Genomic DNA, 54,239 nt, shown 5'->3' on the forward strand with positions numbered 1-54,239 from the left:
GCAATTTTTAAGCGGGCGCTTAAAGGGAGCATTTGACCGCATGCGTGTAGAGTTATACGTATAATCTTCTTCTCCTCCTGTCTTTTCTAAAAAAACAAAACTGAAAGGGGAAATCAAAATGTTGATGTTTAAAGAAGAGTATGGAAGCAGAAGCGACGCGTTTAACGAAGCAATCGAGAAGGTATTTGAGATGGTTGAAGGAGCATACGAGTGGGATTTAGATGCAGCGGATAATATATATCCACTCGAACGCAGAGAGATAAGTTTAACTAATGAGAAAAGCGAGAATGTCGGTAGAGTGACGATCGACATATATCCATCCGAAGAAGACGGTTATTACATTGTTGAAGCGTATTTGATTAGCGGTAATATATCACCGATCACGGCTGTTTACACGGCTCGTGAAGCGGAAAAAATATGGGGATTAGGACAGAACACCGTCGTTAAATGGATTGAGCGAGGGAAGTTTAAATTAAGCGAAGCACGGAAAAGTGGTGGCACGTGGTTAGTCACTCATAAAGGAATGGAGCGTGTTGCTGGGCGTTTAGATGATTCTTGGATGAACGAGATTGTTGAAAATTACGTCGATGGATTGAAAACATTTATTGATGAAGCGGACATGTTCTACGCGTGCGATTATATTGATGAGATTGAAGACATACTCGACGAAAAAGAGATTGAGTACACGGACATGGAAAAAGAAAAAATAAAACGACTAATCATAAGAGAATTAGTTGAAGAATACGGAGAAGATAACGTGTTTTACGGTTCTTATGAACATAAAATTGTTGTCAATGATAAAGTCGAAACTATTTACGCTCAACTAGTAATTAGAAAATAGTGATGAAACGTTTTGTGATACAAAACTGATACAAAAATGATACAAAATTCCTTTCTGAGTCTGCTATGATTGTAGCATAGAGAAATATGACGTCACTCTCTCGCACGTTGTGTGCGACAGGGTGGCGTTTTTATTTTAAATTTGAAAGGACGAGAGTATAACGGAATAGAGATGATCGGATGAATTAGGAAAGCGAGGTGACAGGCATGGAACGATACGATGAGGAAGAAGAAAAAGCGAAAGAAGCATATGAGAAGCATAAGTGCAAAGGGTGCGTATGGGCAAAATGGCAAGCCCCTTATATTGTTTCGTGCCTGTTTCCTCGGTGCGTCATAGAAGTCGGGTGGTGCGCCGATGCCTAACAGACCACTAAAACCATGCAACAAGATCGGTTGCACTAACTTAACAAGGGATAGATATTGCGAACAACATAAACACCTAGCCGAGCAGAGACAACGGACAAGACGGAATGATAAGGAATACGACAAGCATAAACGGAACCAACAAGCAAGAGCCTTCTACCATAGCCGAGAGTGGGAACGGACAAGGCTGGCTGTCTTAGCAAGAGACAATTACTTATGCCAACATTGTTTGAAAGAGAAGAAGATTACAAGGGCAGTCATTGTTGACCACGTTGTTCCTTTGCTTGTGGATTGGAGCAAGCGATTGGATATGGATAACCTGCAATCGTTATGCCAGTCCTGCCACAACCGGAAAACGGCGGAAGACAAACGACGGTATGGGTAGGGGGTATGAAAAAAGTTTTGCGGTGCCCTATGGGACCGGCGGGGGCCAGGCAAACGCAAATTTTTTTCGCAAAATGAAACTTTTTCAAGAAGGGAGGGAAGAAAGATGCCAGGCAGACCAAGCAAACCTGTTCAACTTATTAAACTGGAAGGCAATAAAGACCGGAGAACGAAAGCGGAGCTCGAACACCGTGAGAAATTCGAGAAATCCCTTTACACCGGCACGAGTTTCAAAGAATCGCCAGAGGTGAAAGCTGACCCTGTCGCACATAAAGAGTTTTTGCGGCTCAAAAAGCTATACAAGCACATTCAATATGTGGACGGGCTCGATGAACAGATTATCAATCGTTACTGCATCATGATAAGCCAAGAGCGGAGCCTACAGAACACGATTAAAAAACTCAATGAAGACATCGAAAATGCAGATGGCTTTGAAACACGTTCGGAGCTTTACAAGTTGCTTGCCAGCTTAACGACTAAACTGAATCAGACGCGCGACATGATTTTGAAGCTGGAAGATCGCCTTTTCCTAAATCCAACGGCAAGGGTAAAAGCGATCCCGAAAAAACCGCCGGAGGATGATGCTAAGAAATCGCCAATGGCCGAGTTTTTAAAGCGGAGAGCGGGTGGCAACCATGCCACATGATAAGCAACGGGCATTGGAGCCCATCGAATTTATTCAGATGCTAAAGGCTGTTGATGACTTTTACGGACAGCCTTTTATGTTGCTTGACTGGCAGTATGAGGTTCTGTGGGACGTATACGGGACGGTAAATGAAAACCGATTAAGACAGTATCGGTATGCGTATCTTGAAATCCCGAAGAAGAACGGAAAAACATCTCTAATAGCTGGATTGGCACTGTATCATTTGACTTGTGATCCGCCTGGTGGCCAAATTTATTGTTGTGCTGCAGATCGAAGCCAAGCGGAATTGGTCTACAAAGCGGCTACCGGAATGATCGAACAAGATGAAGCCTTACAAAGCATTTTGATTGTCCGGGATAGCCGAAAAGAGATTCGGAATAAGGAAACGGGAACGATTTTAAAAGTCTTATCGGCCGAAGCATACACTAAACACGGAATCAACCCGACTGTTGTCATTTTTGACGAGCTTCACGCCCAGCCGAACCGTGATTTGTGGGATGTCATGACATTCGGTGCTGGCGCGGCACGTAAAGAACCTTTGTGGTGGGTAATCACTACCGCAGGAGATGATCCAGACCGCAAATCTATCGGTTGGGAAGTACACGAATATGCAAGAAAAGTCAGGGATGGAGAAATCCATGATCCTACTTGGTACGTGAAAATATATGCAGCTGATGAAGACGACGATATTTTTGATGAACGAACTTGGTACAAAGCTAATCCAAGTCTAGGTCATACCATTTCTATCGAAGCGGTTAGACAAGAGGCGTTAGCTGCTCGAAACAGTGAAGCGGCGGAACGCCTTTTTCGTTGGCTACGGTTAAATCAATGGGTTTCCTTAAAACGAACGGGATGGCTGCCACTTTCGTTATGGGATCGAACAGAAGGAGAATGGGACTTATCAGAGCTTGTAGGCAAACGATGTTATCCTGGACTTGATTTATCGAGCACGACCGACATTACAGCCGTCTGTTACTTGTTTCCGCCGCAAGAAGGTTTTTCGGATTGGCGCTGTATTTTTGAGGCGTGGATACCGGAAGATAACATGAAAGTACGTGTACAGCGGGATAAAGTGCCGTACGATCGTTGGGTGAATCAAAAGTACTTATACGCCACGCCGGGCGATGTCGTGGACTATGATTTTGTGGAAGCGAGACTAAAAGCCGCCAGCAAACAATATGATGTTCGGGCGCTGGGCACAGACCCTTGGAATAGCCGGATGCTGACGCAACGGCTGATGAAAGACGGGATTAATGTGATTGAAATTCAACAAAACATGAAAAATATGAGCCCGGCTATGAAGATGATCGAACAGCTGATGAAGCGCGGAATGATGACGCACGAAAAGAACCCGGTGGCGCGATGGTGCTGGGGAAACATGGTGATTGCTGTAGACGGGAACGAGAACATTAAACCGATGAAAAACAAGTCAAGAGATCGCATTGACCTCATCGTCGCGCTCATTAACGCGATGGCAACAGCAATGCTGTTTGAAGAAGTGAAATTCGATGTTAACGAGACTACTGAGCAATTTCTCAAAATGATGGGATGGTAAGGAGGTGAGGGCATGGGATGGTGGAACCGCCTGACAAGAATTTTCCGACCGCGAAATGAAACGGTAGACATAAACAACCCGTTACTTTTGCAGTGGTTAGGCATTGACCCCGATACCCCGAAAGATCAACTTTCAGAAGCAACTTATTTTGCTTGTTTAAAAATCCTATCGGAGAGCCTTGGCAAATTGCCATTAAAGATGTACCAGCGGACAGAATGCGGCATTGTAAAAAGCGACAGGGAAGAAATTTACAACCTGTTAAAACTACGCCCAAACCCGTATATGACAAGTAGCGTTTTTTGGTCAACGGTGGAAATGAACCGAAATCATTATGGTAATGCGTATGTATGGTGTCGATACAACGGACCACAGCTACAAGACATGTGGATACTCCCAAGCCAGTATGTCACTATCGTGGTGGACGACGGGGGTATTTTGGGCGAGAAAAATGCGATATGGTACCGATACAATGACCCGTATGATGGCAAGATGTATGTTTTTAGAAACGATGAAGTCTTGCACTTTAAAACATCGGCAACATTTGACGGCATTACCGGCATGTCGGTTCGGGACATCTTGAAAAACACAGTGAACGGTGCGCTTGAAAGTCAAAAATTCATGAACAACCTCTATAAAACGGGGCTAACAGGAAAGGCCGTCCTTGAATACACCGGCGACCTTAACCAAGAAGCGCGAGACCGCCTTGTGAAAGGCTTTGAGCAGTTTGCAAGCGGTTCTCAGAATGCAGGGAAGATTATCCCCGTACCATTGGGAATGAAGTTGGTTCCATTAGACATTAAGCTGACCGACAGCCAGTTTTTCGAACTGAAAAAATACACCGCCCTGCAAATCGCGGCGGCGTTTGGAATCAAACCGAATCAAATCAATGACTATGAGAAGTCAAGTTATGCGTCGGCTGAAGCGCAGAACTTGGCTTTTTATGTTGATACGTTACTTTACATTCTCAAGCAATACGAAGAAGAAATCACATACAAGATTTTGAGTAGCCAACTGATTAATCAAGGCTACTTTTTTAAGTTTAATGTCAACGTTATTCTGCGCGCCGACATTAAAACGCAGATGGATAGTTTATCGACGGCGGTTCAAAACGGAATCATGAAGCCGAATGAGGCGCGTGACTATCTCGATATGCCTGCTGATGATTATGGTGATGTGTTAATGGCCAATGGAAACTACATTCCGTTAAGTATGCTTGGTGCTAACTACGGGATGAAAGGAGGTGAGGGCTAATGCCATTTTGGAAGTTCATCGTCAACCAAGCGACAGAAACCGAGCCTGAGAGCGTGGAATTGCGTATTGAAGGAGATATTGTAGACGATGACGAGGTATGGATTTATGAATGGTTTGGTCAGCCAGCGACGGCACCTAATGCGTTTAAAGAGGAGTTAAGTCAGTTCAAAGGTAAGGACATCACCGTATGGATTGATAGCTACGGTGGCAGTGTATTCGCGGCGGCTGGTATTTACAACGCGCTGAAGGAGCATAATGGCAAGATCACTGTCAAGATTGACGGCAAGGCGATGAGCGCGGCGTCTGTCATTGCGATGGCTGGCGATGAAGTGTTAATGTCTCCAATGGCGGTGATGATGATTCATAATCCATTGACGGCCGCTTACGGCAACATGCACGATTTACGCAAGGTTGCGGACATTTTAGACACGATTAAGGAGTCGATCGTCAACGCGTACGCATTAAAAACAGGGCGTTCTCGCAGCAAAATCTCGCAGATGATGGACGATGAGACGTGGATGTCGGCAAACGTCGCGGTGAAAGAAGGATTCGCTGACGGCATCTTATATCAAGATCAGCCGTTAGACGTCGCTAACATGAGTCAGTTTGCGTTTAGCCGTTTAGCAGTGGTGAATAGCGCAAAAGAGTCTATCAAAAGTTTATTGCGATTCAACGGAATCAAAATGAGTAACAACAATCAATCACAGAACTATGCATCTTCTCCTCGTTTTATAGTAGGAGATAGAGTTGAAGTATTATCTCCGCATACGGAAGGTCACGCTACAGGTGAAGTCAGAGAGGCAGTTCTAACATGGACATATGGAATTGTTTTCGATGGGATGGAAGATATGGGAATCCATCATTGGTATGTTGAATCGGAGTTACAGCCTGTTGAACAAAGCGGAAATGATGGGAACAATGATATGAATGGAAACGACGGAATGACTGATAAAAAGAAGAAAAAGAAAAAGCAACATGACATGCCAGGCATGGAATCAGACAACAAAGTTGAAAAAGAAAAATTGCTGTTAGAACTAGATTTACTCTAGTTCTTTTTTTATTTCAAAAAAATAAAGGAGGAATATCATATGCCTAAAGAACTTCGCGAACTTTTGGAACAAATCAATAACAAGAAGGAAGAAGCTCGTAAACTTCTTGCGGAAAACAAAATCGAGGAAGCGAAAAAACTGAAAGAAGAAATCGTAGCGCTGCAAGAAAAGTTTGATATTGCAAAAGAGCTTTACGAGGAACAAAAACAAACTATTGAGGATAAAGAGCCGTTAAAACCGACTGTACAAGTGAAGGAAAATGAAGTCGAAGCATTTGTCAATCACATTCGCACCCGTTTTCGTAACGCAATGAGTGAAGGTAGCAATCAAGACGGCGGGTACACGGTACCGCAAGACATTCAAACACGCATTAACGAACTTCGCGAAAGCAAAGACGCTTTGCAAAACCTTATTACAGTTGAGCCTGTAACGACTTTGAGCGGTTCGCGTGTATTTAAGAAGCGCTCGCAACAAACCGGCTTTGTCGAAGTGGCAGAAGGTGCAGCGATCGGCGAAAAAGCAACGCCGCAATTCACGCTCTTGCAATACCAAGTGAAAAAATACGCTGGCTTCTTCCGCGTCACAAACGAACTGTTAAACGACAGCACGGAAGCGATCGTAAACACGTTGGTTCGCTGGATCGGCGACGAATCCCGTGTAACGCGCAATAATTTAATTGCTTCGCTATTAGGTACGAAAGCGAAAACAGCTATCGCTGACCTTGACGCATTGAAACAAGTCGTCAACGTTCAATTAGACCCTGTTTTCCGTTCGACTTCTAGCGTTATCGTCAACCAAGATGCCTATAACTGGCTCGATACGCTGAAAGACCAAAACGGCCAATACTTGTTACAACCGTCCATTTCTTCGCCGACTGGCCGCCAGCTTCTCGGTTTACCGGTTGTGATCGTGTCGAACAAAGTCTTAGCTAACCGGGTTGACGGCGGCACAGGTGCGCAATTTGCGCCAATCATTGTAGGTGACTTGAAAGAAGCGGTTGTCATGTTCGACCGTCAACGTACAGAAATCATGTCTTCTAACGTCGCTATGGATGCGTTCGAAACTGACGCTACGTTATGGCGTGCTATCGAGCGCATGGATGTTAAATTGCGCGACGATGAAGCGTTTGTATTCGGTGAAGTACAACTTGCTTAATGAGGGGAGCAATCCCCTCTTTTTCTTTGAAGGAGGGATAGCAGCATGAAAGTTCGCGCCCTAATGGATTGTGAGGGCGTCGGTTATCGTCTGAAAAAAGGCGAGGAAGCCGACTTGCCAGAGAAAACGGCGAAACTGTTAATCAAATTTGCATATGTCGAGGAAGTGAAGCGGAAGAAGGGTGATAAATGATGATCGTCACCTTTGAAGAAGCGAAAAACTGGTTGCGCGTTGATTTTAGCGATGATGATGCGTTGATTACTACACTCATTAATGCGGCGGAGGAATATCTCAAAAACGCAACAGGCACAACATTCGACGCTACAAACTACCTTGCCAAAATTTTTTGTATGACACTAATTGCCGACTGGTACGAAAACCGAGAAATGATTGGAAAGGCAACCGACCAAACAAGGCCGATCATCCAAAGCATCTTAACTCAACTCACATACAGTTACGGTGGTGACAGCGATGAATCCGGGACTGTTTAGACACCGCATTACGCTGTTGAAGATGGTTGTCACAGAGGATGAGATCGGCCAACAAATTGAGGATTGGCAGCCAGTACGGACATGTTGGGCGGCAATTAAGACGGTAAGTGGCAGGGAATACTTTGCCGCCGCATCCGTCCAAGCGGAGCGAACCTATCGTTTTATCATTCGGTACACTCCTGGAATCGATGAAACAATGAGGATCGACTATCAAGGACGGCAGTTTGATATACAGAGCGTTCTGAACGATGACGAACGAAAGAAAACGCTGACCATTATCGCGACGGAAAGGGTGGCGGCGGATGGCTAACATTCCGATTGATCGTCTAGCTGATGAATTAGTGCAGGCGATCAAAGAATATACGGAAGATGTTGAAAATGTTGTGCGCAAAAAAACAGATGAAGTGGCGCGGAAGGTATTGAAAGAGGCGCAGGTGCTCGCTCCGAAGCGGACGGGGGAATACGCCAAGACATTCACCATCACGAAGGAAGATGGGTATGGGATTGCTAGGCGCATCATTTGGAACAAGAAACATTATCGGCGGGTGCATCTTTTAGAATTCGGACACGCTAAAGCGAATGGTGAAGGCCGAGTCAAAGAATACCCGCATTTACGTCCGGCATATGACAAGCACGGGGCAAGATTGCCGGATGAACTAAAACGAGTGATTGAAAACGGTGGTTAAGATGACACAAGCGGAGTTATATCAAGCACTTAAAAGTATCGGCTACCCTGTCGCATACGGCTCGTTTTCCAGCTCGGTTACACCGCCATTCATCACGTATCAGTTTGCTTACTCGAACGACATGATGGCGGATAACGTCAACTATGTCGCGATTGAGGATTTTCAGATTGAGCTTTACACAGCGAAAAAAGACCTTGTAGCTGAGAAAAAAGTGCAGGACAAGCTCAAAGAGCTAGGCCTACCATATCGGAAATTTGAGACATATCTCGATGAAGAAAAAGTGTATCAAATACTCTATGAAGTTCAAATAATAGGAGGTTAGAAATCTATGAGTCGAAACAAAGTTACATTCGGTTTGGAGAAAGTTCATATTGCTTTTTTGGATGAAAATGCAGTAACACAACCAGCATGGGAAACCCCTATCGCGATTCCAGGCGCAGTACGATTCAGCCCTGAACCGCAAGGGGAGGAAAGCACATTTTATGCCGATAATGGTCCGTATTTCAGTTATACCTCTAACAACGGCTACACGGCTGAATTAGAAATGGCTAACTTGCCAGACGACATCTTGGCTGAAATGCTTGGATGGGAAATTGACGCGAATGGTATGTTGGTTGAAACGACGGATGGGACACCAAAGGAATTCGCACTCTTGGGCCAAATCCTCGGAGACAAGAAAAACCGTCGTTTTGTTTATTATCGCTGCAAAGCAAGCCGCCCATCAAAAGAGCACAGCACACGTGCGGAATCTGTTGAACCAGCGACAGAAACATTGAATATTCGTATCCTTCCAATCGAAGTCAATGGAAAAAACCTTGTTCGTGGCGTGATGGAGTTGAACGATACGAATGCGACAGCATATAACTCCTTCTTCACTTCTATTTATTTACCAACATTCGGAGGAGGCGCGTAATAAATGAGAACAATTCAAATTGGAGAAAAGCAAATCGGGCTAAAGGCTACGCCTTTGGCTCTTCTTTATTATAAGCAGGAATTCAAATCTGACTTGATTGGCGACTTGCTAAAAATGCAGGCGATTGCTGATGACCCATCGGCATTGGATTCGGTTGCTCTCTTGCAGATTGCGTGGGCAATGAACAAAGCGGCGGAAGGGAAAGGCAAAACATTCCCACATTTCGAATCATGGCTCGATCAATTTGAGTATGTGGATTTTTCAGATGCTGATACTTTGACTGCGATTATGAACGAAGCAGCGGACGGGTTTTTTCGTCGAGGAAACCGAACAGCAAAATGATGACGAGGTATACGAACCGCCGGAGCGTCATGATTTAGAGTTGCTTGTATTCGGAAAACGCGCCGGCCTTTCTTTTGATGAAATCAACGAGTTGACGGTCAATGACTTGCTGAAATACGTGAATATTTACGTGGACATGGAGACCGGAAAACGAAAACCAAGGCGTAGAATGGCGACACAGGCGGATATAGACGCCTTTTTTGCGTAAAGGTGGTGAGAATATGGCAGAGACAGTAAGGGGTATTTCAGTAGTTATATCAGGCGACACCACGAAACTGGGAAAGGCGCTTGAAGACGTCAATAAAAAGGGCAAAGAGATTCAAGGGGAGCTGCGTCAAATCGACCGTTTGCTCCGGTTCGACCCATCCAACACGACCCTTTTGGCTCAAAAGCAACAGCTCCTTGCTCAACAAATAGAGAACACAAGCGAGAAGCTGAACCGACTGAAAAGCGTTCAGCAGCAAGTCGCCGATCAATTCGCGCGCGGAGAAATCAGCGAGGGGCAGTATAGAGCGTTTCAACGCGAGATTGAGAAAACACAAGGACAATTGAACAACTTGCGAAGCAAGCTCGACGAAACAAATGCATCTATCAACAAGCACACGACTGCATGGGGGAAGATGCAAGAGCGTCTATCCTCCGTCGGAAATAACCTGCGCGATGTTGGTCAACGGATGCAGTCTGTCGGGCAATCCATGGCCACGTCAATGGGTGCGGCAGCAACGGCGATCGGCGGAGCGCTAGGATTTGCCGTCAAAAAATCAATGGATTTCGAGGCGCAGATCGACCGCGTTGGTGCAATTGCGGGTGCTACCCCAACGGAGATTAAGAAGCTGGAACAAGCCGCCCTTGACCTCGGTTCGTCAACTTCCAAATCAGCCACAGAGGTGGCACAAGGAATGGAGATCATGGGCGCGATGGGGTACAACACCAATAAAATCCTCGCGGCTATGCCGGGTATCATCGCGGCGGCAGAAGCATCCGGCGAAGACATGGCACTAGTGGCTGATACTGTATCAGCGGCATTGAACGCTTTCGGTCTCGAAGCGTCGGAAGCATCAAGGGTTGCTGACGTCCTTGCACAGGCGGCCAACGATTCGGCGGCTGGCATTCAGGATATGCAATACACGTTTAAATATGCGGCGCCGATTGCCCGAACGTTGGGCATCTCGTTAGAACAGCTGGGTGCGGCAACAGAAATCATGGCAAATGCAGGGATTCGCGGCGAGACGGCCGGCACTACCCTGCGTGCAGCTCTTATTCGTTTGTCCGACCCACCAAAAGAAGCAGCGGCTATGTTGCGAGAATTGGGCGTCCGTATTACGGATTCGAGCGGAAAGATGCTTCCGTTCAATCAGATCATTGCACAGTTATCGAAAAGCACCGAGAAAATGAGCAATGCTCAAAAGCTCGCTGCATTGTCTACCATCTTCGGCACGGAAGCCGCGAGCGGGATGCTGACGGTTATTGAAGCGGGACCGGAGAAATTCGATGAACTCACAAAATCGCTGCAAAATTCGGCCGGGGCGTCACAGGAAGCAGCGCAGAAAATGAAAGACAACCTCAAGGGTTCTCTCGAAGAATTGCAGGGAGCGTTTGAAACAGCGCAAATCACGATTGGAAATGCATTAGCTCCGGCGATTGAAAAGGTTGCTGGGTATATTCAAAAGCTGGTCGATTGGTTCAACAATCTTTCTCCATCTGCTCAAAAAACAATTGCGACTATCGCGGCAGTGGCAGCGGTACTCGCGGGTATAGGTACAGCAATTGGTGTGGTGCTTGCAATTGTCGGTGCGGCGGCAAGTGGAATCGGTGCTCTTACAGCTGCGTTCGGTGCTGTTAGTGGAGCTATCGCGGCGGCAGGTGGGGCTCTAGCTGTATTGACGGGGCCGATTGGTATTGCGGTTGCAGCGATCGCGGCACTCATCGCGATTGGTGTAGCGGTCTACAAGAATTGGGACACAATCAAGGCGAAAGCAATTGAAATATGGGGTAGTATCAGAGAGTGGTTCAGCTCAACGCTTGATGGTATTAAACAGTTTTTTGAAACGACATGGATACAAATAGGAGAGTTTATTATCTCTACGTGGGAAAGTATTAAACAAGTTACAACAACCGTATGGAACGCGATAAAGGATGCTGTGATTACTATTCTCAATCCTTTTATTACTGTTGTGACTAACCTGTTCAATGGCATGAAAAATGGTTTACAAATGATTTTTGAGGGGCTAAAGCAGTATTTCAGTGGCGTATGGGAGTTCATTAAAAACATCTTTCTCGGCGCCGTCCTTCTCATCGTTGACTTTGTGACAGGTGACTTCGAGGGGCTAAAAAATGATGCAAAAGCAATTTTCGAAAACTTGAAAAACGCACTTAATAGCATATGGGAAGGTATAAAATTGATATTCAACGGCGCGGTGTCAGCGATAAAGGGCTATGTCAGCGTGGCATGGGAAACAATCAAGTCGGTAACATCAACTGTGTTCACGTCTGTAAGTAACACGATAACTGCGATATGGAATGGTATCACATCGTTTTTTTCAACAGCTGTAGAGGTTGCTAAGACGACTGTGGTCGATGGATTCAAAAATATGTGGAATTCTGTATCCGAATGGATGAACTCAATAAAAAATACAATTGTTGAGCTGTGGAATGCGGCGCAACAATTTCTTGCTAACATCGATTTACGCGAAATAGGACGTAACATCATACAAGGACTTATAAACGGTATTTCATCAATGGCTAGCGCACTTTGGGAAAAGGTGAAGTCTATTGCTGATTCTGTGAAAAATGCGTTGCGTGATGCACTTGATATCAACTCTCCATCCCGCGTCATGCGTGACGAAATAGGGAAATGGATTCCACTAGGGCTTGCAGAAGGGATTGAACGAAATATCAGCGCTGTTATGTCTGCAACCAACCGAATGGCGCAGGCGACTGTTCCAAATATCACGGGGTATTCAGGCGTTGCCAGCCCTGCTACAGCAACAATCAACGTTCCAAAAATGTCTGGTGCAAAAATAGAACAACATTTCCATTTCCACTCAACAGCACCAACGCCGTCAGAAACTGCACGAAAACATCTACAAGTTTCACGCCAGCTCGCAATGGAATGGGGGCTATGATATGCAGCGAATTATCTTCACAAACGCAAGAGGTCAATCCGTGGAGCTGAAATCATCAGCTCCTTTTCTTTTACAAAGCGTCGATGGGCTCGGTGACGTAGATGCTGACACTCAAACACAGAAATCCCCATTTCAAGATGGCTCGACATACATTGATTCTGTTCTGCAAGAACGCGCTATCTCACTGGAAATTGTAATTATAGCATCGGACAAACCAACACTATTACAGCAACGTCAATATCTTGCTTCTGTTTTTAATCCGAAGTTAGGACAAGGGATACTTCGCTATGAAAACGGGGAAGTCGTTCGTGAAATCGAAGCTGTTCCGGATGGGGTTCCGGTTTTTCCAAGTGGAAGAGAAAATCGCGGACCATTCTTTCAAAAGGCGCTTGCGAACTTGCTCTGTCCAAATCCTTATTGGAAATCAACAGAGATAACAGAAGAGCCCACCTTTGAACCACTTTTCCAATTCCCGTTTGAGGGTGTGTTTGAAATCGGGGTGCAACGGGATAATCGAATTATCGTGAATGATGGGGATGCCCCAACTCCTGTATTTATTGAATTCTATGGTCCAGCGGTCAATCCGAAGATTACAAACAAAACAACCGGAGAATTTATTAAGGTAAATCAAACGTTACAAGAAGGCGAAGTGATGAAAATTGACACTACTCCGGGTAAAAAATCTGTTTATTTTGTTCAACCAGATGGAACTGAGCGCAACGTTTTTAACTGGATTGACTTAGAAAGTACTTTCTTCCAACTTGTCGTGGGAGAAAACGAAATTGAGTATTCTGCAGACAGCGATATTCAAGGTGCGATTGTGAACATTCGATATAACAAACTTTACAACGCAGTATAAGGAAGGTGAGATTATGGCAGAAATCAGTAAGTTTTTTAACTCTGCTCCAGGTGATCCACGAACCTATCAAGCGAGTGACTTTGCGGATTATTTCGGAAGTGTGCTAAGTACAGGATTGCTTCACACAGACAATATCCCCGCGCTAGAGGTAAAATGCGATGGTAACGACTTACGGACGTATGTAACACCGGGGAAAGCGATTATGCAGGGCTATCTCTATGAAAATACAAGCAATCTGTATCTGGAACATGCGCTGCCGGAGGCGACATATGACCGGATCGACCGGATCGTGCTCCGATTGGACAAACGAAATCAGTCTCGTTTTATTAGAGCGTTTGTTAAACAAGGCACTCCCTCAGAGAACCCGGTTCCTCCAGAACTGCAACGTGACGATTTTATTTATGAATTATCGCTTGCCCAGATTCGTGTAAGAGCGAACACGTCAACGTTAAATCCTGCTGATTTGATTGACGAACGTCTGGATGAAAATCTTTGTGGATTAGTCCATTCGCTCATTAGCATTCCAACGAGTCAATTTCAAGCAGAATGGGATGCTTTTATGGCAAGTGTGCAGGATGAAGGCTTTACACCAAGAACGGATTTTGATGCGCATTTGGCGGATACTACGAAACACATTACAGCAACAGAACGCACAGATTGGAACACAGCGAAATCAAAATCTGACGACCTTGAAATTCTCTATTGGATGGGGGCGATGTAATTGGCGGCGACTGCTAAACGTTTATATTTAGGAAATCCGTCTACTACTTTAACAACTGTTTACACTGTACCGGTGAATACAACGACAATTGTAAAAAGTATAGTTATTTGTAATACAAGTGCCACTGATACAACAGCGTCTATTGTTATTTCTACTGCTGGTATAGTTTATAACATGCCAATTAAAGGAAAAGATACGGTTATTATAGATATGAGTTTGGTTATGTATGCAAACGACACAATTCAAGTACAACAAGGAATTGCTAACAATTTAAACATAACTATTTCCGGTGTAGAGGTGGCTTAATCATGGGAATGTATCAATTATCAACTTTAAACCATTGGAATGTTTATGCGAAAAAACAACAAGAAGCATGGATTGCTCCTACGTTGTTGAATGGGTGGGTGAATTTCGCTAACGGGTATGAAACATCAGGATACTTTAAAGATGAATTAGGTATTGTCCATTTAAAAGGAACAGTTAAAGGTGGTACAAATAACATAATTTTCTATCTTCCTATTGGATATAGACCGTTGGCGAGATTATTTTTTCCTGTTCGATATTGGACAGGCACTCAAGAAAACATAGGAATTGTACAAATAAATCCAGACGGTGGTGTAGTTAGAACATTAGGAACTGACGAGGTTGCTTTTGATTCAATATCTTTCCGAGCCGGACAATAGGAGGTGTAAAAGATGAAAAAAGTTCTAATCTTTGATATAAACGGAAACTACGTTGAAGATAAGATTGTAGATGATGAGTACATTCCACAAAAAAATGAGTTTGCTTGTTCAATCAATACGGTGATTGCGTTTTATAAACCTAAATTAGTGAACGGTCAAGTGGTAGAAGGATTGACGCAAGCAGAGATTGATAAATTAAAAGGAAATACATTAGAGGATGCGAAAGCTCGAAAATTAAAGGAATTGAATGATGCTTGTAATAAAGCGATAATCGATGGATTCGATTATACCATTAACGGTGTATTGTATCGCTTCTCATGTAGTTTAGAAGCCCAAGCAAATTTTCAAGGGACAGATACTCTATTCAAAGATGGATTAATCACGTCTATTTCTTGGACGGTTACGAACAAAGTAACAGGTAAGATTGAACGTATTGCGATAGACAAAACAACGTTTACCAATTTGCGACTTGCTGTGTTTAATCATATAAACACTCAAATCAGTAAATTACGTGATACGTTACAACCTAAAGTGGAACAGGCGACTACAATAGCCGAAGTCGAGGCAGTGGTGTGGTCATGAAGCGATATATTTGGAATATCTTCATATCTATTGACCAGTTTTTTAATACGGTTTTAGGCGGTGACCCGGATGAAACCATTTCTTCGAGAATGGGAAAACGAGCGAGAAAAGGTGACAAACTTGGTCAATTCATCTGCGCCATACTGAACATTTTTGATAAAGGGCATTGCGAAAAATCCATCGAGAAAGACGAAGGACAACCGATGTAAACACAGTAGGACGATACTGCGACACAACACCGATTTAATAACGGTGTTTTTTATTAGGTGGTGAACTATGAAACCGATTCGTTTATTGACACCTCAACTCGATTTACTCGCTGAAATTGATGACTATGAATCGTTGCTATTCACAAGGCGATGGCATGAAATCGGCGAGTTTGAACTGCGAATCAATCGACATAAAAGGCATACAGAGCTCCTGCAACGTGGTAATCTCATCATGCTTGGTGCAAGCAGGAATAAGGTTGGTATCATTCGACATCGTGAAATTGTGCTAGATGAAGGCGGAAAAGCGTCAGAAACATGGCTAGTGAAAGGAATTGTGTTGAAAGGGGTCATGGCACAACGAATCGTTGTTCCTCCTGCCAACGACAGTCACGATCGAGCAAGTGGAAATGCAGAAACGGTCATGAAGCATTATGTGAACAATCATGTTGTAAACCCAGTTGATACTAAACGAAAAATTGATATGGTTGTGCTTGCTTCGGACCAGCAACGCGGTTCCAATATTTCGTGGGAATCGCGCTTCAAAAATCTTGCTGAGGAGTTTGTTGAAATCTCGAAAGCTAGCGGGCTTGGCTGGGATGTTGTTCTCGATTTACAACAGAGAAAATGGATATTTGATGTATTCGAAGGGCAGAATCTCACAGTCAATCAGACAGAGAATCCGCCTGTTATTTTTAGTCCGCAGTTTGAGTCGTTGAAGCAACTATCGTTTGTAGAAAGTGATTATAACTATCGCAATTTCGGTTACATCGCTGGCCAAGGTGAGGGAGCTGATCGTCGCGTTGTTGAAGTCGGAGACGCAGAAGGGATATCACGAATAGAAACATTCATTGACTCAAGGGATATATCAGAGCAAGACGAAAGCGGGCAAGCTCTTACGGAAGAACAGATCATTGCGAAGCTCCAAGAGCGAGGACAACAAAAGCTTTCGGAGTTTACCGAGGAGTTTTTCCTCGAGGGGCAAGTTCTCACGAATTCGCCTTTCAGGTATGAGATCGATTATGACCTTGGCGACATCGTTACGATACAAAACCGAGAATGGGGCATAACACGGGATGCTCGTATAACTGAAATAAAAGAAATATACGAACCAGGCGGTTTTCAAATCGAGGCGACATTTGGTCAGAGCCGACCAACATTGATAAAGAAATTGAAACAGGAATTGGCTCAAATTAGCGGAGAAGTACGGAAATAAGGCTTTTTTGATGTTTGTTAGAAAGGCGTGATTTGATGGAACGATTAGATGTTGCATTCAAGACCGGCGCGGCCATTCTTGGTGGCATTACCGGTTTGATATTTGGTGAATCAACTGGATTGCTTGTTGCACTATTTTGGATGGCGGTCATTGATTACGGAACTGGAATGGCCGCAGGATACACAGAAGGCACTTTATCTAGCAAGGTTGGATTTAAAGGGATAGCCAAAAAAGTGATGATCTTTGTGATGGTTGCTCTTGCCCATCTAGTCGATAGTGCACTCGGAACAAAAAATATGTTCCGAGATGCGACTATCGTTTTTTATATGGCCAACGAGCTGTTAAGCATTTTTGAAAATGCGGGAAGGATGGGTGTACCGGTGCCAGAACGACTTACACAGGCAGTCGAATTGTTGAAAGGAAAAAGTAAGGAGGGCGATAAGAAATGAAAATCGTGCTTGACGCCGGACATGGTGGAAGGTGATAAAATGCCGATTCAGAGAACATGTCTTGAATGTGGAGCATCGTTCAGTGTGCCGCCTTCACAAGTTAGGAGGGGCGGTGGTAAGTTTTGCAGTATTGGTTGCGGAACTAGATACAGAAATAAGACAGACAATCCAGCTTGGAGACCGGAGGTAAGGGAAAAAATTAGCAAAAATCACGCTGATGTATCAGGGAAAAACAATCCTATGTATGGAATGCGTGGTTTTCTTGCTCCTAGTTTTGTTGATGGTCGTAGTTCTTTCAAAGGCGACACATATAGAAGGATTGCACTAGCGAATTTACCGCACAAATGTGCTTTGTGTGGACAAACGGATTTAAGCAGACTAGATGTTCATCACAAAGATGGAAATCGTAAAAATAACTCTATTGCTAACCTCGTCTTTCTGTGTAAAAAGTGCCATATCACAAAAGCGCACAAGTATCACAGAAATGAACGAGGTATTTTTATTGGTGCTGAACTAAACAAGGAGGTGGTTTTATGACACAGCGTCTACTTAAAATCGTATTAGACGCTGGTCATTAGCACGGCGGCACAGACAGCGGAGCCGTCGGCAATGGCTTGCAAGAAAAAAATCTGACTTTAAACATTGTCAAAAAGATCGGGAATTTACTATCTGAATACGAAGGTATAGAAGTGCATTATACACGTACTGATGACCGTTTTCTTGAGTTATCAGAACGTGCAGCAATCGCCAACAAATTGAAGGCAGACTATTTTATTTCCGTCCATATCAATGCCGGCGGCGGTACAGGTTTCGAATCATACATCTACAACGGCAACGTCAGCAACGCAACAGTTGCCTATCAAAATGTCATTCATGCAGAAATTATGAAAGCAATCGGCGGTGTTAAAGATAGAGGAAAGGAACGTGCAAACTACGCTGTATTGCGCGAAACCAAGATGCCGGCGCTTCTGACAGAAAATCTATTCATCGACAACGCAAGTGATGCGGCAAAATTGAAATCGGAGCAATTCCTTTTGCAAGTGGCGCATGGCCATGTGCAAGGCATTGTCAAAGCGTTCGGTTTGAAGAAAAAAGCCAAACAGCAACCAAAAGAAAAAGCGTCTGACAAAAAACTCTATCGCGTTCAAGTCGGAGTATTTAACGATCCTAAAAATGCGGAACGACTTGCAGAAGAATTGAAGAAGAAAGGATATCCGGCTATCATCGTGTGACCCCTGCCACTCGGCAGGGGATTTTTTGTTTATGTAGTATAAAAATATCGAGGAGGTGATACCGTGTTCGAAATCGTCGGTCGTCTGCGTTGTCCCATTTGTTTTGTAGCGGTTCGACAAGATGAAAAAGTATTCCTTGACATTATGAACACTGTTATACACCAAGAATGTTATCACCGTTCGAACAGTCATAAACTCCCGATTAAAGACGAAGGTACGTTTCAAAAAATGCTCCTCAAATACCCGTTTTTCAAATGAGCCCTTCTCATTCGAGAGGGGCTTTATCTCCATAATCCTTTCTTAGATTGTCGCGCTGCACGTTCAGCCTTAATAAATTTTTCTTGATATTTCACGTTAGGTTGAATGGTCATGACACGTGCATATCCTTCTTTTACGAGTGTTTCGTTATACAGTTCTTTTCCAACCCACACATACGCAAGTAACCGTCCATATTTATCTTTAATTCCTACGTCGAATTCGAGTGTAACTGTTTTATTAGTCAATCGTTTTTTCGTATAGTTCGATGCCTCTTTCCCGTATTTTTCAACAGGTCGATTCGGTGCAACCGTTTCAGGTGTATTGACACCAATTAGTCGTACTTTTGCAGTTGCCCCAGTGCTAAACTTTACTTCTATTGTATCTCCATCGACGACACGAATAACTTTTACAGTATGTTTCGAATTAATTTTTATTTCCGGTGCGGTTGGCTTTTTATTGTTGTTTGATTGGCCTTTCTTGATAATATTCCCGTTTTTGTCGTGATAGTGATACTCGCCATCTTTTAGTCCCCATTTAGCACAATTTGTGTAGCAAGTATGCCCTCCATTCTTGTCTAGTTTCCCAGGATGAGCAAAAGCGGGAGATACAAAAAGAATTGTTGTTAGAAATAACACGAAAGAGAATAGCCTTTTCATAAACCAATTACCCCCAAAATTTATAATCCTTAATCATTATAAAACGTTTTTTTCGCAAATGTCATTGTTTTATCCATATTTCATTGATCGGCAATCCCAGCTCCTCACAGATGGCATATGCCACAGGGAATGAAGGTAGTGAGCGATTGTTCATGATAGCGCTTAAAGCCGCCTGACTAATACCAATCCTCTTGGCGAAATCCCCTTGTTTAATATCCCGTTCCGCAAATATGATTTTTAACCGGCATTTAAACTGCATTTTTTATCCCCTCGTATAAAAAATAATCTCCACAAAAAAATTTAAAGTGGACAAGATATAAAGGACAACCCCTATATCATACCTTTTACCATACTCGAAAATATTCCACGCAGCATACCTGTTTTCCTGCTATTTCAGACGACACAATAAATTCACAGCAATGCGAGAAGGAAGGAGGGAACATTTCTTTTGTTCAACTAAGAAAACTCAACAAGGAGGAATTTAGATGCTCGAAGTACTTGGAGGCGGTCTTTTGCTTGTCGGACTTGTGTACGCGGAGAAACAAGGGTGGGTGGACGTGGAAAAGGCGGATTTCATCGTGATGATGGGTATGGCGACGGGAGTGGGTGTGAGCTTGTATTTCTTTTTGAAACAACTTCCGATTTTGTTTTTATGAACCGTTCCCGCACACACTCCCTCACGGAACACGGGTGGGCAGACTCGTGTTCCATTAATATCATGTATGTTCAATCTATCGGGAATATGCTCGATGAATGGGATAGTATCTCTTTTTCTTGGAGGTGTTTTTATGTTCGATATCCTTCTTATCCCTGCTATATCCGGCGCGGTCGCGCTGGCAATTGGAATAAAAAGTCGCAATAAAGAGGAGATGGCAATACGGAAAGTTTTTAGAAACATGAAAGTGGGTGCGATGGAAGGAAAAGGCTTTGTTTTCCCAAAACTAGTCGCAACGGAAAAGAAAGCCGACCGCACACGCTATGTATATCGCGTGCCGTTAGGGCTGACGAAAAAGACGCTTGAACCGGTCGAGGAAGTGCTAGAGGCGACGCTCGACCGGCCAGTCGAGGTGACGTTCAAGAAGTGGTTATATATTGAGGTTTTTCATAATGAGATACCTAAAAAGGTGTCATATAGCAGCGCGCCAACTAAAAATGGTTGGGTTGTTCCACTCGGACTTAACGAACGTGGCTGGCACTTTCACGACTTTGACAAGACACCACATTGTACAATAAGCGGCACAACGCGATTCGGGAAAACGGTCATGCTCAAAAACATCATGACGTATCTCATTGAACATCATCCTGACGACATTGAGTTTATCGTGCTTGACATGAAAGGTGGGCTAGAGTTTGGGAAATATAAAAATCTGAAACAGGTCGTAGACGTCGCTAGTAGCCCCGTAGAAGCGTTTCATGCACTCGGAAGGGTAAAGGTATTCATGGAGCAACGAGAAGCCTTATTTAAGCAAAACGGGTGGTCTAACGTGGTGAATACATCGATTCAGAAGCGTCTGTTTGTCATCGTTGACGAAGGAGCGCAGCTCGCTCCCGACCGTTTCATGACGAAAGAACAGAAGGATATGCTTGCAGCGTGCCAGCACACGCTCGGAGAAATAGCGAGAATCGGCGGCGCACTCGGCATACGGCTCATTTTTTGTACGCAGTATCCGACTTCTGATACGTTACCAAGACAGGTGAAGCAAAACGCTGACTTAAAAATCACTTTCCGCTTGCCGACTGGCTATGCGTCACAGGTAGCAATTGACGACTATGGTGCAGAAGAACTTCCGTCAGATATTCCAGGACGCGCAATTGTGAAAACGCATGAAAAAATACTCGTGCAAGCACCGTTCATTTCTGACGACGAGATGATGAAACGATTGGAGGTGCACCGCATTGAAAAAGTCGAGCGTCGAGAAGCTGACAGAAAGACAGCTGAAGATACTATACACTTTGAATAGCCTGCAAGCCCTCTCGCGATCGCAAATACAGCACATGTTTGAGCTGGGAAGCAAACGCAACGCCAATCGCATCCTGCACGGCATCCGGGAATACACACACACGAAACGCATTGGCGAGGACGTGTATTACCTAAACAAGCACGGTGCGGAGCTGGTAGGCGGAGAGGCAACGATTCGCCGGAACAGCCCGCTTGAACACATCGTCATGCGGAACGACATCTATATCTTTTATCACTATCCTCAAGATTGGAAAGTGGAAGCTAGGACGCGATGGAAGGAAGGCGGCAAGGAATACAGCATTGTGTCGGACGCGCGGTTTACGTATCATGGGCAGATGTACTTCCTTGAAGTGGATAATACACAAAAGATGATTGAAAATAAGCGGAAAATCGAACGATATGCCTTTCTGTTCCGATTTATTCAGCGACAGCAAATCGGCGAGCCGGTACTGCTTTTCTACACGTTGTCAGACGTGAGAAAAAAACAGCTGGAGGCATGGTGCAATGAGTATGGCATTCCGTGCGAGGTTTTGCGTAAACAAGATGTTTAATGTATAGTCCTATTATTATTACAAGACATTTAGTGTTAACGACTATGCATACGAAAAATGCGGTCGGCGCGATTTATCGGCTGCTGGAATTTGGCGTTTCATTGCAAGAAATCGAGCAAACATTGTTTGCGGTGACGGCACAACGCCTTGTGGAATTGATGTGCCCGTTTTGTGAAGGAGCGTGTTCCCCGTTTTGCCGCAGACAAAGAGCGGTACGGCGAGCGGCTATTTATGAATGGCTGTATGGGGAAGCGTTAACAAAAGCAATTGAAGAAGCGCGAGGCGAAAACGTGACGTATCATTATCCAACATTGCAGCAGATGATCAAAAAAGGAGTCGCTCTCGGCTTTTTGCCACCTTCCGCTTTCAAAGGTTGGATGATGAATGAAACGTAACAAAACATGGTCGTTGGAAGAACAAGGACAATTTCTATTGCAGCTAGGAAAACTTCTCGATAAAGGATATTCTTTATCACAAGCGATTGAATTTTTAGAAATTCAACATCCTCTTTCCCGCCGTCACAATTTACAACGTTGTTTATCTTTTCTTCGTTCCGGTCTTTCTTTCCACGAAGCGTTACAGCCGCTTTTGTTTCATTCGGAAGCGGTAGGTTATTTGTTTTTCGCAGAGCAGCATGGACGTCTCGCTCAAGGATTAATTGAGGCAGGAAGCATGCTCTTAAATAAAGCGAAATATTGGCAGCGACTTCGCAAAGCAGCAAGCTATCCGCTTTTTCTTCTTTGTTTTATGATGGTAATGCTTCTATTTGTTCAATGGATGCTCCTTCCTCAATTTATTCATCTTTCTTCTTCGTTTCATACGAACCGCTTTTCTACCTCTCGTGTGTTGATTCAAGTCGTTTCGCTTTTTCCTTCTCTTTTTCTGATAGTTTGTCTCATCGGCGGTGTAGTGGCGATCGGATATGTCTTTTGGTTGAAAAAGCTTCCACCGATTGCGCAAATGAGTGTGTGGATGAAAATTCCTTTCGTTCGCACGGTAATCATGTTATACCACACGCATTTATTTGCGCTGCAGTTTAGCCATTTACTAAACGGCGGGTTGTCTGTGTACGAATCGCTCCAAGTGTTTGAAAAACAACAAAATATCCCGTTTTTACGCGCAGAAGGGAGCGCAATGAAAGAGCAGCTGGCAAACGGAGAGAAGTTAGAAACGATCATCGCGATGCGCCCTTATTATGAACCAGCGCTTGTGCTCGTCATTCGCCACGGTCAATCGAACGGAGAACTGGCGAAAGAGTTGTTTCATTATAGCCAATTTGTTTTACAGAAAATTGAAGAAAAAATGGAAAGATGGACGCGCATTGTTCAGCCGTTGTTGTTTTCTGTTATCGGCCTGCTTGTCGTTTGCATGTATTTAGCGATTTTATTGCCGATGTTCGAAACAATGAATCAATTATAAGGAGGAAATCATGCATGAAAGAAAAAGGATTTACATTAATTGAAATGCTTATTGTTTTAATGGTCATTTCTGTGCTTTTATTGATTACAATTCCAAACATTACAAAACATAACGGAATGATTAACGCCAAAGGGTGCGAAGCGTTTTTGCAAACCGTCCAAGCCCAAGTGAAGGCGTACCAAATGGAAAAAAATACAATCCCGACTGTGCAGCAGCTGATGGATGAAAACTACATTAAATCGAATAAATGTCCAAACGGCCACACGATTCAAATCGGTAGCGATGGCGAAGTGAGTGAAAGTGGCACATAAAAACGGGTTTACGCTTATAGAAATGTTGATCGTATTAATGATCGTCAGCACGTTGACGATTCTCGTAATTCCGCGCATCGATCAGCTTGAAAAAGTAAAAGAGGAAACGTATATGATCGAGCAGTTGACCGATGATTTATTGTATGCGCAACAATATGCGATGACACATAAAACCGCGGTGGTGGTCGTTTTTTATAATGCACAAGGGAGATATCGAATGACGGAGAGCTATACATTAGGCCGCACTCTTATTGATCGAACACTTCCTAGCCAATGGTTGTTCGAACTAGCAACACTGCAAAATCCATTAACCTTTTTGGCCAATGGCAATGTCAATAAATCAGGGACAATCTTGATCAAAAACGGCAAAACGACTTACAAAGTAGTGTTTTTGCTTGGGAAAGGAAGGTTTTATGTCCAAAAACTGTGATGGATTCACGTTCGTGGAAACGATTGTGTCGCTGGTGCTTTTACTATTTATCACGACCGCTTTATTGCCGCTTGTCACTCATATCATGGTCGAGCGGCAAAATGCGGCATTAAAAAGCGAAGCCCAACAGTTATTAAACGATGAAATGAGTAATCATGATCAGTCTACCGAAAAAACGGTCACGATTAGAGGAGTAGTATACACCGTTTCATGGACGAATGAAGGAAATAAAATCAAAAAAGCATGTGTTCGGTGGAACGACTATGTTGACCGAATAGTGGAAAGGTGTGGATATGTCAAACAATGAACATGGGGAGCCGTGGATTTACGCTCATTGAAATGCTGATAGTGTTATTGGTTGTGTTGCTTATCGTTTCTTTTCTTCCTTTCCTGTTGGATATTCGTTGGCTGCACGACAAGCCTTTGAACCGCTTTAATCACCTCGAATGGCAAGTATTTCTCCAGCAATTGAAAAGCGAAATTCGCGAATCGAAGCAACTTGAAAGCGATCAGGCGGTGATGTATGCCTATAAGCCGACGGGAGAGAAGGTAAGTTTTGAAAAATATGGATCGCTTATTCGCCGGCGCGTGAACGACCAAGGTAATGAAGTCGTCTTGCAATCGGTTTCCGACGTGCGATATGAATTAGCTCAAAATGGTGTGCGAATCATCGTCGTGACGACTGAAGGAAAGCGATATGAGGCATTTGTGTCTACCTTTTTCCCGATCAAGGTGAAGCAGCCATGAAAAATGAAAAAGGAGTGATTTTTCCGATTACCGTTTTGTTTTCGTTTCTATTTCTGTCGCTGTTTTTTCACGTACTGAAATTGTATGAAACAGAAGTTGAGTTAACGAAATATGAGCAGCAATCGTATGACGTGGATTCATTAATGCAAATGGCTGTCACCGATGTGAAAGCACAAATGGCGGCCAATGTTCCGGCGAATTCAGCAGGAAAAGGAACGTTCGCGTATCCGAATGGCAACGCTCAGTACGAATGGAAACAGTTCACTAGCAATGAAATAAAGGTAACCGTAACTGTCGTTTCGTACGAAGGCATTCGTTACAGCGCAGAATTTACTATTTCATTTCCCGCAATGGAATTGATCGAATGGAAAGAGAAATATTAGTGGTTCATCAGCGGCTGACAATGTGGTGTGAGGTTGGCAGATGAAACGAATCTATTTGTCAAACGGCTTGCGGATGACGATACGCGTCCCTTACTTTCACAGCATCACCGCGATGGTCTTGAGATGTTATGGAAACAACGGTTGCCGTATGATTAAAAGGAGGGTGGCATTGATACAACTGGAAAAGAGTAGGGTAAATCGTCGAAGAAATCATTCTTTTGATTAAAGAAGAGGATATCTGGAAAGACTAGTGGTAAAAAAGGCGGTAAACGTTCATGTCAACGAATGATTATGTCAAATTTGTCACTCAACAGTTTGTTCGCTATATGGACCAGCCGAAAGAGGAACGGAAGAAACAGCGGGAAAAGCGGAAACGAGAAAAGCCGCCGTTGTTGTATTACTGGTTCGGCATGATCCCCTTGTCGCTGCAGCTTCTTTTTCGGAAAAAGTCATGATACTCCCTGCATAGCAGGGAGATATTTTTATGAACGCGGTTGCAAGTAAAATAGCCCGCCGTTAATGACCGAAACGGTAATCTTTGGCTTATATTGTTCTTCGAGCGCCTCTTTTTCAATATAGTAACATTCCGGCTTTTCATCGATTTCTTCATAAAAGTGATCAAGAAGTGCAATATCTTCTTTCCAGCGTGCTATTGCCTCTTCTGCCCATGTATGATTATCTCGTTCAATCAGTTGTTTTATATATTGTTGCAATCGGCTTATGCCGCTGACCGGTTTAATGATTGGCGAAATTGTAAAACAGTAGTCAGGAATTTTAGGTATCAAAGAAAGGTACTGTAGTTTTTCGTGAAACTGTTTGACGATCGTCCCGGTAATTAAATGCAATCCGAGCGATAAAAGCTGATCTTTCTTTCGATCGCATTGATACGAGATTTTTACGTTTAACCCGAGCCATGGATGAAGTGGAATGGACGATTGAACGGAAGCGTCTGTTTGTTCATACAGGCGGATATAGCTGCCGTGGCGCTGCGCCGACTGAAAAATTTGGTGTAACCTTGGCGAACCAAAATGGAGCCGTTCCCCGTTCAGAGCACTTGTTTTTTCATTTTGTTTTGTAATGAGTACAAGTTTCATCGGTGCCGGAACTCCGCCGGTGCGCTCGATATAATGCCAATAAAATGGCCGGTTCATCAATTCTTTATCTAGCTCAATAGATAACTGAACCGTCATATATCCGTCATCGTCTTCGACAATGTCACATTCGTTCGTTTGAAAATACCGCTTGAGAAAATGTTGAATGTCATCTTGCTGCATATTGATCGCTCCTTGCCAATTGATCAGCAAACTCAATCATCGTTGTTAAATTTTCCATTTTGATTTTCATCTCCCTCTCATTGCGCGAACGGAAGAAAATATCTTGTAAATAGTCTTCGAAGTTGTTTACATTCATTTTCGTTAAAATATCATCTAACTCGCCGACGACCCGCTCAAACAAGCGGATTTTTTCGTACAGAAGTTTTAAAATGTGTTCTTCGACCGTATCTTTGACAGCAAAATTGTAAATATAAACGTCGTTCGTTTGCCCTAATCGGTGCACGCGTCCGATTCGCTGTTCTAGGCGCATCGGATTCCATGGTAGGTCGTAATTAATGACGTGATGACAAAACTGCAAGTTGATTCCTTCGCCGCCCGCTTCGGTGGCGATGAGCACTTGAGCGCGATGTTTAAACAGTTCTTTCATCCAATCTTTTTTTCCGCGTTTAAAGCCGCCGCGAAACGGAACGGAAGAAATGCCGTTTTGTTGCAAAAACCATTGCAAGTACAATTGCGTCGCTCGGTATTCGGTAAAAATAATGACTTTATCGTTAATGCGTCGGATCAGCTCGAGCGCTTTTTCCGCTTTCGAATTGGTTGTGACTGCATTGATTTTTTCGATCAGCTCTTGAAAATACACTGGAATTTCTTCGCCATATTTGTCCATCATGTTTTTAGTGGTGAGAAATAGTGCTTCGCGGCTGCTGCAAGCCTCGCGAAGCATTGTAATAAGGGAAAATGGACTGTTCAGAATGGCTTCTTCTGATTTTAATGATTGGACGGTGTCATACAGTTCTCGTTCTTCTCTTGAAAATTCAATGATGATCGTTTCCACGTGCCGTTTCGACCACTCAATCCCTGTATCCACGCGACGGTTGCGGATCATGACTTTATTGACGAGCGCTTTTAAATGCTCATCTGTTTGGAGCGAACGACCTTTTCCATACGTTTCTGAAAAGTACGTCGCGTTTCCTAAATGACCAGGTTTCAATAGGGAAACGAGATGAAAAATTTCTTCCATTCGGTTTTGAATCGGCGTCGCAGTCAACAATAAACAAAATTTCTTTTTTAAATTTTGCACGAACTCATAATTTTTCGTTTTATTGTTTTTTAATTTATGCGCCTCATCAATAATGACCATATCGTACTGTTGCTCATAAATGATGTCGCGGTGCGGGCTTCTTTTCGCCGTATCAATCGATGACACTACAACGTCGCATTGTTCCCATACGTAGCTCTTTTTTTGCGGAACGGCCGGAATGAAAAATTTTTCGTTCAACTCCATCGCCCATTGGGAGACAAGGGAGGCTGGGACGAGAATGAGCACTTTTTTGACAAGCCCGCGAATCATATATTCTTTTAAGATCAGCCCGGCTTCAATCGTTTTCCCAAGTCCTACTTCATCGGCCAAAATCGCTTTTCCGTTCATTTTTTCGACGACTTGCTTGGCGACTTCTAACTGATGCGGCAACGGTGTTAAATGCGGTAAATGTTTCGGGGCTTGCAAGCCGTTAAAATCGGGAACTGCCAGATGTGCGGCGGCTTCTAATGCTAGTTGGTACATTTCCCAGCTCGCCCACGGCCCGTCTTTTTCAATCCGTTCTAAAAATTCGTTTGTCCAAGATGAATCAAATTCGATTTCAACCATCATCTTCCTGTCTCCTTTAATAATAAACGAACGTTTTTTATTCGTTTTTATATAACGTGCGACAAAATGTTAATTATTTACTGATTTAATTAACAAAAAGTTCGGTTATTTTTTAAGTTCGTAATTGAATTTTTATTGCTCTTGTGCGCATGTTAATGGTAGTATAATAATAAATTAGAAAGTTTAAAAAACTATTGTGTCATCTTTTAGCTCTTCACCAAAAGTGGTGCTTGATTTTTAAATAAAAGCGAATTTGATACTTGTTTATACATAATTGTAAATAAAAGCTGAATAAACGATAAACGGTATCCCTCGCTTCACAACATTACTTGCTTGTCAAGTACATTTTGTGGTGATGAACCTATCTTTTTATAGTTTAACCATTTTTTTAAATTATATATCGGCGAATGAGAACAAGGGGAGAGACTACGGATTGTAGCGCCGAAGGAGCAAGTGGCAACACGAATCTCTCAGGCAAAAGAACTCTTGTTTGACGCAGCTCTGGAGAGCGTTCACGAACGTGAACCACCCAAGAGGAAACCTATGTGTTCATAGGGAAACTTTCAGGTGAAAGGACAGAGACTTCCATTAATCTTATATGGGAGTCGTCTGTCCTTTTTATATGAAAAAAACTAGGAGGAATTGTATGTTGAAACGCACACCGTTATTTTCTTTGTACGCGGAATACGGCGCAAAAACGATTGATTTTGGCGGTTGGGAACTTCCAGTTCAGTTTTCGAGCATTAAAGAAGAACACGAAGCGGTGCGGACGCGCGCAGGATTGTTTGACGTGTCGCATATGGGTGAGTTTGAAGTGAAAGGGAAAGACAGCCTTGCCTTTTTACAAAAAATGATGACAAATGATGTGACGAAGTTAATCGACGGCCGTGCGCAGTACACGTTGATGTGCTATGAAGACGGTGGAACGATAGATGATTTGTTGATTTATAAAAAAGCGGATGGCCATTATCTTCTTGTTGTCAATGCTGCGAATATTGACAAAGATTTTGCATGGCTCAGTGAGCATCGGTTTGGCGATGTCGAGCTTGTTAATATTTCGAATGAAGTCGCACAGCTAGCGTTACAAGGGCCACTTGCCGAGCAGGTGTTGCAAAAGTTGACGGATAGCGATTTGTCAGCAATGAAATTTTTCTCTTTCGCAGATGATGTCAACGTGGCGGGCGTTAAAGTGCTCGTCTCTCGGACAGGATATACAGGAGAAGACGGCTTTGAACTATATTGTCGGGCAAAAGATGCGCAAACGCTTTGGCGGGCGATTTTAGAAGCAGGAAAAGAAGAGGGAGTGCTTCCGTGCGGGCTTGGTGCGCGCGATACACTCCGGTTTGAAGCGTGCTTGCCGCTTTATGGGCAAGAATTGGCGAAAGACATTACGCCGATCGAAGCAGGGCTTGGATTTGCGGTCAAAACGAATAAAGACGTCGACTTTTTCGGAAAAGAAATATTGAAGAAACAAAAAGAAGAAGGAACGGCACGGAAACTTGTCGGAATTGAAATGATTGATAAAGGGATTCCGCGCCACGGATATGCAGTATATGCAAACGGCGAGCCGATCGGAGTCGTAACGACAGGAACGCAATCGCCGACGCTCAAAAAAAATATCGGCTTAGCGCTTATTCAAATAAAATTTACTGTTCTTGATACAGAAGTGGAAGTCGACATTCGCGGCAAGCGCTTAAAAGCGAAAGTTGTGGCAACACCGTTTTATAAACGGACAAAATAAGATGTGAGGAGAGTGGATTATGCTTCATCGTTATTTGCCGATGACGGAAGAAGATAAGCAACAAATGTTACAAACGATTGGGGTACAATCAATTGATGAGCTGTTTTCCGACATTCCAGAAAGTGTTCGTTTTCAAGGCGAGTATAATATTAAACCGGCAAAATCAGAGCCGGAGTTAATGAAAGAATTAATGGCATTAGCGGCGAAAAATGCGGATTTAAAGCGCTATACGTCGTTCCTTGGCGCGGGCGTGTACGACCATTACATTCCGGTCATCGTCGATCACGTCATTTCCCGTTCGGAATTTTACACGGCGTATACGCCATATCAGCCAGAAATTTCCCAAGGCGAATTGCAAGCGATTTTTGAATTTCAAACGATGATTTGCGAATTGACGGGAATGGATGTCGCCAACTCATCAATGTACGATGGCGGTACGGCGCTTGCCGAAGCAGCGTTGTTAAGCGCGGGGCATACGAAAAAGAAAAAAGTGCTGTTATCAAAAGCGGTTCATCCAGAATATCGTGATGTTGTTAAAACATATGCAAAAGGTCCGGGACTTGAAGTCGTGGAAATTCCGTTTAAAAATGGTGTGACGGATTTAGACGCGCTTCAGGCAGAAATGAATGAAGATGTCGCATGTGTAATCGTACAATATCCAAACTTTTTCGGACAAATCGAACCGTTAAAAGACATTGAGCCAATCGCTCATGCGCAAAAAGGGATGTTCGTTGTCGCAAGCAACCCGCTCGCTTTAGGAGTGTTAACGCCACCGGGAGCGTTCGGCGCTGACATCGTGGTTGGGGATGCCCAACCGTTTGGTATTCCGACGCAATTTGGCGGTCCGCATTGCGGTTATTTTGCGGTCAAATCGGCGCTCATGCGCAAAATTCCAGGACGTCTCGTCGGACAAACGACAGATGAAGAAGGACGCCGCGGCTTTGTGTTGACGCTGCAAGCGCGCGAACAGCACATTCGCCGCGATAAAGCGACATCGAATATTTGTTCTAACCAAGCGTTAAATGCGTTAGCCGCTGCGGTAGCGATGACTGCCTTGGGCAAAAACGGTGTAAAAGAAATGGCGACGATGAACATTCAAAAAGCGCACTATGCGAAAGAAGCGTTCGTGAACCATGGATTTGAAGTCGTATTTACGGGACCGTTTTTCAACGAGTTTGTCGTTCGTATGAATAAGCCGGTAGTGGAAGTAAATCAAAAGCTATTGGAAAAAGGAATGATCGGCGGCTACGATCTCGGGCGTGATTATCCAGAGCTGCAAAACTGCATGTTAGTTGCCGTAACGGAATTGCGCACGAAAGAAGAAATCGATACGCTTGTAAAAGAATTGGGGGATTGTCATGCATAAAGATCAACCGCTTATTTTTGAATTGAGCAAACCGGGGCGCATCGGTTACAGTTTGCCGGAATTGGATGTTCCGGAAGTGAATGTTAACGAAGTCGTTCCTGCTGAATATATCCGAAAAGAAGCACCGGAACTTCCAGAAGTATCGGAACTTGATATTATGCGTCATTATACGGCGTTATCAAAGCGCAATCACGGCGTTGATTCCGGCTTCTATCCGCTTGGGTCTTGTACGATGAAATACAATCCGAAAATTAACGAGAACGTTGCCCGCTTTGCTGGGTTTGCCCACCTCCATCCGCTTCAGCCGGAAGAGACGGTGCAAGGGGCGCTTGAGTTGATGTACGATTTGCAAGAGCATTTAAAAGAAATTACCGGCATGGATGCGGTGACGTTGCAGCCAGCTGCTGGCGCGCACGGCGAATGGACAGGATTGATGATGATTCGCGCCTACCATGAAGCAAACGGCGATTACAACCGGACGAAAGTGATCGTTCCGGACACGGCGCACGGAACAAACCCTGCGTCGGCAACGGTTGCCGGCTTTGAAACGGTGACGGTGAAATCGACAGAAGAAGGGCTTGTCGATTTAGACGACTTACGTCGCGTCGTTGGACCGGATACAGCAGCGTTAATGCTGACAAACCCGAATACGCTCGGCCTTTTTGAAGAAAACATTTTAGAAATGGCAGAAATCGTTCATGCCGCAGGCGGAAAGCTGTATTACGACGGGGCGAACTTAAACGCGGTGTTAAGTAAAGCACGGCCTGGCGATATGGGCTTTGACGTCGTGCATTTAAACCTTCATAAAACATTTACCGGTCCACACGGCGGCGGTGGTCCGGGCTCTGGTCCAGTTGGCGTGAAGGCGGATCTCATTCCGTTTTTACCGAAACCAACGGTCGAAAAAGGTGAAAATGGCTACTATTTTGACTACGACAGGCCACAAGCGATCGGCCGCGTGAAGCCGTTTTATGGCAACTTCGGGATTAACGTTCGCGCGTATACGTACATTCGTTCAATGGGACCAGACGGCTTAAAAGCAGTGACAGAATATGCGGTATTAAACGCCAACTACATGATGCGCCGTTTGGCGGAATATTACGATTTGCCATACAATCGCCATTGCAAACACGAGTTTGTTTTGTCCGGAAAGCGACAAAAGAAACTGGGTGTGCGTACGCTTGATATTGCGAAGCGTTTGCTTGATTTTGGCTACCATCCGCCAACGATTTACTTCCCGCTCATCGTCGAAGAGTGCATGATGATCGAACCGACGGAAACCGAGTCAAAAGAAACGCTTGATGCGTTTATCGATGCGATGATTCAAATCGCAAAAGAGGCGGAAGAACATCCAGAAATCGTCCAAGAAGCGCCGCATACAACGGTCGTCAAGCGCTTGGATGAAACGACTGCCGCTCGCAAACCAATTTTGCGTTATCAGAAGTAAAACAAGAAAGGTGCCAAACGCGTGTTGGCACCTTATTTTTTCTTCACTTTCCCTGTCCATGTTTTAAAGCCGCCTTTTAAATGGTACAAGTCGCGGTAGCCTTTTCGGTATAGCATTTGGGCGGCGCGGCCGCTGCGAAGTCCGCTTTGGCAATATAAATAAATCGGTTGGTCTTTGCGCAACTCTTTCATGCGCATGCGCAATTGCGTGAGCGGAATATTGCGTGCGCCTAAAATATGGCCAGCAGCGTATTCATCCGGCTCGCGGACATCGATAAGCTGCGCTTTGCGGTACCCAGCGCGGAACTCTTCTTCCGTGAGCGTTTTCACCATTTTGCGCTGCATGAAATACATGACAACAGAATAGGTGATCAAGGCGCCGATGATAATCCATATCCATTGCACGAGCAAAAAGCCCCCCTTTTTCTTTCAACATTCGACAAATTCTATTATATCGATGTTATCCATTAGACGCAAAGTATTTTCGCTTTCCTTCGTCCACTTTGTTTGTTAAACTAGTAGACGCAAAAGAAGGGGAAAGAAGGTGAAGTAGATGGAAAAAGAAAGATGGCGATTTATTGACTCGGGCGATTGTTCCCCAGCATTTAATATGGCGCTAGACGAAGCGTTGTTAGAGTGGCATAGCGAAGGAAAAATTCCGCCGACGATTCGGTTTTACGGCTGGAATCCGCCGACGCTTTCGATTGGCTATTTTCAAAAAGTCGAAAAAGAAATTGATATGGAGGCAGTGAAAAAGCACGGCCTCGGTTTTGTCAGACGGCCAACGGGCGGACGCGGCGTTCTCCACGACAAAGAATTAACATATAGCGTCATCGTATCGGAAGCGCATCCAGCTATGCCGCAAACGGTGACAGAAGCGTATCGCGTCATTTCGCAAGGGATTTTAGAAGGATTTCGTTTATTAGGGCTAGACGCCTATTTTGCCGTTCCAAAAACAGAGGAGGAGAAAGCGGATTTAAAAAGCCCGCGCTCTGCCGTTTGTTTTGATGCGCCGTCTTGGTATGAGTTGGTCGTTGAAGGAAGAAAAGTGGCGGGGAGTGCGCAAACGCGGCAGAAAGGGGTTATTTTACAGCACGGCTCCATTTTGTTGGATTTAGATGAAGAGTTGCTGTTTAGCTTGTTTAAATATCCGAACGAACGAGTGAAAGAGCGGTTGCGGCAAAATTTTAAAAACAAGGCGGTGGCGATTAACGAGTTAACCGATCGCCAAGTGACGATTGAAGAAGCAAAAGCAGCATTTTATAAAGGATTTGAAAAAGGGCTCGACCTTATTTTAGAGCCGTATACGTTGTCTAAGGCTGAAATCGAATATGTCAATGAAATCGCAAGAAAAAAATATGAGAGCGATGAATGGAATTTTAAGCGGTAAACGCGGGATGGAGCCGCGATTTTCCGTTTTCGCATAAAAGCAACCGGCAAAATGTTTCGTTTATCGGGAAAATACGTCGATTTCGGACGGTTTTCTTTTATTTTCTCTCGTTTCTCTCGTTTTTGTTATTTGACAAAACCATGAGTAGTTGACCTGATACACAATATATAGTATGTATCGATAAAAAAATCATACTATATATTGTTTTTTTATTGATTTTTTTCATGCCAGTATGGTAATTTAATCTAGACAGAATTTGCAGGCAAAAAGATGATGTACAATTAGAAAGAAGAGGAGAGATTGAAGAATGACGGTTGCGTCTTCGGAAAAAATGAAAATTGATATTGTGAAACTAAACGAGGATATTTGCCTTTTTCCACAAGTTCATCCGATTACGGAAGATATGAAAATTACGCATAAAGGTGTTTCTCGTTTAGTGATGCTCGATCGCTATTCGTTTAAAGATACGGAAAAATTAACGCTAAGAGTTGGCGATTTTGTCGTATTAACGGTCAAAGAAGATCCGAAGTTTCCGGCGCGCGGGCTTGGATTTATTGTCGATATTGATTGGGAAGCGAAAAAAGCAAAAGTGCTTGTCGAGGAAGACTATCGAAGCGTGCTTGAAGGTGAGGAAGCGGAAACAGGCGTTGTCGTCCGTTCACTTGATACGATCGACAAGCCGCTTGAAATCTTTTACGAGCAAATCGCGAAACGAAATGCGACGGGTTTGGCTGCTGTGGAAAAAACGGAAGAAAAGCGGAAAGAATGGTTTGAAAAGTTTTATCAAGAGTTGGTCAGCTTAAATTTTGTTCCGGCAGGACGCGTGTTGTACGGCGCAGGCTCTGGTACGGAAGTGACGTATTTTAACTGCTACGTGATGCCGTTTGTCAAAGATTCGCGTGAAGGTATTTCTGAGCATCGCAAGCAAGTGATGGAAATTATGAGCCGTGGCGGCGGCGTCGGAACGAACGGTTCTACGCTTCGGCCACGCAATACGCTCGCGCGCGGGGTCAACGGAAAATCGTCCGGATCGGTTTCATGGCTTGACGACATTGCAAAACTTACCCATCTTGTGGAACAAGGTGGCTCCCGTTAACAAAGCGCCATCGGCGGGAGTAAAATCTCGTGAATTGCTGGGACACCCTAAAGCCAATTGGACCACAACGTAGCTGGCAACGGCAGGCGTGACGGTGTAAAAACCAATTGGATGGAACAATGGGCGACCAGCAGCCAAGCATCTCTGGAAACGGAGATGAAGGTTCAGAGACTATCGAAACTTCCTCGTTCATCGTGGAAGGAGTAGACCACCCTCATCGGTAACGAGGGGATGGGGCACGAGACAAAGAGGATTCCTCTTTGATGAGATAGTCCGACCTCTAGTGAAAGCTAGAGAGTGTGGCAGAAATGACCACACCCGCTCGTTGGAGTGAGTAACAAATGGCGCGGCGCACAAATGATTATGTTGGCCGATTGGCATCCCGACATTATTGAATTCATTATTTCGAAAATGCAAAACCCGCGAATTTTGCGTTATTTGCTAGAAAACACAGAAGATGAAGGCATTCAAAAAGCAGCGAAAGAAAAGCTGAAATTTACGCCACTAACGGAACAAGAACGTGCGATGTATCAGGGCATTGTGAATTATAAAAACATGCCGGGATACGGCGGGTTTAGCGAAAAAATTATTAAAGACGCGGAAGAAAAGTTACGCATAGGCGGCACGTATAGCGTGCACAATCCGGACTTTTTAACGGGAGCAAACATTTCCGTTTGCTTAACGAAAGAGTTTATGGAGGCAGTGGAAAAAGACGAAGAATACGAACTGCGCTTCCCGGACGTTGAAACGTATTCGGAAGAAGAAATGCGCATCTATAACGAAAAATGGCACGAAGTCGGTGATGTGCGTGAATGGGAGAAAATGGGCTATCGCGTCCGCGTGTACCGTAAAATTCGTGCGCGCGAACTATGGAAGCTCATTAACATTTGCGCAACGTATTCCGCCGAACCAGGCATTTTCTTTATCGACAACGCCAACGACATGACGAACGCCAGAGCGTACGGACAAAAAGTAGTCGCAACAAATCCGTGTGGTGAATAGTTTGCCTCACGTAAAAAACTGCGGAATAAAGCAGGAACCCTGAGATGGGAACCTGAACCGAAGGCTGAGCCTAAAAACTCAGTCAGGGGCAACGCATACGGAGTGAACCTGCCTATATAAAAGGCAGAATATAATCTCCGCAAGAGGCCGCAGCATTACACACGCTTTTTTACAAGGATGGTGTACTGCCGAATGAATAGAGGGTATGCCGGATTTTATAGAGGTTTTTATTTGAGAAGTTCTTATGAATATGCATATGCTAAATATTTAGATTATCATTTGATTCAATGGGGATACGAGGATCAAGTTTTTGATCTAGGTTATAGGTTATACAAGCCAGACTTCTTTATTTATGATGATAATGGGAATGTTTGTAGAATAGTGGAAGTTAAATCAAGAAACAAGAGGGAGATAGAAAAAGCTTTAAATGATTTAACTGAAATTCATCGTAAATATGGCATTGAATGTGAGTTAGTTTCTTATGAGAAACTTCGAGTAATCTATAAACAGTTGCCTTTTACGTTGACGAGTACTATCGAAGAATGGATAAATTCAAATGAGACTACTATTAGTAAAGTCGCCTCTGGTAGTTTAAACGGCCATTACAGTATGAAGCATCGAGAGGATACAAAGAAAAAAATTGGTGAACACACAAGGAAGTTGTGGGAAACTGATAGTTATGCAAAGCAAAGAATGTTAGAAGAGCTAAGAAAGTCTGGATTATCACAAAAAGGAAAGATTAAAATCCCTAGGGGAAAAAAGGATTTGCAAGAACTGCGGTGGCTGCTTCACTGTAATAAAAACTGCATCAAAAAAATTTTGTAGTCAATCGTGTGCCGGTAAGAATGCAATGAAAAAAGCGACTGAAGTATATGTTAGTAAAAGAGAGAGATTACATGTCGAAATAAGAAACTACACTATTCAATGGTCGAAACTAAATAAAGAGGTTGTTCTCAATGCGAAGTTAAATAAAGTTAGTACAGTTATTGCCCCATTATTAAATGAAATTCAAGATTTGTTTGGAGTAAAGGATCTTAGAGTGATTTCAAAAGCTGTTTTTGGAAAAGATTTAGGAAGAAAAGAACTTCTTAAGTTTATGAAGAGCGTGTGTAATGAAAACGTATGCTGAGCTAACGGGAAATGAACCGTTAGAACTATCGGATAAAAAGCCGATAGGGTAACATAAACTGGAACAACCACTTGCACCTTATTCTGTGTGCAATTTAGCCGCGATTAATTTGGCGAACATGGTCGATAAAGAAAAGAAAGTCGTCGATTACGAAAAATTAAAACGGACGGTCGAAATTGGTGTCCGTATGCAAGATAACGTCATTGATGCAACGCCGTACTTCCTTGAAGAAAATAAAAAACAAGCGCTTGGGGAGCGCCGCGTCGGTCTTGGCGTGATGGGATTAGCCGATTTGCTCATCTACTGCGAAAGAGAGTACGGTTCCGAAGAAGGCAACCAGCTTGTTGACGAAGTGTTTCAAACGATCGCCACAACCGCATACCGCGCGTCGATCGAATTGGCGAAAGAAAAAGGAAGCTTTCCGTTTTTAGTCGGTGAAACGGATGAAGAAACTGTACGCTTGCGCGAAGCGTTTATTAACACCGGTTATATGAAAAAAATGCCGGACGATATTCGCCAAGATATTTTAAAATACGGCATTCGCAACTCGCATTTATTAACGGTTGCTCCGACTGGATCTACTGGGACGATGATCGGCGTGTCAACAGGACTTGAACCATATTTTTCCTTTTCTTATTACCGAAGCGGTCGTCTTGGCAAGTTTATTGAAGTGAAAGCGGATATCGTCCAAGAATATTTGGACAAGCATCCGGAAGCGGATCCGAACAATTTGCCGCATTGGTTTGTGACAGCGATGGATTTATCGCCGGAAGCGCATGCCGATGTGCAATGTATCATTCAGCGTTGGGTCGACTCAAGCCTTTCTAAAACCGTTAACGCGCCAAGAGGCTATACAGTCGAGCAAGTACAAAAAGTATATGAGCGGTTATGGCGCGGCGGGGCAAAAGGCGGTACGGTGTATGTTGACGGTAGCCGTGATTCGCAAGTATTGACGTTAAAAGCAGAAGAAAATACGCTTGAGGAACAGCTTGAATTGTTGCCAGAAGAAAATAAAGAGAAAAAACGTGCCGTTGCGCTCGTTGAGACGATTCCAGATTTACGAGCAACCGATGTGACGATCGGTTCAGAAGTTGGCAACATTTGTCCGGTATGCCGCGAGGGAACGGTTGAAGAAATCGGCGGCTGCAACACGTGCACAAGCTGCGGCGCACAGTTGAAGTGCGGATTGTAAAAAGGAATGGGTTCCCCATTCCTTTTTATTTTGGATACAATTGTATTTCATCACCTCATGACAATCAACCATACTAACAATGAGGTGATTGCATGAAGCCATTTATTCCTCAGCTTGTTTATTTTGAGCCAGAAGCGCTCCATTATCCGCTCGGCCAAGAATTGAAACAGAAATTCGAAAAGATGAACATTGAAATTCGTGAAACGACGTCGCACAACCAAGTACGCAGCATTCCGGGTGACACGGAATTGCAGCAATACCGAAACGCGAAATCGACGCTCGTTGTCGGAGTCCGGAGAACGCTTAAATTCGATACGTCTAAGCCGTCAGCGGAGTATGCGATTCCTCTCGCAACCGGCTGCATGGGCCATTGCCATTATTGCTATTTGCAAACGACGCTCGGAAGCAAGTCCTACATTCGTGTATACGTCAACCTTGATGAAATTTTTTCTCAAGCGAAAAAGTACATTGATGAGCGCGCTCCGGAAATTACGCGCTTTGAGGCCGCTTGTACATCGGACATTGTCGGCATCGACCACTTGACTCATTCTTTAAAAAAAGCGATCGAATTTATTGGAGTGACCGAATACGGGCGGCTTCGTTTTGTCACAAAATATGAACACGTCGATCATTTGCTTGATGCAAAACATAACGGGAAAACACGCTTTCGTTTTAGCGTCAATTCACGGTATGTCATTCAAAACTTTGAGCCAGGAACATCCTCATTTGAAGCGCGTCTTGAAGCAGCTAGAAAGGTCGCACGCGCTGGTTACCCGCTCGGTTTTATCGTCGCGCCGATTTACATGCACGACGGATGGGAAGAAGGATATTTGGAGTTATTCGAGCGATTATATGAACAGCTTACAGGGGTGAATACGTCCGATTTAACATTCGAATTAATCCAGCACCGATTCACAAAACCGGCAAAGGCTGTCATTCAAAAACGTTATCCGAAAACGAAGCTTGATTTGGATGAGAGCAAACGGAAATATAAATGGGGACGATACGGAATCGGCAAATACGTATATCAAGATGAGGATGCGAAGCGGCTTGAGGAGACGATGAAACATTATATTGCGCAATTTTTCCCAGAGGCAAAGGTACAATATTTCACATAATTAACTCTTGTCCTTGTCAATTTACCATCCCATGATATAATAATACTGATTGCTATTTTTGGATCAGTATTGGTTTACGGGAGGGGACTATTATGCCGACACCAAGCATGGAGGACTATATCGAGCAGATCTATATTCTAATTGAAGAAAAAGGATATGCGAGAGTATCGGATATTGCTGAGGCTTTGTCCGTTCATCCCTCCTCTGTTACAAAAATGGTGCAAAAACTGGATAAAGATGAATATTTAGTATATGAAAAATATCGTGGTCTTGTGTTGACAGCGAAAGGAAAAAAAATCGGCAAACGGCTTGTGTACCGACATGAATTGCTGGAACAATTTATGCGCATTATCGGCGTTGATGAAGAAAACATTTATCGCGATGTTGAGGGAATTGAACATCACTTAAGCTGGAATGCGATTGACCGCATCGGTGATTTAGTACAATATTTTCAAGAGGATCCAGAGCGTATTCAAGAGCTTCGCAACGTTCAAAAACAAAACGAGCAAAATATAGAGTAAGGTTCCTTACTCTTTTTTTGTTTTTAATACTAAATCCCTCTCCCCTTTCTTATACATATATAAAACCGCCAGGAGGGGGCTTTCATCGTGGACGTTGACATCGTGTTTTCAGGGGGTGGCGTGAAAGGATTTGCACTTATTGGCGCTTATGAAGCGATTGAAGCCAAAGGGCTTCGGCTGAAGCGGATTGCCGGAACGAGTGCAGGCTCGCTTATTGCTGCATTGATTGCGTCTGGTTATACGAGCCAACAAATCATCGAGTTGCTCGATGAATTAGACTTGCAGCAGCTGCTTGATGAGCGCAGGGCGATCGTTCCATTGCCATTGATGAAATGGATATTTTTATATTGGAAAATGGGATTGTATAAAGGGGAAGTTCTAGAACGATGGCTAGAAAACGTTTTAGCCGCAAAGGGAGTCCGAACGTTTGCCGACTTGCCGAAAGAGTGCTTGTATGTCGTTGCATCGGATGTGACAAACGGCCGCATTCTTGTGTTGCCTACTGATTTGCCGCAATATGGTATCGATCCCGATACATTTTCGGTCGCGAAAGCGGTAAGAATGAGCGTCAGCATTCCGTATTTTTTCGAACCGGTCAAATTGCAAACTAATACAGGAAAATTCGTCATTGTCGATGGAGGCGTTCTCAGTAACTTTCCTCTCTTTTTATTTGATGAAGAAAAAGAAGTGAAAAAGCGCCCTGTGCTCGGAATTCAGCTCAGCGCTAAACTTACTGAAAGACCGAAAAAGAACATTCGCAATGCGGTTGAACTGTACGAAGCGTTATTCAGCGCAATGAAAGAAGCGCATGACGCCCGCTACATTTCACGGCGGCATGAAAAAAATATCGTTTTTATTCCCGTTCATCATGTGCTTCCTACGGAATTTGCGATGACAAGCGAGGAGAGAGAGCGATTGATCGAATACGGCAAAATGAAAACCGAGCAATTTTTTAAAAAGTGGGCATATTAAAAAGAGAAATCGGGCTAAAATAACGCCCGATTCTTCTTTTTCCCTTTTTTCCCTTCAATGACTGTTAAATGAGAGGTGCTTCGTTTTTTCTGTAAGCGGTGGTGCGTTCCTTTTTTTGAATGGGACAATGTTTTGACTGGCAGTTTTCGCTCCCGTTCGGCATACAGTTTTTTCGATTGGTGGACCGCTTTTAAGTAAGCGGATCGTTCCTTATTCTGCCGTTTATAAGCCAAATGGTAAATGGCATAAAGGATAGCGACAATTAGCCCGATGAAAATGATGCGCCGGAAGAGCAGCGCTGGTTGTTCAAATAACATATAAACGAACCCGAGTGCTCCTAAAAAAAGGACAATCCCAATCAATGGATGAATGGTACGACGAAACATTGCGCACCCACCTCCTTCATAAAATTACCGACTGGCTTTTGTTGTTTCCTGTTCTTCCAAACGAAGCAATTGCTGAAATGAAGCGATCGCGACTTCGACTTGATCATCACTTGGTTCTTTTGTCGTCAAAAGCTGTAGCCATAAGCCCGGGTAACCGAGCCAGCGCAATATTGGAACATCTCTCAGCCGGTTCGTAAACTGCAACACTTCAAACGAAATGCCGAGAACGACAGGAATTAAGGCAAGCCGGTTAACAATTCTTACCCAGAGCGGATTGATCGGGACGAACATATAGACGAATACGCTGACGATGACCGTAAATAAAATAAAGCTGCTGCCGCACCGGTAATGAAGCCGCGATTGTTGCTGAACGTGTTCAACTGTGAGCGGCACCCCGTTTTCAAAGGCGTTAATGACTTTATGCTCTGCACCGTGATATTGGAACACGCGCTTCACAAGCGGTGTAAGCGAAATAAAATAAATATATAAAAGCAACAGCAATAACTTAAAAGTCCCTTCTACGAAAATTTGCGCCATTTTTGACGGGAAAATCGGTTTTGTAAAGTTGGCCAAAAAGGCTGGGATCATCGTAAAGAGAAATTTTCCAAACAAGAATGATAATACTCCGAGTACGGCGACGCCAAGAACGAGCGATAACTTTGACTCCTCTTTTTTCGTTTCATTCAGCGCATTGTGATCGTTCGGATCCAAATCGTAACGTTCGCTCGCAAATTGAAAATGTTTCGCCCCGTTTGCGCTCGCTTCTAAAATGGCTACGATTCCGCGGATAAACGGAATTTTTTTCAGAAACGACAACGTTCGATTCGTTTGACGTCGTACATGAAAATACTCGATCGATTTGTCTTTGCGGCGAATCGCGGTCACGGAATGCTTCTTTCCGGCAAACATCACACCTTCCACAACCGCCTGACCGCCATATATCGGTTTCATTGCTTTCTCCATTGTTTACACCAACCTATTTCTATATTTATTATTCTATTCTACAAGAAATGGCCGGAAACCTCTAGGTTGATGATACGATTATCATTGCCAAAAATAAAAATGGATAGACATGGTTTTGTAAATTCATTCATGAGTTTGTTCATGGAAGGCCATACTAAAAACGGAGGTGTCAAACGGCAATGAAAGACAATGAACAGCTTGAACAAAATAAACGGGAACAACCGATGTCGTTATGGATGAAAGCGATTATTACGGGATTTTTCGGCGGAGTATTTTGGAGTTTGGTAGGATATTTAGCGCATTTTTTTCATTTTACAGAACTGAGCCCGAACATGATTTTGTTTCCATGGAATATCGGCGATTGGAAGTACGGAAAGGCCGGAAATTATTTGGCCATTTTTCTTATTGGCTTACTATCTATAATAGTTGCGCTTCTTTATTATGTGCTATTTAGAAAAATGCAAAGCATGTGGATAGGCATTGTTTATGGCGTTGCGTTATGGGTGATTGTTTTTTACGTGCTCAATCCATTCTTACCTAGTTTGCGCTCCGTTTCCCAATTAGAGCGAAACACGGTTATTACCACAATTTGTTTGTACATATTGTACGGCTTATTTATTGGCTATTCGATTTCGTTTGAAACGCAAGAAAGTGAGCATCAACAAACAAAAGCAACAAATGAGTAGTGACAGCAGACATTTTATGATAGAATGTGGTTGTTTAAACATTCTTTTCTTTTGTTAAAGGGGTTACGAAAATGGTGCGTCTTCTTCTTATTAATGGTCCGAATTTAAATCGTCTCGGCAAGCGAGAGCCGCATATTTACGGGAGTGATACGCTGCAAGACCTCGAGCAGCAACTAACATCTTTTGCGACCGAATATGAAGCGGAGTTAACTTGTTTTCAAAGCAACCACGAAGGGGAAATTATCGACCAAATTCATGCCGCTGAAGGCATGTATGACGGCATTGTTTTGAATGCCGGTGCGTTTACTCATTATAGTTATGCGATTCGTGATGCGATTGCTAGTGTTAATGTCCCTGTCGTTGAAGTACATATTTCCAACATTCATGCCCGTGAGCCTTTTCGTCATGTATCCGTGATAGCGCCCGTTACGGTCGGACAAATTGTCGGACTTGGTTTTACTGGATATCGGCTGGCGATTTTGGCGCTGTTAGAGAAGGTGAAAGGGAGAGAGAAAACGTGGAAAAAATAGAAAAACTGCGCGCGCGCTTTGATGAATATGAAATTGACGGAATGTTGATCACCAACAGTTACAACCGCCGCTATATGACTGGTTTTACCGGCACTGCCGGCGTTGCGGTCGTCGGAAAAACAAATGCGGTTTTTATCACTGATTTCCGCTATGTCGAGCAAGCTTCTAAACAGGTGGAAGGATATGAAGTTGTTCAGCACACCAGTTCGATCGTTGAGGAAGTTGCCAAACAAGTGTCCCGGCTCGGCATCCAAAAGCTCGGCTTTGAACAAGATGATTTATCGTATGCGGCATTTCAAGCATATGAAAAAAAAATCGAAGCAACGCTCGTACCTGTTTCCGGTATGGTCGAAAAGTTACGCTTGATTAAGTCCGATTCAGAGATTAAGATATTAAAGGAAGCAGCAGAGATTGCCGATGCAGCGTTTGACCACATTCTTCATTTTATTCGCCCTAGTGTAAAAGAAATCGACGTTGCCAACGAATTGGAGTTTTTTATGCGAAAGCAAGGCGCAGCTTCGTCTTCGTTTGATATTATCGTTGCATCTGGCTATCGTTCAGCGTTACCGCACGGAGTGGCAACAGATAAGGTAATTGAAAAAGGAGAATTCGTCACGCTTGATTTCGGCGCTTATTACAAAGGTTATTGTTCGGATATTACAAGAACGATCGCTGTCGGTGAAGTGAGCGACGAATTAAAAAAGATTTACGATGTTGTGTTGCAAGCTCAGCTGCGCGGCATGGCGGGCATTAAGCCGGGAATGACCGGACGCGAAGCCGATGCGCTTACCCGCGACTATATTGCTGAAAAAGGATACGGCGAGTATTTTGGCCATTCCACCGGTCATGGAATCGGTCTTGAAGTGCATGAAGGTCCGGCGTTATCGGCCCGTTCCGATGTCGTGTTAGAGCCGGGGATGGTCGTGACGGTAGAACCAGGCATTTACATAGCAGGTCTTGGCGGCGTACGCATTGAAGATGATACCGTTGTCACTGCGGACGGTAACGAGTCGCTGACTCGCTCACCAAAAGAGTTAATTATTTTATAATTATTGGAAGTGGGAGGACATTTGTCAATGATTTCAGTGAACGACTTTCGTACAGGACTAACGATCGAAGTAGATGGCGATATTTGGCGCGTCATCGAGTTCCAACACGTGAAACCAGGGAAAGGAGCGGCGTTCGTTCGCTCTAAATTACGCAACCTTCGTACTGGATCGATTCAAGAAAAAACGTTCCGTGCAGGTGAAAAAGTGAACCGTGCCCAAATTGACAACCGGAAAATGCAATATTTATATGCGAACGGTGATCAACACGTCTTTATGGACACGGAAACGTACGAGCAAATTGAGCTTTCTTCGCAACAAATCGAGCACGAATTAAAATTCTTAAAAGAAAATATGGAAGTATTCATTATGATGTATCAAGGCGAAACGATTGGCGTTGAGCTTCCGAACACAGTAGAACTAAAAGTGGTCGAAACAGAGCCAGGCATTAAAGGCGATACGGCTTCTGGCGGCTCGAAACCAGCAACGCTAGAAACGGGTCTTGTCGTACAAGTGCCGTTCTTCGTAAACGAAGGCGATGTACTTATCATCAATACGACAGACGGAACATACGTATCCCGCGCGTAACTATTAGCAAACTCCTTGCTGTATAAGCAAGGGGTTTTTTTATTGCTTAACTTCGTTCCCCGTTTTTCTTGATTTTGCCTAAAAACCGCTTCTGAAACGAATCGTTTTTGCATACGTTTGTACTAATCATTTCATTCACTAGGAGGATTTGATGAAACGGTGGTTATCGATGATCGATTCAACAGTTCTCTCGATGGCGGGATTGCGCCTATTATCAGCCACGATTGAATTGACAGCAGCTATTATGATGCTTTCTTTTAACGATGTGAAAAAAGCGGTTGTAGTCAATGCGTTGCTGGCGATCGTAGGTCCAATCATTTTTATTGTAACGATGACAATCGGCCTTCTTTCCATGACGGACGAGCTTTCATTTTCCAAACTATTTTGGATTGGACTTGGTGTAGCGTTGATTTTATTTGGTGTCTATAAGTAAGTGATACATCATATTTCGCAACCTTTGCCTAAATATGAGGTGTTTTTTTGAATATCACTGAATAGTGATTTATTTTCAAAAAAAGTAATAATTTAACTTGTTTAATGTGTTTTATTGTTAATTAAAGGATGAATATTCATTCGTTATAAATTGTTTTTGAATTTTTATTCAGGGTGCGAAATGTAAGTGATACATAGAAAAGGAGGAGGAGCGCATGCAAGCAATCATCGACATGTTACCAAAAACAATCGTTGCAGCTCTCCAGCAATTGCCACCTTCATGGAGGGACGACATGGAAGAAATTCGCATAAGAGTTCAGCGACCGTTAGAAGTGATCGCTAAAGGAATCCCCTATTTTCTTGCATATGAAGTAACAGCAGAAGATGGCGTACACCTTCTCAATAAAATCAGCCATTATTCCATTTATGCGATCGAAGAAGAATTAAAACGGGGATTTATTACGATTCAAGGCGGACATCGTGTCGGACTAGCAGGGAAAGTTATCACGGATGGCGGAAGCGTCAAAGCGATTCGCCATGTCACCTCTTTTAATATTCGCGTTGCCAAGCAAAAAATCGGCATCGCCCAACCGCTTATTCCATATGTGTATAACGGGCGGTGGTGTAACACGATGATTATCGGTTCACCACAAACAGGAAAAACAACTCTTCTTCGCGACATCGCTCGCATGATCAGCAGCGGTGTCCCAACCAAAAATATTCCGTCACAAAAAGTCGGGATTGTCGATGAACGTTCAGAAATTGCTGGGTGTGTCAAAGGCATTCCGCAATTTGAGCTAGGGCATCGCGTCGATGTGCTTGACGCTTGCCCGAAAGCAGAAGGAATGATGATGATGATTCGATCGATGAGCCCAGACGTGCTCATTGTTGATGAAATTGGGCGCTGGGAAGATAGCGAGGCAATGTTGGAAGCCGTTCATGCCGGTGTATGCGTATGGACGACCGTTCACGGAAAAAATTGGGGTGACATCGCCCAACGACCGACGTTGCGTCCGCTCATCGAACAACGTGTATTTGAACGGTTTATTGAACTGACGAATGAGCGCGGTCCCGGAACGATTCGGCGCATTATTGACAGGTCAGGGACGGTATTATTCGGGGCGGAGGTGAGAAAATGAAGTGGTTTGGAGCGTTGCTTATTTTGCTTGCGACGACATGGAGCGGATTTGAGGCATCGCGTCAGTTAAGCGAACGTCCTAGACAACTGCGGCAGTTAAAAACAGCGTTGCAGTCACTAGAGGCAGAAATTATGTATGGCCACACTCCGCTGGCGGAAGCGGCGCTGCATTTAGCGCGACAGCTCACTTTTCCGTTTTCGCGCTTCTTTGAGCAGTTTGCTGAAAAACTACAAACGGGGGAAACGAGTGTCCACGAAGCGTGGGAAGATAGCTTGCGTGATATTTGGCGGGTGACAGCGCTAAAACAAGGAGAATTTGAAGTGATGAAACAATTTGGCGAAACGTTAGGCCAATATGACCGAGTTGCTCAACAAAAGCAAATTGCTTTGGCGCTTGTCCATCTTGACCGCGAAGAACAAGATGCGCTTGAAAAAAAAGCCCGCTATGAAAAGATGGCGAAAAGTTTAGGGTTTCTTGTAGGGCTGCTTCTCATTATTTTATTGATTTAACTCTAGGAGGAAAACGATGATGGGGATGGATGTCGATGTCATTTTTAAAATCGCTGGAGTAGGCATCGCGATCGCTTTACTGCATACAGTACTCGATCAAATGGGGAAAAAGGAGTTTGCACAATGGGTCACTCTGCTCGGCTTTATTTACATTTTGTTTATGGTCGCTTCTGTCATTAGCGACTTGTTCCAAAAGATAAAAGACGTGTTTTTGTTCCGAAGTTAGGGGGAGGAGATGGCGATTGAAATGTTGCAAATTGTTGGCATAGGATTGATCGCCACGTTTTTAGTCGTGCTGCTAAAGGAGCATAAATCGAGCGTGGCGTTTTTACTAACGGTGTTTGTCGGATGTGTCATTTTTCTTTTTTTAATTGACCAAATTAGCGCGATTTTGCGAATGTTGCAAAAAATTGCTTCCGACACGAATATCAATATGGTGTATTTTGAAACGATTTTAAAAATTATCGGTATTGCTTATATCGCAGAATTTGCGTCGCAAATTTCTAAAGATGCTGGACAAGGAGCAATCGCTTCCAAGATCGAACTTGGCGGCAAAATTTTAATTTTAGCGATGGCGATCCCGATTTTAACGGCCATTATTGAAACAGTGATTGGCTTGATTCCTTCATCAAGGGGGTGATTCATTGAAAAAATTGAAAAAAGTGATGATTTCGTTGCTATTCGCCTCTTCCCTTTTTTTATCACCATATGTGGTACAAGCTGCACTTGGTCAAGAGCAAATCGTCCAAAAACAGATGGAAGCAATCAATATGGATGATATTCAAAAATATTGGAGCGATATCGTTGTGAAATACGGAGGTTTTTTGCCGGAAAGCCAGAAAGGGTCACTCGTACAGTTTTTACAAGGCCAGAAAGAATGGTCGCTCAAAGATTGGCTGATAGCGTTTCTGAAATTTCTTGTTTACGAATTGCAGGCAAATGGAAAGCTGCTTGGAACGCTTATTTTGCTGACGGTGTTTAGTTTGTTTTTACAGTCGCTGCAAACGGCGTTTGAACAGCAAGCGGTCAGCAAAGTAGCATACGCAGTCGTGTATATGGTGTTGATGATCCTTGCACTAAACAGCTTTCGGCTGGGGATGGAATACGCCCAAGAGACCATTCAAACAATGACCCATTTTATGATTGCGATGATCCCCCTTTTGCTAGCGCTGTTAGCCTCTTCAGGCGGACTCGTTTCGGCCGCGTTTTTTCACCCTATTATTCTTTTTTTAATGAATACGACGGGGATCGTTGTTGAATATGTGACGCTGCCTCTTTTGTTTTTAGCGGCGCTATTAAGCATCGTCAGCACGATGTCCGAGCATTATAAAGTGACGCAATTGGCAGATTTATTCACGAAGGTGGCAATGGGGACGCTTGGTATCATTTTAACGGTTTTCCTTGGCGTTATGTCCGTCAAAGGGACGACATCCGCCATTGCAGACGGCATTGCATTACGGACGGCGAAGTTTGTGACAGGAAATTTCGTTCCGGTCGTCGGCAAAATGTTTACGGATGTAGCCGATACGGTTGTGACAGCTTCGATGTTGCTGAAAAATGCGGTTGGAGTCGCTGGAGTGGCATTATTGCTCATCATCGCTGCATTTCCGGCCTTAAAAATTTTCGCGATTGCTTTTGTTTACAAACTATCTGCTGCCGTTTTGCAACCGCTCGGCGGCGGTCCTGTCATTTCTTGCTTAAACATCATTAGCAAAAGTATTCTCTATATTTTGGCTGCGTTAGCGATCGTCTCGCTCATGTTTTTTCTTAGTTTAGCGGTCATCATTACCGCTGGAAATATTGCGATGATGGTTCGTTAAGGAGGGGGAATTCGTGCATTTTATCATTGAATGGGTCACAAATATCATTATGTTTATATTGTTTGCCATCATCATCGAGTTATTGCTCCCTTCTTCAAGTTTTCAAAAATACGTAAAAATGGTCGTCGGGCTTATTCTCCTTCTCATTATGCTATCACCGCTGTTAAACATTTTTTCTATCAATGTCGATCGTCTTTTAGCAACAGTGACAGCGGAAGGAAGCCGGCAACAAGAAACGATGAAAAATGAACTAGAACAGAAGAAAAAAGAAATACAAGCCTCACAACGTGCATATATTTTAGAACAAATGGCTGTCCAGATGAAAAAACAAGTAGCTGGGGAGTTGATGAAACAATATGGGTTGACCGTACAACATGTCACTTTGCAAACAAAAGAAAACGAATCGTTACAAATTCCTGACGATATTCAAGCGATTGAAGTGATTGTCAGTAAACAGCGAGACCAAGAAGCAATTCAGCCTGTTGTCATCGATGCGTCTAAACCGCTTAGCGAAGCAGCAGAGGATGAAGCGCAAAAAAAAGAACTCGTTTCGTTTTTTGCAGCAAAATGGGGCATACATGAAGAAAAAATCGTTGTCCAAATCGAGGGGAGGGACTGGGGGGATGTTTCCGTTCATTAAGCGTTGGCTTGCGCCGCCTGAAAAAGAGAATAAGGGAAAGAAGACTACACCCGTTTCTTACGTGTTGCTTTTGTTACTGCTAGGCGTTTTGTTTATGATCATGAGCTACAAGTGGAAAAATGAGACGTCAACTACAAATGCTGTAGCCGTACTTGGGCAAACGGCCGATCAGCAAACAGTGGAAGCATTCGGACAAAAACAAGAAACAAAATCGAAAATCATTGCCGAGTATGAACAGCGCTACGAAGAACAGCTAAAAGCTGCATTAGAAGCGATTGAAGGAGTGGACGACGTAACGGTCGTCGTCAACGTCGATGCCACCGAAATAAAAGTGCTGGAGAAAAACCGAGTCACACAGCAGCAAACAACCGATGAAACTGACCGCGAAGGCGGAAAGCGGAAAATCGAAAATCACTCGTTTAATGAACAAGTTGTCATCATTCGCGATGGGGAAAACGAAAAGCCGATCGTCGTCACAACAAAAAAACCAGACATTCGGGGAGTGCTCGTTGTGGCTAAGGGCGCTGATAATTTGCAAGTGAAAAAATGGATTGTCGAAGCGGTTACGCGCGTGTTAAACGTGCCTAGTTATCGCGTTGCTGTATTGCCAAAAAAATAGGGGAGGATTGATCAAAATGTTAAAAAAGCAAACCGTTTGGTTATTAACGATGTTAAGTTTAGTAGTAGTATTATCGGTGTATTATGTAACCGCTCCAAAAGACATGAACGACAGCGTTGCCTTTATGAATGAACAAAACAAAAAAGCAAGCGACGCTGAAAAACAAACCGCGACAAAAGAAGGAGCCGACGTAACGTTAGAACAAACGGAAGCGCAAGATGGAAAAGCGACATCAAGCATCGCCAGCGATGACGTATTTACCGCTTTACGCCTGCAAATTGACGATGAGCGAAGCCGCTTGCGTGATCAATTAAATGCGATTGTTGCTTCAACAAGCGCAACCGCCGAGCAGAAGAGCGAAGCGATTGATAAAATTCAAAAGCTTGAAGCGCTCGCTGAAAAGGAAGCGACGTTAGAAACGCTCATTAAATCGAAAGGGGGATACGAAGACGTACTCGTTCGTGCAGACGGCGATACGGTAAGAGTGACCGTCAGAGCGAAAGAACGTTCCGCCAAAGCAGCAAACGAAATCATTCAACTTGTAAAAAGCGAAATCAGCGACATGCAAGATATTGCAGTTGAATTCCAGCCGGCAAAATAAATAGGCGAAAAGCTGACTCCTATGGGGATCAGCTTTTTTTTGGAAATAAGGGCATTCTATTTTTACAGTGGAAAAATTATTTTAATGCTATATAATAATAATTGTTTATATGACTAGATAGTAAGTATAATTATCGCTACATTCTGTTGTTGAATATGAGGGAAGGTCTGTCGTATGATGGTAGTATATGACACAATTATGGGGCGAGAGGTGTGAATAATGTTGAAAATTCAAGAAATTCGTGAGCTTATTCGATTAATTGACCAAGCAAACATTGAGGAATTTTTATACGAACACGAAGGAACAAAAGTACATATGAAAAAACCGAACGGGAATGTTCCGGTTGAGGCGGTTGTCAAAACGGTTGTGGAACCAGCTCCAAAAGCAATTGTACAGGAAGTTACAGCACCGCAAGCGACAACTGAGCCGGTGGCTGTTGTCCAAGAAACTAAACAAGAACAATCGAAACAAGAAGCGGTGAAAGCGGACAATTTGCATAAAATTACATCGCCGATGGTTGGAACCTTTTATGCGGCGCCGTCTCCAGATTCACCGCCATATGTTAAAGTGGGAGATAAAGTCAAAACGGATACGATTGTTTGCATCATCGAAGCAATGAAGCTATTCAATGAAATCGAAGCGGAAGTCAACGGTGAAATTGTAGAAATTCTTGTGCAAAACGGCCAGCTCGTTGAATATGGACAACCTTTATTCCTTGTGAAACCAGAATAAAGGGGAGGACGAGCGATGATTAAAAAGTTGTTAGTAGCAAATCGAGGAGAAATCGCCGTTCGCGTCATTCGCGCTTGCAAGGAACTTGGTATTGAGACGGTGGCGGTGTTTTCTGAAGCGGACCGGGAGGCACTTCACGTTCAATTAGCGGATGAAGCATATTGCATCGGACCGACCGCTTCAAAAGACAGCTATTTAAACTTTACGAACATTATGAGTGTCGCCACATTAACCGGATGTGACGCTATCCATCCAGGGTACGGATTTTTAGCGGAAAATGCTGCGTTTGCTGAGCTTTGCCGCGAATGCAATGTGACGTTTGTCGGTCCAAGTCCGGAAGCGATTGCAAAAATGGGGATTAAAGATATCGCCCGCGAAACGATGCGCGAAGCAGGCGTTCCAATTGTTCCTGGTTCGAGAGGAATTGTTGAAAGCATGGATGAAGCGGTTGCGCTCGCGAACGAAATCGGCTATCCTGTCATTATTAAGGCAACGGCTGGCGGCGGCGGAAAAGGAATTCGTGTCGCGAGAAACGAGCAAGAGCTGATCAAAGGCATTAACATTACCCAGCAAGAAGCGGCGACAGCGTTCGGAAATCCGGGCGTATATATTGAGAAATATATCGAAGATTTCCGTCACGTTGAAATTCAAGTGCTCGCGGACTCCTATGGCAATGCCATCCATTTAGGGGAGCGCGACTGCTCGATCCAGCGCCGCTTACAAAAGCTTGTCGAAGAAGCACCGTCTCCGGCTTTGGATGAAGAAATGCGGAAGCAAATGGGAGAAGCGGCGGTTAAAGCGGCAAAAGCCGTGAATTATACCGGTGCCGGAACCGTGGAGTTCATTTTTGACCATAAGGCGAAAAAATTTTACTTTATGGAAATGAATACGCGCATTCAAGTGGAGCATCCGGTCACAGAGTTGATTACGGGTGTGGACTTAATTAAAGAACAAATTCGCGTTGCTTCTGGAGAGAAGCTGTCGCTCATGCAAGAAGATATCACGTTTAACGGCTGGGCAATTGAATGCCGCATTAACGCGGAAAATCCGGAAAAAAATTTTATGCCGTCACCGGGAAGGATTCAAATGTATCTCCCGCCTGGAGGATTAGGGGTGCGCATCGATTCGGCGGCTTATCCGGGGTATATGATTCCCCCTTATTACGATTCGATGATTGCGAAACTCATCGTCCATGCCCCGACGAGGGAAGAAGCGATTGCGAGAATGAAACGGGCGCTCAGTGAATTTATTATCGAAGGGATTCATACAACGATTCCTTTTCACTTAAAATTATTAGAGCACGAAAAATTCGTGCAAGGGGACTTCAACACGAAGTTTCTCGAGTTGTATGATGTGATGAAATCATAGGAGGTGCTGTAGATGTCTGAGCACGTATTTGAAGTGGAGCAAGAGTCAACTAGCTTAGGAAAAGTCGAAATTGCTCCGGAAGTGATTGAAGTTATTGCTGGAATTGCGGCAAGCGAAGTCGAAGGTGTTGCGCAAATGCGCGGAAATTTTGCTGCAGGCGTCGTCGAACGGTTCGGCAAGAAAAACCATGGAAAAGGCGTAAAAGTCGATTTAAGAGAAGAAGGAGTAGCGATCGATATTTACTGCCTCATCCAATTTGGCGTTTCGATCCCGAGCGTTGCGAAAAAAATCCAAGAAAACGTCCGCCAAGCATTGTTTAATATGACAGGCTTAGAAACGAGTGAAATTAACGTTCACGTTGTCGGCATTCAATTCGATACGCCTAAACAAGAACAAGAAATCGAATAAAAGAGAAGGGGGCTCATGAACAAAATAAAGAGCCCCCTTTGTATTTAAAAAAATTTAGTATCACGAATGTTGATTATCCATTATTTTGCTAAAAAAACAGAGAATCGTACGGCAGAAAAGCTAGGAATAGAACTATCTCAACTGGTTTTTATTGGGGAATCAACACGCCTGATTTAGATCTTAGTTGACGGACGTATTTTTTATGCCATTAGCAAAAGCCGACAATTTTATATACCACATGAATGATTTGTACGGGTTGCAGTATCACTGATCATGAAAATATGGTATGATTATCGCATAAACGTTCGTTTATATATAAGAAAAGCGGAGGCGACTTAATTTCGTCTAAAGGCAGTGCGCGTCCTGCGGAGAGCGGCGAAATGTCGTCTTGGCACCATCTCAAAGCCAAACGTC

At 43.8% G+C, this 54,239-nt stretch carries 68 protein-coding genes, 5 pseudogenes and 1 riboswitch; of the genes and pseudogenes, 66 read left to right on the forward strand and 7 right to left on the reverse strand.

The window, feature by feature from the left end:
* Positions 1 to 118 precede the first annotated feature (118 nt).
* From HNQ34_RS17290 to HNQ34_RS11210, 26 genes and pseudogenes are all read left to right on the forward strand, one after another.
* On the forward strand, positions 119 to 841 hold the full coding sequence (locus tag HNQ34_RS17290) for a helix-turn-helix domain-containing protein (protein ID WP_246364090.1): 723 nt from the start codon (positions 119 to 121) through the stop codon (positions 839 to 841).
* Positions 842 to 1,047: 206 nt separating this feature from the next.
* Positions 1,048 to 1,203, forward strand: coding sequence for a hypothetical protein (locus HNQ34_RS11090; RefSeq protein ID WP_183254507.1), 156 nt, complete (start codon positions 1,048 to 1,050; stop codon positions 1,201 to 1,203).
* On the forward strand, positions 1,196 to 1,588 hold the full coding sequence (locus HNQ34_RS11095; RefSeq protein ID WP_183254509.1) for an HNH endonuclease: 393 nt from the start codon (positions 1,196 to 1,198) through the stop codon (positions 1,586 to 1,588). The genes HNQ34_RS11090 and HNQ34_RS11095 overlap by 8 nt, the downstream gene beginning before the upstream one ends.
* Before the next feature lie 105 nt (positions 1,589 to 1,693).
* Entirely contained in the window at positions 1,694 to 2,233 is a 540-nt protein-coding gene (locus tag HNQ34_RS11100) for a P27 family phage terminase small subunit (protein ID WP_183254511.1), read from the forward strand.
* Complete coding sequence (locus HNQ34_RS11105) at positions 2,223 to 3,788, forward strand: terminase large subunit (RefSeq protein ID WP_183254513.1); 1,566 nt, start codon at positions 2,223 to 2,225, stop codon at positions 3,786 to 3,788. Before HNQ34_RS11100 ends, HNQ34_RS11105 begins: the two co-directional genes overlap by 11 nt.
* 12 nt (positions 3,789 to 3,800) lie before the next feature.
* Positions 3,801 to 5,039 (forward strand): phage portal protein, encoded by a 1,239-nt coding sequence (locus HNQ34_RS11110; protein ID WP_183254515.1) that lies wholly within the window; start codon positions 3,801 to 3,803, stop codon positions 5,037 to 5,039.
* Complete coding sequence (locus tag HNQ34_RS17545) at positions 5,039 to 6,088, forward strand: head maturation protease, ClpP-related (protein WP_246364093.1); 1,050 nt, start codon at positions 5,039 to 5,041, stop codon at positions 6,086 to 6,088. Before HNQ34_RS11110 ends, HNQ34_RS17545 begins: the two co-directional genes overlap by 1 nt.
* Positions 6,089 to 6,127: 39 nt before the next feature.
* Positions 6,128 to 7,243, forward strand: a complete 1,116-nt coding sequence (locus HNQ34_RS11120) for a phage major capsid protein (RefSeq protein WP_183254518.1) — start codon at positions 6,128 to 6,130, stop codon at positions 7,241 to 7,243.
* A 45-nt stretch (positions 7,244 to 7,288) separates the two neighbouring features.
* A complete protein-coding gene (locus HNQ34_RS11125) occupies positions 7,289 to 7,435 on the forward strand; it encodes a hypothetical protein (protein WP_183254520.1) in 147 nt (48 codons plus the stop codon).
* Positions 7,435 to 7,734, forward strand: coding sequence for a head-tail connector protein (locus HNQ34_RS11130; RefSeq protein ID WP_183254522.1), 300 nt, complete (start codon positions 7,435 to 7,437; stop codon positions 7,732 to 7,734). The genes HNQ34_RS11125 and HNQ34_RS11130 overlap by 1 nt, the downstream gene beginning before the upstream one ends.
* The gene (locus tag HNQ34_RS11135; RefSeq protein ID WP_183254524.1) at positions 7,715 to 8,044 is read left to right on the forward strand and encodes a phage head closure protein; all 330 of its coding nucleotides are present in this window, start codon (positions 7,715 to 7,717) and stop codon (positions 8,042 to 8,044) included. The genes HNQ34_RS11130 and HNQ34_RS11135 overlap by 20 nt, the downstream gene beginning before the upstream one ends.
* A complete protein-coding gene (locus HNQ34_RS11140) occupies positions 8,037 to 8,420 on the forward strand; it encodes an HK97 gp10 family phage protein (RefSeq protein ID WP_183254526.1) in 384 nt (127 codons plus the stop codon). The genes HNQ34_RS11135 and HNQ34_RS11140 overlap by 8 nt, the downstream gene beginning before the upstream one ends.
* 1 nt (position 8,421) lies before the next feature.
* Complete coding sequence (locus HNQ34_RS11145; RefSeq protein WP_183254527.1) at positions 8,422 to 8,742, forward strand: hypothetical protein; 321 nt, start codon at positions 8,422 to 8,424, stop codon at positions 8,740 to 8,742.
* 6 nt (positions 8,743 to 8,748) lie between these two features.
* A complete protein-coding gene (locus HNQ34_RS11150; RefSeq protein WP_183254530.1) occupies positions 8,749 to 9,333 on the forward strand; it encodes a major tail protein in 585 nt (194 codons plus the stop codon).
* Between the two features lie 3 nt (positions 9,334 to 9,336).
* Positions 9,337 to 9,675, forward strand: a complete 339-nt coding sequence (locus tag HNQ34_RS11155; protein ID WP_183254532.1) for a hypothetical protein — start codon at positions 9,337 to 9,339, stop codon at positions 9,673 to 9,675.
* A 221-nt stretch (positions 9,676 to 9,896) separates the two neighbouring features.
* A complete protein-coding gene (locus HNQ34_RS11160) occupies positions 9,897 to 12,800 on the forward strand; it encodes a phage tail tape measure protein (protein WP_221277397.1) in 2,904 nt (967 codons plus the stop codon).
* Between the two features lies 1 nt (position 12,801).
* Positions 12,802 to 13,659, forward strand: a complete 858-nt coding sequence (locus HNQ34_RS11165; RefSeq protein ID WP_183254534.1) for a phage tail family protein — start codon at positions 12,802 to 12,804, stop codon at positions 13,657 to 13,659.
* Between the two features lie 13 nt (positions 13,660 to 13,672).
* On the forward strand, positions 13,673 to 14,380 hold the full coding sequence (locus HNQ34_RS11170) for a hypothetical protein (RefSeq protein ID WP_183254536.1): 708 nt from the start codon (positions 13,673 to 13,675) through the stop codon (positions 14,378 to 14,380).
* Positions 14,381 to 14,686 (forward strand): hypothetical protein, encoded by a 306-nt coding sequence (locus tag HNQ34_RS11175; protein WP_183254538.1) that lies wholly within the window; start codon positions 14,381 to 14,383, stop codon positions 14,684 to 14,686. It begins immediately after the preceding gene.
* Between the two features lie 2 nt (positions 14,687 to 14,688).
* Positions 14,689 to 15,063 carry a hypothetical protein gene (locus tag HNQ34_RS11180; protein ID WP_183254540.1) on the forward strand — a complete coding sequence of 125 codons (375 nt, stop codon included), beginning with the start codon at positions 14,689 to 14,691 and terminating at the stop codon, positions 15,061 to 15,063.
* Between the two features lie 12 nt (positions 15,064 to 15,075).
* Positions 15,076 to 15,645 (forward strand): DUF4376 domain-containing protein, encoded by a 570-nt coding sequence (locus HNQ34_RS11185; RefSeq protein ID WP_183254542.1) that lies wholly within the window; start codon positions 15,076 to 15,078, stop codon positions 15,643 to 15,645.
* The gene (locus HNQ34_RS11190) at positions 15,642 to 15,854 is read left to right on the forward strand and encodes a hypothetical protein (protein ID WP_183254544.1); all 213 of its coding nucleotides are present in this window, start codon (positions 15,642 to 15,644) and stop codon (positions 15,852 to 15,854) included. Before HNQ34_RS11185 ends, HNQ34_RS11190 begins: the two co-directional genes overlap by 4 nt.
* A 67-nt stretch (positions 15,855 to 15,921) precedes the next feature.
* Positions 15,922 to 17,067 carry a siphovirus ReqiPepy6 Gp37-like family protein gene (locus tag HNQ34_RS11195; RefSeq protein ID WP_183254546.1) on the forward strand — a complete coding sequence of 382 codons (1,146 nt, stop codon included), beginning with the start codon at positions 15,922 to 15,924 and terminating at the stop codon, positions 17,065 to 17,067.
* Between the two features lie 35 nt (positions 17,068 to 17,102).
* Positions 17,103 to 17,516, forward strand: coding sequence for a phage holin family protein (locus HNQ34_RS11200; protein ID WP_183254548.1), 414 nt, complete (start codon positions 17,103 to 17,105; stop codon positions 17,514 to 17,516).
* Positions 17,517 to 17,525: 9 nt separating this feature from the next.
* The gene (locus HNQ34_RS11205; RefSeq protein ID WP_183254550.1) at positions 17,526 to 18,053 is read left to right on the forward strand and encodes an HNH endonuclease signature motif containing protein; all 528 of its coding nucleotides are present in this window, start codon (positions 17,526 to 17,528) and stop codon (positions 18,051 to 18,053) included.
* Positions 18,050 to 18,748: pseudogene (locus HNQ34_RS11210) on the forward strand (N-acetylmuramoyl-L-alanine amidase). The gene HNQ34_RS11205 and the pseudogene HNQ34_RS11210 overlap by 4 nt, the downstream one beginning before the upstream one ends.
* A gap of 281 nt (positions 18,749 to 19,029) precedes the next feature.
* Here the strand turns inward: HNQ34_RS11210 and HNQ34_RS11215 are convergent.
* Together HNQ34_RS11215 and HNQ34_RS11220 are read right to left on the reverse strand one after the other, a co-directional pair.
* Complete coding sequence (locus HNQ34_RS11215; protein WP_183254553.1) at positions 19,030 to 19,662, reverse strand: thermonuclease family protein; 633 nt, start codon at positions 19,660 to 19,662, stop codon at positions 19,030 to 19,032.
* A 61-nt stretch (positions 19,663 to 19,723) separates the two neighbouring features.
* Positions 19,724 to 19,921: a helix-turn-helix transcriptional regulator gene (locus HNQ34_RS11220; protein WP_183254555.1), complete on the reverse strand. Its 198-nt coding sequence runs from the start codon at positions 19,919 to 19,921 to the stop codon at positions 19,724 to 19,726.
* A gap of 226 nt (positions 19,922 to 20,147) precedes the next feature.
* On the opposite strand from HNQ34_RS11220, the gene HNQ34_RS11225 reads away from it, so the two are divergent.
* From HNQ34_RS11225 to HNQ34_RS11275, 12 genes and pseudogenes are all read left to right on the forward strand, one after another.
* Positions 20,148 to 20,318: a hypothetical protein gene (locus tag HNQ34_RS11225; RefSeq protein ID WP_183254558.1), complete on the forward strand. Its 171-nt coding sequence runs from the start codon at positions 20,148 to 20,150 to the stop codon at positions 20,316 to 20,318.
* Positions 20,319 to 20,450: 132 nt separating this feature from the next.
* Complete coding sequence (locus HNQ34_RS11230; RefSeq protein ID WP_183254560.1) at positions 20,451 to 21,623, forward strand: FtsK/SpoIIIE domain-containing protein; 1,173 nt, start codon at positions 20,451 to 20,453, stop codon at positions 21,621 to 21,623.
* A 34-nt stretch (positions 21,624 to 21,657) separates the two neighbouring features.
* The gene (locus HNQ34_RS11235) at positions 21,658 to 22,173 is read left to right on the forward strand and encodes a replication-relaxation family protein (protein ID WP_246364098.1); all 516 of its coding nucleotides are present in this window, start codon (positions 21,658 to 21,660) and stop codon (positions 22,171 to 22,173) included.
* Between the two features lie 17 nt (positions 22,174 to 22,190).
* A pseudogene (locus HNQ34_RS11240) lies at positions 22,191 to 22,568 on the forward strand (ATPase, T2SS/T4P/T4SS family); the annotation flags it as partial.
* Complete coding sequence (gene comGB / locus HNQ34_RS11245) at positions 22,558 to 23,592, forward strand: competence type IV pilus assembly protein ComGB (RefSeq protein ID WP_183254566.1); 1,035 nt, start codon at positions 22,558 to 22,560, stop codon at positions 23,590 to 23,592. The pseudogene HNQ34_RS11240 and the gene comGB, both read left to right, overlap by 11 nt.
* 14 nt (positions 23,593 to 23,606) lie before the next feature.
* A complete protein-coding gene (gene comGC, locus HNQ34_RS11250) occupies positions 23,607 to 23,903 on the forward strand; it encodes a competence type IV pilus major pilin ComGC (protein WP_183254568.1) in 297 nt (98 codons plus the stop codon).
* Entirely contained in the window at positions 23,893 to 24,333 is a 441-nt protein-coding gene (gene comGD, locus HNQ34_RS11255; protein WP_312856124.1) for a competence type IV pilus minor pilin ComGD, read from the forward strand. The genes comGC and comGD overlap by 11 nt, the downstream gene beginning before the upstream one ends.
* Positions 24,317 to 24,640 carry a competence type IV pilus minor pilin ComGE gene (gene comGE / locus HNQ34_RS11260; RefSeq protein ID WP_183254571.1) on the forward strand — a complete coding sequence of 108 codons (324 nt, stop codon included), beginning with the start codon at positions 24,317 to 24,319 and terminating at the stop codon, positions 24,638 to 24,640. The genes comGD and comGE overlap by 17 nt, the downstream gene beginning before the upstream one ends.
* The gene (comGF, locus tag HNQ34_RS11265; RefSeq protein WP_183254573.1) at positions 24,637 to 25,080 is read left to right on the forward strand and encodes a competence type IV pilus minor pilin ComGF; all 444 of its coding nucleotides are present in this window, start codon (positions 24,637 to 24,639) and stop codon (positions 25,078 to 25,080) included. Before comGE ends, comGF begins: the two co-directional genes overlap by 4 nt.
* A complete protein-coding gene (gene comGG, locus HNQ34_RS11270; RefSeq protein WP_183254575.1) occupies positions 25,077 to 25,463 on the forward strand; it encodes a competence type IV pilus minor pilin ComGG in 387 nt (128 codons plus the stop codon). The genes comGF and comGG overlap by 4 nt, the downstream gene beginning before the upstream one ends.
* A gap of 33 nt (positions 25,464 to 25,496) precedes the next feature.
* Positions 25,497 to 25,619 carry a nucleoside/nucleotide kinase family protein gene (locus tag HNQ34_RS17740; protein ID WP_281375996.1) on the forward strand — a complete coding sequence of 41 codons (123 nt, stop codon included), beginning with the start codon at positions 25,497 to 25,499 and terminating at the stop codon, positions 25,617 to 25,619.
* 119 nt (positions 25,620 to 25,738) lie between these two features.
* Entirely contained in the window at positions 25,739 to 25,918 is a 180-nt protein-coding gene (locus HNQ34_RS11275) for a YqzE family protein (RefSeq protein WP_183254577.1), read from the forward strand.
* A gap of 27 nt (positions 25,919 to 25,945) precedes the next feature.
* On the opposite strand, the gene HNQ34_RS11280 is transcribed toward HNQ34_RS11275, so the two are convergent.
* Positions 25,946 to 26,737 carry a YqhG family protein gene (locus tag HNQ34_RS11280; protein WP_183254579.1) on the reverse strand — a complete coding sequence of 264 codons (792 nt, stop codon included), beginning with the start codon at positions 26,735 to 26,737 and terminating at the stop codon, positions 25,946 to 25,948.
* Positions 26,724 to 28,385 (reverse strand): DEAD/DEAH box helicase, encoded by a 1,662-nt coding sequence (locus tag HNQ34_RS11285; RefSeq protein ID WP_409978370.1) that lies wholly within the window; start codon positions 28,383 to 28,385, stop codon positions 26,724 to 26,726. The genes HNQ34_RS11280 and HNQ34_RS11285 overlap by 14 nt, the downstream gene beginning before the upstream one ends.
* A 407-nt stretch (positions 28,386 to 28,792) precedes the next feature.
* A riboswitch (glycine riboswitch) is annotated at positions 28,793 to 28,881 on the forward strand.
* A 150-nt stretch (positions 28,882 to 29,031) separates the two neighbouring features.
* Between HNQ34_RS11285 and gcvT the strand changes: the two genes are divergently transcribed.
* From gcvT to gcvPB, 3 genes are read left to right on the forward strand one after another with little or no spacing between them, the layout of a single operon-like run.
* The gene (gcvT, locus tag HNQ34_RS11290; protein WP_183254583.1) at positions 29,032 to 30,126 is read left to right on the forward strand and encodes a glycine cleavage system aminomethyltransferase GcvT; all 1,095 of its coding nucleotides are present in this window, start codon (positions 29,032 to 29,034) and stop codon (positions 30,124 to 30,126) included.
* Between the two features lie 19 nt (positions 30,127 to 30,145).
* Positions 30,146 to 31,492: an aminomethyl-transferring glycine dehydrogenase subunit GcvPA gene (gcvPA, locus tag HNQ34_RS11295; protein ID WP_183254585.1), complete on the forward strand. Its 1,347-nt coding sequence runs from the start codon at positions 30,146 to 30,148 to the stop codon at positions 31,490 to 31,492.
* Positions 31,485 to 32,939 carry an aminomethyl-transferring glycine dehydrogenase subunit GcvPB gene (gene gcvPB / locus HNQ34_RS11300; protein ID WP_183254587.1) on the forward strand — a complete coding sequence of 485 codons (1,455 nt, stop codon included), beginning with the start codon at positions 31,485 to 31,487 and terminating at the stop codon, positions 32,937 to 32,939. The genes gcvPA and gcvPB overlap by 8 nt, the downstream gene beginning before the upstream one ends.
* Before the next feature lie 32 nt (positions 32,940 to 32,971).
* Here the strand turns inward: gcvPB and HNQ34_RS11305 are convergent, their stop codons facing one another.
* Positions 32,972 to 33,292, reverse strand: coding sequence for a rhodanese-like domain-containing protein (locus HNQ34_RS11305; RefSeq protein ID WP_221210740.1), 321 nt, complete (start codon positions 33,290 to 33,292; stop codon positions 32,972 to 32,974).
* Between the two features lie 199 nt (positions 33,293 to 33,491).
* Between HNQ34_RS11305 and HNQ34_RS11310 the strand changes: the two genes are divergently transcribed.
* The 9 genes and pseudogenes from HNQ34_RS11310 to HNQ34_RS11345 all read left to right on the forward strand — a co-directional run bounded on the left by HNQ34_RS11310 (position 33,492) and on the right by HNQ34_RS11345 (position 41,358).
* Positions 33,492 to 34,328: a lipoate--protein ligase family protein gene (locus HNQ34_RS11310; protein ID WP_183254589.1), complete on the forward strand. Its 837-nt coding sequence runs from the start codon at positions 33,492 to 33,494 to the stop codon at positions 34,326 to 34,328.
* Positions 34,329 to 34,635: 307 nt separating this feature from the next.
* A pseudogene (locus HNQ34_RS11315) lies at positions 34,636 to 35,421 on the forward strand (ribonucleotide reductase N-terminal alpha domain-containing protein); the annotation flags it as partial.
* 348 nt (positions 35,422 to 35,769) lie between these two features.
* Positions 35,770 to 36,423 (forward strand): annotated as a pseudogene (locus HNQ34_RS11320) (vitamin B12-dependent ribonucleotide reductase); the annotation flags it as partial.
* A gap of 195 nt (positions 36,424 to 36,618) precedes the next feature.
* Positions 36,619 to 37,251, forward strand: coding sequence for a PDDEXK family nuclease (locus HNQ34_RS11325; protein ID WP_246364101.1), 633 nt, complete (start codon positions 36,619 to 36,621; stop codon positions 37,249 to 37,251).
* A gap of 25 nt (positions 37,252 to 37,276) precedes the next feature.
* Positions 37,277 to 37,555 carry a hypothetical protein gene (locus HNQ34_RS17550; RefSeq protein ID WP_246364106.1) on the forward strand — a complete coding sequence of 93 codons (279 nt, stop codon included), beginning with the start codon at positions 37,277 to 37,279 and terminating at the stop codon, positions 37,553 to 37,555.
* Positions 37,556 to 37,616: 61 nt separating this feature from the next.
* Positions 37,617 to 38,747, forward strand: a pseudogene (locus HNQ34_RS11330) (vitamin B12-dependent ribonucleotide reductase); the annotation flags it as partial.
* A gap of 92 nt (positions 38,748 to 38,839) precedes the next feature.
* Entirely contained in the window at positions 38,840 to 39,865 is a 1,026-nt protein-coding gene (gene splB, locus HNQ34_RS11335) for a spore photoproduct lyase (RefSeq protein ID WP_183254593.1), read from the forward strand.
* Between the two features lie 92 nt (positions 39,866 to 39,957).
* On the forward strand, positions 39,958 to 40,386 hold the full coding sequence (gene mntR / locus HNQ34_RS11340) for a transcriptional regulator MntR (RefSeq protein ID WP_183254596.1): 429 nt from the start codon (positions 39,958 to 39,960) through the stop codon (positions 40,384 to 40,386).
* A gap of 87 nt (positions 40,387 to 40,473) precedes the next feature.
* Positions 40,474 to 41,358, forward strand: a complete 885-nt coding sequence (locus HNQ34_RS11345; RefSeq protein WP_183254598.1) for a patatin-like phospholipase family protein — start codon at positions 40,474 to 40,476, stop codon at positions 41,356 to 41,358.
* A gap of 14 nt (positions 41,359 to 41,372) precedes the next feature.
* Here HNQ34_RS11345 and HNQ34_RS11350 read toward each other — a convergent pair whose 3' ends face one another.
* A complete protein-coding gene (locus HNQ34_RS11350) occupies positions 41,373 to 41,744 on the reverse strand; it encodes an SA1362 family protein (RefSeq protein WP_183254600.1) in 372 nt (123 codons plus the stop codon).
* Positions 41,745 to 41,768: 24 nt separating this feature from the next.
* Positions 41,769 to 42,707, reverse strand: coding sequence for a DUF1385 domain-containing protein (locus HNQ34_RS11355; RefSeq protein WP_183254601.1), 939 nt, complete (start codon positions 42,705 to 42,707; stop codon positions 41,769 to 41,771).
* 179 nt (positions 42,708 to 42,886) lie between these two features.
* On the opposite strand from HNQ34_RS11355, the gene HNQ34_RS11360 reads away from it, so the two are divergent.
* The 16 genes from HNQ34_RS11360 (at position 42,887) to HNQ34_RS11435 (ending at position 53,825) form a co-directional block, all read left to right on the forward strand.
* Positions 42,887 to 43,393: a YqhR family membrane protein gene (locus HNQ34_RS11360; protein WP_183254604.1), complete on the forward strand. Its 507-nt coding sequence runs from the start codon at positions 42,887 to 42,889 to the stop codon at positions 43,391 to 43,393.
* 71 nt (positions 43,394 to 43,464) lie between these two features.
* Complete coding sequence (gene aroQ, locus HNQ34_RS11365) at positions 43,465 to 43,923, forward strand: type II 3-dehydroquinate dehydratase (protein WP_183254605.1); 459 nt, start codon at positions 43,465 to 43,467, stop codon at positions 43,921 to 43,923.
* On the forward strand, positions 43,911 to 44,972 hold the full coding sequence (pepQ, locus tag HNQ34_RS11370; protein WP_183254607.1) for a Xaa-Pro dipeptidase: 1,062 nt from the start codon (positions 43,911 to 43,913) through the stop codon (positions 44,970 to 44,972). The genes aroQ and pepQ overlap by 13 nt, the downstream gene beginning before the upstream one ends.
* A 27-nt stretch (positions 44,973 to 44,999) precedes the next feature.
* The gene (gene efp, locus HNQ34_RS11375; protein ID WP_183254609.1) at positions 45,000 to 45,557 is read left to right on the forward strand and encodes an elongation factor P; all 558 of its coding nucleotides are present in this window, start codon (positions 45,000 to 45,002) and stop codon (positions 45,555 to 45,557) included.
* A gap of 151 nt (positions 45,558 to 45,708) precedes the next feature.
* Positions 45,709 to 45,990, forward strand: a complete 282-nt coding sequence (locus tag HNQ34_RS11380) for a YqhV family protein (RefSeq protein WP_183254611.1) — start codon at positions 45,709 to 45,711, stop codon at positions 45,988 to 45,990.
* A 214-nt stretch (positions 45,991 to 46,204) separates the two neighbouring features.
* Positions 46,205 to 47,128 carry a stage III sporulation protein AA gene (gene spoIIIAA / locus HNQ34_RS11385; protein WP_183254614.1) on the forward strand — a complete coding sequence of 308 codons (924 nt, stop codon included), beginning with the start codon at positions 46,205 to 46,207 and terminating at the stop codon, positions 47,126 to 47,128.
* Complete coding sequence (gene spoIIIAB, locus HNQ34_RS11390) at positions 47,125 to 47,637, forward strand: stage III sporulation protein SpoIIIAB (protein ID WP_183254616.1); 513 nt, start codon at positions 47,125 to 47,127, stop codon at positions 47,635 to 47,637. Before spoIIIAA ends, spoIIIAB begins: the two co-directional genes overlap by 4 nt.
* 19 nt (positions 47,638 to 47,656) lie before the next feature.
* The gene (gene spoIIIAC / locus HNQ34_RS11395) at positions 47,657 to 47,863 is read left to right on the forward strand and encodes a stage III sporulation protein AC (RefSeq protein ID WP_183254686.1); all 207 of its coding nucleotides are present in this window, start codon (positions 47,657 to 47,659) and stop codon (positions 47,861 to 47,863) included.
* Positions 47,864 to 47,872: 9 nt separating this feature from the next.
* A complete protein-coding gene (gene spoIIIAD / locus HNQ34_RS11400; RefSeq protein ID WP_246364109.1) occupies positions 47,873 to 48,277 on the forward strand; it encodes a stage III sporulation protein AD in 405 nt (134 codons plus the stop codon).
* Positions 48,278 to 48,302: 25 nt separating this feature from the next.
* Complete coding sequence (spoIIIAE, locus tag HNQ34_RS11405; protein ID WP_183254690.1) at positions 48,303 to 49,457, forward strand: stage III sporulation protein AE; 1,155 nt, start codon at positions 48,303 to 48,305, stop codon at positions 49,455 to 49,457.
* A gap of 13 nt (positions 49,458 to 49,470) precedes the next feature.
* Positions 49,471 to 50,097, forward strand: a complete 627-nt coding sequence (spoIIIAF, locus tag HNQ34_RS11410; RefSeq protein WP_183254618.1) for a stage III sporulation protein AF — start codon at positions 49,471 to 49,473, stop codon at positions 50,095 to 50,097.
* A complete protein-coding gene (spoIIIAG, locus tag HNQ34_RS11415) occupies positions 50,081 to 50,716 on the forward strand; it encodes a stage III sporulation protein AG (RefSeq protein ID WP_183254620.1) in 636 nt (211 codons plus the stop codon). Before spoIIIAF ends, spoIIIAG begins: the two co-directional genes overlap by 17 nt.
* Before the next feature lie 16 nt (positions 50,717 to 50,732).
* Positions 50,733 to 51,317 carry a SpoIIIAH-like family protein gene (locus HNQ34_RS11420; RefSeq protein WP_183254622.1) on the forward strand — a complete coding sequence of 195 codons (585 nt, stop codon included), beginning with the start codon at positions 50,733 to 50,735 and terminating at the stop codon, positions 51,315 to 51,317.
* Between the two features lie 219 nt (positions 51,318 to 51,536).
* Positions 51,537 to 52,049 carry an acetyl-CoA carboxylase biotin carboxyl carrier protein gene (gene accB, locus HNQ34_RS11425; RefSeq protein WP_183254624.1) on the forward strand — a complete coding sequence of 171 codons (513 nt, stop codon included), beginning with the start codon at positions 51,537 to 51,539 and terminating at the stop codon, positions 52,047 to 52,049.
* A 15-nt stretch (positions 52,050 to 52,064) separates the two neighbouring features.
* Positions 52,065 to 53,417: an acetyl-CoA carboxylase biotin carboxylase subunit gene (accC, locus tag HNQ34_RS11430; protein WP_183254627.1), complete on the forward strand. Its 1,353-nt coding sequence runs from the start codon at positions 52,065 to 52,067 to the stop codon at positions 53,415 to 53,417.
* Between the two features lie 12 nt (positions 53,418 to 53,429).
* A complete protein-coding gene (locus tag HNQ34_RS11435; RefSeq protein ID WP_183254629.1) occupies positions 53,430 to 53,825 on the forward strand; it encodes an Asp23/Gls24 family envelope stress response protein in 396 nt (131 codons plus the stop codon).
* Positions 53,826 to 54,239 lie beyond the last annotated feature (414 nt).

It is taken from the genome of Anoxybacteroides tepidamans, assembly GCF_014201465.1.
GTDB lineage: Bacteria > Bacillota > Bacilli > Bacillales > Anoxybacillaceae > Anoxybacteroides > Anoxybacteroides tepidamans.

Bases quoted from the DNA above. Each gene is read 5' to 3' on its own strand.
- HNQ34_RS17290 (WP_246364090.1), top strand. From the start codon at position 119: ATGTTGATGTTTAAAGAAGAGTATGGAAGCAGAAGCGACGCGTTTAAC.
- HNQ34_RS11090 (WP_183254507.1), top strand. From the start codon at position 1,048: ATGGAACGATACGATGAGGAAGAAGAAAAAGCGAAAGAAGCATATGAG.
- HNQ34_RS11095 (WP_183254509.1), top strand. From the start codon at position 1,196: ATGCCTAACAGACCACTAAAACCATGCAACAAGATCGGTTGCACTAAC.
- HNQ34_RS11100 (WP_183254511.1), top strand. From the start codon at position 1,694: ATGCCAGGCAGACCAAGCAAACCTGTTCAACTTATTAAACTGGAAGGC.
- HNQ34_RS11105 (WP_183254513.1), top strand. From the start codon at position 2,223: ATGCCACATGATAAGCAACGGGCATTGGAGCCCATCGAATTTATTCAG.
- HNQ34_RS11110 (WP_183254515.1), top strand. From the start codon at position 3,801: ATGGGATGGTGGAACCGCCTGACAAGAATTTTCCGACCGCGAAATGAA.
- HNQ34_RS17545 (WP_246364093.1), top strand. From the start codon at position 5,039: ATGCCATTTTGGAAGTTCATCGTCAACCAAGCGACAGAAACCGAGCCT.
- HNQ34_RS11120 (WP_183254518.1), top strand. From the start codon at position 6,128: ATGCCTAAAGAACTTCGCGAACTTTTGGAACAAATCAATAACAAGAAG.
- HNQ34_RS11125 (WP_183254520.1), top strand. From the start codon at position 7,289: ATGAAAGTTCGCGCCCTAATGGATTGTGAGGGCGTCGGTTATCGTCTG.
- HNQ34_RS11130 (WP_183254522.1), top strand. From the start codon at position 7,435: ATGATCGTCACCTTTGAAGAAGCGAAAAACTGGTTGCGCGTTGATTTT.
- HNQ34_RS11135 (WP_183254524.1), top strand. From the start codon at position 7,715: ATGAATCCGGGACTGTTTAGACACCGCATTACGCTGTTGAAGATGGTT.
- HNQ34_RS11140 (WP_183254526.1), top strand. From the start codon at position 8,037: ATGGCTAACATTCCGATTGATCGTCTAGCTGATGAATTAGTGCAGGCG.
- HNQ34_RS11145 (WP_183254527.1), top strand. From the start codon at position 8,422: ATGACACAAGCGGAGTTATATCAAGCACTTAAAAGTATCGGCTACCCT.
- HNQ34_RS11150 (WP_183254530.1), top strand. From the start codon at position 8,749: ATGAGTCGAAACAAAGTTACATTCGGTTTGGAGAAAGTTCATATTGCT.
- HNQ34_RS11155 (WP_183254532.1), top strand. From the start codon at position 9,337: ATGAGAACAATTCAAATTGGAGAAAAGCAAATCGGGCTAAAGGCTACG.
- HNQ34_RS11160 (WP_221277397.1), top strand. From the start codon at position 9,897: ATGGCAGAGACAGTAAGGGGTATTTCAGTAGTTATATCAGGCGACACC.
- HNQ34_RS11165 (WP_183254534.1), top strand. From the start codon at position 12,802: ATGCAGCGAATTATCTTCACAAACGCAAGAGGTCAATCCGTGGAGCTG.
- HNQ34_RS11170 (WP_183254536.1), top strand. From the start codon at position 13,673: ATGGCAGAAATCAGTAAGTTTTTTAACTCTGCTCCAGGTGATCCACGA.
- HNQ34_RS11180 (WP_183254540.1), top strand. From the start codon at position 14,689: ATGGGAATGTATCAATTATCAACTTTAAACCATTGGAATGTTTATGCG.
- HNQ34_RS11185 (WP_183254542.1), top strand. From the start codon at position 15,076: ATGAAAAAAGTTCTAATCTTTGATATAAACGGAAACTACGTTGAAGAT.
- HNQ34_RS11190 (WP_183254544.1), top strand. From the start codon at position 15,642: ATGAAGCGATATATTTGGAATATCTTCATATCTATTGACCAGTTTTTT.
- HNQ34_RS11195 (WP_183254546.1), top strand. From the start codon at position 15,922: ATGAAACCGATTCGTTTATTGACACCTCAACTCGATTTACTCGCTGAA.
- HNQ34_RS11200 (WP_183254548.1), top strand. From the start codon at position 17,103: ATGGAACGATTAGATGTTGCATTCAAGACCGGCGCGGCCATTCTTGGT.
- HNQ34_RS11215 (WP_183254553.1), bottom strand. From the start codon at position 19,662: ATGAAAAGGCTATTCTCTTTCGTGTTATTTCTAACAACAATTCTTTTT.
- HNQ34_RS11220 (WP_183254555.1), bottom strand. From the start codon at position 19,921: ATGCAGTTTAAATGCCGGTTAAAAATCATATTTGCGGAACGGGATATT.
- HNQ34_RS11225 (WP_183254558.1), top strand. From the start codon at position 20,148: ATGCTCGAAGTACTTGGAGGCGGTCTTTTGCTTGTCGGACTTGTGTAC.
- HNQ34_RS11230 (WP_183254560.1), top strand. From the start codon at position 20,451: ATGTTCGATATCCTTCTTATCCCTGCTATATCCGGCGCGGTCGCGCTG.
- HNQ34_RS11235 (WP_246364098.1), top strand. From the start codon at position 21,658: ATGTTTGAGCTGGGAAGCAAACGCAACGCCAATCGCATCCTGCACGGC.
- comGB (WP_183254566.1), top strand. From the start codon at position 22,558: ATGAAACGTAACAAAACATGGTCGTTGGAAGAACAAGGACAATTTCTA.
- comGC (WP_183254568.1), top strand. From the start codon at position 23,607: ATGAAAGAAAAAGGATTTACATTAATTGAAATGCTTATTGTTTTAATG.
- comGE (WP_183254571.1), top strand. From the start codon at position 24,317: ATGTCCAAAAACTGTGATGGATTCACGTTCGTGGAAACGATTGTGTCG.
- comGF (WP_183254573.1), top strand. From the start codon at position 24,637: ATGAACATGGGGAGCCGTGGATTTACGCTCATTGAAATGCTGATAGTG.
- comGG (WP_183254575.1), top strand. From the start codon at position 25,077: ATGAAAAATGAAAAAGGAGTGATTTTTCCGATTACCGTTTTGTTTTCG.
- HNQ34_RS11275 (WP_183254577.1), top strand. From the start codon at position 25,739: ATGTCAACGAATGATTATGTCAAATTTGTCACTCAACAGTTTGTTCGC.
- HNQ34_RS11280 (WP_183254579.1), bottom strand. From the start codon at position 26,737: ATGCAGCAAGATGACATTCAACATTTTCTCAAGCGGTATTTTCAAACG.
- HNQ34_RS11285 (WP_409978370.1), bottom strand. From the start codon at position 28,385: ATGGTTGAAATCGAATTTGATTCATCTTGGACAAACGAATTTTTAGAA.
- gcvT (WP_183254583.1), top strand. From the start codon at position 29,032: ATGTTGAAACGCACACCGTTATTTTCTTTGTACGCGGAATACGGCGCA.
- gcvPA (WP_183254585.1), top strand. From the start codon at position 30,146: ATGCTTCATCGTTATTTGCCGATGACGGAAGAAGATAAGCAACAAATG.
- gcvPB (WP_183254587.1), top strand. From the start codon at position 31,485: ATGCATAAAGATCAACCGCTTATTTTTGAATTGAGCAAACCGGGGCGC.
- HNQ34_RS11305 (WP_221210740.1), bottom strand. From the start codon at position 33,292: ATGTATTTCATGCAGCGCAAAATGGTGAAAACGCTCACGGAAGAAGAG.
- HNQ34_RS11310 (WP_183254589.1), top strand. From the start codon at position 33,492: ATGGAAAAAGAAAGATGGCGATTTATTGACTCGGGCGATTGTTCCCCA.
- HNQ34_RS11325 (WP_246364101.1), top strand. From the start codon at position 36,619: ATGAATAGAGGGTATGCCGGATTTTATAGAGGTTTTTATTTGAGAAGT.
- HNQ34_RS17550 (WP_246364106.1), top strand. From the start codon at position 37,277: ATGAAAAAAGCGACTGAAGTATATGTTAGTAAAAGAGAGAGATTACAT.
- splB (WP_183254593.1), top strand. From the start codon at position 38,840: ATGAAGCCATTTATTCCTCAGCTTGTTTATTTTGAGCCAGAAGCGCTC.
- mntR (WP_183254596.1), top strand. From the start codon at position 39,958: ATGCCGACACCAAGCATGGAGGACTATATCGAGCAGATCTATATTCTA.
- HNQ34_RS11350 (WP_183254600.1), bottom strand. From the start codon at position 41,744: ATGTTTCGTCGTACCATTCATCCATTGATTGGGATTGTCCTTTTTTTA.
- HNQ34_RS11355 (WP_183254601.1), bottom strand. From the start codon at position 42,707: ATGGAGAAAGCAATGAAACCGATATATGGCGGTCAGGCGGTTGTGGAA.
- HNQ34_RS11360 (WP_183254604.1), top strand. From the start codon at position 42,887: ATGAAAGACAATGAACAGCTTGAACAAAATAAACGGGAACAACCGATG.
- aroQ (WP_183254605.1), top strand. From the start codon at position 43,465: ATGGTGCGTCTTCTTCTTATTAATGGTCCGAATTTAAATCGTCTCGGC.
- efp (WP_183254609.1), top strand. From the start codon at position 45,000: ATGATTTCAGTGAACGACTTTCGTACAGGACTAACGATCGAAGTAGAT.
- HNQ34_RS11380 (WP_183254611.1), top strand. From the start codon at position 45,709: ATGAAACGGTGGTTATCGATGATCGATTCAACAGTTCTCTCGATGGCG.
- spoIIIAA (WP_183254614.1), top strand. From the start codon at position 46,205: ATGCAAGCAATCATCGACATGTTACCAAAAACAATCGTTGCAGCTCTC.
- spoIIIAB (WP_183254616.1), top strand. From the start codon at position 47,125: ATGAAGTGGTTTGGAGCGTTGCTTATTTTGCTTGCGACGACATGGAGC.
- spoIIIAC (WP_183254686.1), top strand. From the start codon at position 47,657: ATGGGGATGGATGTCGATGTCATTTTTAAAATCGCTGGAGTAGGCATC.
- spoIIIAD (WP_246364109.1), top strand. From the start codon at position 47,873: ATGGCGATTGAAATGTTGCAAATTGTTGGCATAGGATTGATCGCCACG.
- spoIIIAE (WP_183254690.1), top strand. From the start codon at position 48,303: ATGATTTCGTTGCTATTCGCCTCTTCCCTTTTTTTATCACCATATGTG.
- spoIIIAG (WP_183254620.1), top strand. From the start codon at position 50,081: ATGTTTCCGTTCATTAAGCGTTGGCTTGCGCCGCCTGAAAAAGAGAAT.
- HNQ34_RS11420 (WP_183254622.1), top strand. From the start codon at position 50,733: ATGTTAAAAAAGCAAACCGTTTGGTTATTAACGATGTTAAGTTTAGTA.
- accB (WP_183254624.1), top strand. From the start codon at position 51,537: ATGTTGAAAATTCAAGAAATTCGTGAGCTTATTCGATTAATTGACCAA.
- accC (WP_183254627.1), top strand. From the start codon at position 52,065: ATGATTAAAAAGTTGTTAGTAGCAAATCGAGGAGAAATCGCCGTTCGC.
- HNQ34_RS11435 (WP_183254629.1), top strand. From the start codon at position 53,430: ATGTCTGAGCACGTATTTGAAGTGGAGCAAGAGTCAACTAGCTTAGGA.